The sequence below is a fragment of the Streptomyces sp. NPDC043812 genome, assembly GCF_056436245.1.
On sequence record NZ_JBWKCY010000008.1, the window covers coordinates 156146 to 213607 of the forward strand.

At 71.4% G+C, this 57462-nt stretch carries 47 protein-coding genes and 1 pseudogene (1 of these 48 running past the window's edge); 15 read left to right on the forward strand and 33 right to left on the reverse strand.

The window, feature by feature from the left end; genetic code table 11:
• Positions 1-137: 137 nt before the first annotated feature.
• Positions 138-1379 carry an extracellular solute-binding protein gene (locus tag AC067Z_RS14510; RefSeq protein ID WP_478789949.1) on the reverse strand — a complete coding sequence of 414 codons (1242 nt, stop codon included), beginning with the start codon at positions 1377-1379 and terminating at the stop codon, positions 138-140.
• Positions 1380-1598: 219 nt separating this feature from the next.
• Here AC067Z_RS14510 and AC067Z_RS14515 point away from each other — a divergent pair, with 219 nt between their 5' ends.
• Positions 1599-2657, forward strand: a complete 1059-nt coding sequence (locus AC067Z_RS14515) for a LacI family DNA-binding transcriptional regulator (RefSeq protein ID WP_478789822.1) — start codon at positions 1599-1601, stop codon at positions 2655-2657.
• Positions 2658-2745: 88 nt separating this feature from the next.
• Complete coding sequence (locus AC067Z_RS14520; RefSeq protein WP_478789823.1) at positions 2746-3999, forward strand: Tm-1-like ATP-binding domain-containing protein; 1254 nt, start codon at positions 2746-2748, stop codon at positions 3997-3999.
• A 76-nt stretch (positions 4000-4075) separates the two neighbouring features.
• Here AC067Z_RS14520 and AC067Z_RS14525 read toward each other — a convergent pair whose 3' ends face one another.
• Together AC067Z_RS14525 and AC067Z_RS14530 are read right to left on the reverse strand one after the other, a co-directional pair.
• On the reverse strand, positions 4076-4531 hold the full coding sequence (locus AC067Z_RS14525) for a MarR family winged helix-turn-helix transcriptional regulator (protein ID WP_478789824.1): 456 nt from the start codon (positions 4529-4531) through the stop codon (positions 4076-4078).
• An 87-nt stretch (positions 4532-4618) separates the two neighbouring features.
• Positions 4619-7024 carry an ATP-binding SpoIIE family protein phosphatase gene (locus tag AC067Z_RS14530; protein WP_478789825.1) on the reverse strand — a complete coding sequence of 802 codons (2406 nt, stop codon included), beginning with the start codon at positions 7022-7024 and terminating at the stop codon, positions 4619-4621.
• A 293-nt stretch (positions 7025-7317) separates the two neighbouring features.
• Between AC067Z_RS14530 and AC067Z_RS14535 the strand changes: the two genes are divergently transcribed.
• From AC067Z_RS14535 to AC067Z_RS14545, 3 genes and pseudogenes are all read left to right on the forward strand, one after another.
• Positions 7318-7704: a VOC family protein gene (locus AC067Z_RS14535; protein ID WP_478789826.1), complete on the forward strand. Its 387-nt coding sequence runs from the start codon at positions 7318-7320 to the stop codon at positions 7702-7704.
• A 253-nt stretch (positions 7705-7957) separates the two neighbouring features.
• Positions 7958-8536, forward strand: a complete 579-nt coding sequence (locus AC067Z_RS14540; RefSeq protein WP_478789827.1) for a hypothetical protein — start codon at positions 7958-7960, stop codon at positions 8534-8536.
• A 115-nt stretch (positions 8537-8651) separates the two neighbouring features.
• Positions 8652-8792: pseudogene (locus AC067Z_RS14545) on the forward strand (DUF2795 domain-containing protein); the annotation flags it as partial.
• A gap of 88 nt (positions 8793-8880) precedes the next feature.
• Here AC067Z_RS14545 and AC067Z_RS14550 read toward each other — a convergent pair.
• From AC067Z_RS14550 to AC067Z_RS14560, 3 genes are all read right to left on the reverse strand, one after another.
• A complete protein-coding gene (locus tag AC067Z_RS14550; protein ID WP_478789828.1) occupies positions 8881-9819 on the reverse strand; it encodes a hypothetical protein in 939 nt (312 codons plus the stop codon).
• 43 nt (positions 9820-9862) lie between these two features.
• Positions 9863-10513, reverse strand: coding sequence for a maleylpyruvate isomerase N-terminal domain-containing protein (locus AC067Z_RS14555; protein ID WP_478789829.1), 651 nt, complete (start codon positions 10511-10513; stop codon positions 9863-9865).
• Between the two features lie 84 nt (positions 10514-10597).
• Positions 10598-11917: an aldehyde dehydrogenase family protein gene (locus AC067Z_RS14560; protein WP_478789830.1), complete on the reverse strand. Its 1320-nt coding sequence runs from the start codon at positions 11915-11917 to the stop codon at positions 10598-10600.
• 200 nt (positions 11918-12117) lie between these two features.
• Here AC067Z_RS14560 and AC067Z_RS14565 point away from each other — a divergent pair, with 200 nt between their 5' ends.
• Complete coding sequence (locus AC067Z_RS14565; protein WP_478789831.1) at positions 12118-12546, forward strand: DUF3291 domain-containing protein; 429 nt, start codon at positions 12118-12120, stop codon at positions 12544-12546.
• Positions 12547-12557: 11 nt separating this feature from the next.
• Here the strand turns inward: AC067Z_RS14565 and AC067Z_RS14570 are convergent, their stop codons facing one another.
• Complete coding sequence (locus tag AC067Z_RS14570) at positions 12558-13031, reverse strand: VOC family protein (RefSeq protein WP_478789832.1); 474 nt, start codon at positions 13029-13031, stop codon at positions 12558-12560.
• A gap of 143 nt (positions 13032-13174) precedes the next feature.
• Here AC067Z_RS14570 and AC067Z_RS14575 point away from each other — a divergent pair, with 143 nt between their 5' ends.
• Positions 13175-15622, forward strand: coding sequence for a SpoIIE family protein phosphatase (locus AC067Z_RS14575; protein WP_478789833.1), 2448 nt, complete (start codon positions 13175-13177; stop codon positions 15620-15622).
• A gap of 40 nt (positions 15623-15662) precedes the next feature.
• Here AC067Z_RS14575 and AC067Z_RS14580 read toward each other — a convergent pair whose 3' ends face one another.
• The 9 genes from AC067Z_RS14580 to AC067Z_RS14620 form a co-directional block, all read right to left on the reverse strand.
• A complete protein-coding gene (locus AC067Z_RS14580; RefSeq protein ID WP_478789834.1) occupies positions 15663-16700 on the reverse strand; it encodes an aldo/keto reductase in 1038 nt (345 codons plus the stop codon).
• On the reverse strand, positions 16697-20548 hold the full coding sequence (locus tag AC067Z_RS14585; protein WP_478789950.1) for an ABC transporter ATP-binding protein: 3852 nt from the start codon (positions 20546-20548) through the stop codon (positions 16697-16699). The genes AC067Z_RS14580 and AC067Z_RS14585 overlap by 4 nt, the downstream gene beginning before the upstream one ends.
• Positions 20549-20565: 17 nt before the next feature.
• A complete protein-coding gene (locus AC067Z_RS14590) occupies positions 20566-21951 on the reverse strand; it encodes an LLM class flavin-dependent oxidoreductase (RefSeq protein WP_478789835.1) in 1386 nt (461 codons plus the stop codon).
• Entirely contained in the window at positions 21935-22741 is an 807-nt protein-coding gene (locus tag AC067Z_RS14595; protein ID WP_478789836.1) for an ABC transporter ATP-binding protein, read from the reverse strand. Before AC067Z_RS14595 ends, AC067Z_RS14590 begins: the two co-directional genes overlap by 17 nt.
• On the reverse strand, positions 22717-23628 hold the full coding sequence (locus tag AC067Z_RS14600) for an ABC transporter permease (RefSeq protein WP_478789837.1): 912 nt from the start codon (positions 23626-23628) through the stop codon (positions 22717-22719). The genes AC067Z_RS14595 and AC067Z_RS14600 overlap by 25 nt, the downstream gene beginning before the upstream one ends.
• The gene (locus AC067Z_RS14605) at positions 23625-24689 is read right to left on the reverse strand and encodes an ABC transporter substrate-binding protein (RefSeq protein WP_478789838.1); all 1065 of its coding nucleotides are present in this window, start codon (positions 24687-24689) and stop codon (positions 23625-23627) included. Before AC067Z_RS14605 ends, AC067Z_RS14600 begins: the two co-directional genes overlap by 4 nt.
• A 44-nt stretch (positions 24690-24733) precedes the next feature.
• On the reverse strand, positions 24734-25234 hold the full coding sequence (locus AC067Z_RS14610; protein ID WP_478789839.1) for a flavin reductase family protein: 501 nt from the start codon (positions 25232-25234) through the stop codon (positions 24734-24736).
• 389 nt (positions 25235-25623) lie between these two features.
• Positions 25624-26910: an ROK family protein gene (locus tag AC067Z_RS14615; protein WP_478789840.1), complete on the reverse strand. Its 1287-nt coding sequence runs from the start codon at positions 26908-26910 to the stop codon at positions 25624-25626.
• A 401-nt stretch (positions 26911-27311) separates the two neighbouring features.
• Positions 27312-28181: a glutathione S-transferase C-terminal domain-containing protein gene (locus AC067Z_RS14620; protein ID WP_478789841.1), complete on the reverse strand. Its 870-nt coding sequence runs from the start codon at positions 28179-28181 to the stop codon at positions 27312-27314.
• 420 nt (positions 28182-28601) lie between these two features.
• On the opposite strand from AC067Z_RS14620, the gene AC067Z_RS14625 reads away from it, so the two are divergent.
• Positions 28602-29060, forward strand: coding sequence for an RrF2 family transcriptional regulator (locus AC067Z_RS14625; protein ID WP_478789842.1), 459 nt, complete (start codon positions 28602-28604; stop codon positions 29058-29060).
• A 153-nt stretch (positions 29061-29213) separates the two neighbouring features.
• Positions 29214-30455, forward strand: a complete 1242-nt coding sequence (locus AC067Z_RS14630; protein WP_478789843.1) for an acyl-CoA dehydrogenase family protein — start codon at positions 29214-29216, stop codon at positions 30453-30455.
• A 24-nt stretch (positions 30456-30479) separates the two neighbouring features.
• Here the strand turns inward: AC067Z_RS14630 and AC067Z_RS14635 are convergent, their stop codons facing one another.
• Positions 30480-30830 (reverse strand): STAS domain-containing protein, encoded by a 351-nt coding sequence (locus AC067Z_RS14635; RefSeq protein WP_478789844.1) that lies wholly within the window; start codon positions 30828-30830, stop codon positions 30480-30482.
• 505 nt (positions 30831-31335) lie between these two features.
• On the opposite strand from AC067Z_RS14635, the gene AC067Z_RS14640 reads away from it, so the two are divergent.
• On the forward strand, positions 31336-32259 hold the full coding sequence (locus AC067Z_RS14640) for a glutamate ABC transporter substrate-binding protein (RefSeq protein ID WP_478789845.1): 924 nt from the start codon (positions 31336-31338) through the stop codon (positions 32257-32259).
• 48 nt (positions 32260-32307) lie between these two features.
• Here AC067Z_RS14640 and AC067Z_RS14645 read toward each other — a convergent pair whose 3' ends face one another.
• The 7 genes from AC067Z_RS14645 to AC067Z_RS14675 form a co-directional block, all read right to left on the reverse strand.
• On the reverse strand, positions 32308-32937 hold the full coding sequence (locus AC067Z_RS14645) for a proteophosphoglycan 5 (protein ID WP_478789846.1): 630 nt from the start codon (positions 32935-32937) through the stop codon (positions 32308-32310).
• 118 nt (positions 32938-33055) lie between these two features.
• The gene (locus AC067Z_RS14650) at positions 33056-35275 is read right to left on the reverse strand and encodes an NADP-dependent isocitrate dehydrogenase (protein ID WP_478789847.1); all 2220 of its coding nucleotides are present in this window, start codon (positions 35273-35275) and stop codon (positions 33056-33058) included.
• 190 nt (positions 35276-35465) lie between these two features.
• Positions 35466-36296: a carbohydrate ABC transporter permease gene (locus AC067Z_RS14655; protein WP_478789951.1), complete on the reverse strand. Its 831-nt coding sequence runs from the start codon at positions 36294-36296 to the stop codon at positions 35466-35468.
• A gap of 92 nt (positions 36297-36388) precedes the next feature.
• Positions 36389-37720, reverse strand: coding sequence for an ABC transporter permease subunit (locus AC067Z_RS14660; RefSeq protein ID WP_478789848.1), 1332 nt, complete (start codon positions 37718-37720; stop codon positions 36389-36391).
• Positions 37721-37730: 10 nt separating this feature from the next.
• Entirely contained in the window at positions 37731-39065 is a 1335-nt protein-coding gene (locus tag AC067Z_RS14665; RefSeq protein ID WP_478789849.1) for an ABC transporter substrate-binding protein, read from the reverse strand.
• A gap of 29 nt (positions 39066-39094) precedes the next feature.
• Positions 39095-40774 (reverse strand): glycoside hydrolase family 13 protein, encoded by a 1680-nt coding sequence (locus AC067Z_RS14670; protein ID WP_478789850.1) that lies wholly within the window; start codon positions 40772-40774, stop codon positions 39095-39097.
• A 209-nt stretch (positions 40775-40983) separates the two neighbouring features.
• Positions 40984-42255, reverse strand: coding sequence for an ABC transporter substrate-binding protein (locus AC067Z_RS14675; RefSeq protein ID WP_478789851.1), 1272 nt, complete (start codon positions 42253-42255; stop codon positions 40984-40986).
• A gap of 182 nt (positions 42256-42437) precedes the next feature.
• On the opposite strand from AC067Z_RS14675, the gene AC067Z_RS14680 reads away from it, so the two are divergent.
• Genes AC067Z_RS14680 through AC067Z_RS14690 form a run of 3 tightly spaced genes read left to right on the forward strand, consistent with a single transcriptional unit; the run spans position 42438 to position 46083 of the window.
• A complete protein-coding gene (locus AC067Z_RS14680) occupies positions 42438-42944 on the forward strand; it encodes a PadR family transcriptional regulator (RefSeq protein ID WP_478789852.1) in 507 nt (168 codons plus the stop codon).
• Positions 42941-43753 (forward strand): ABC transporter ATP-binding protein, encoded by an 813-nt coding sequence (locus AC067Z_RS14685; protein ID WP_478789853.1) that lies wholly within the window; start codon positions 42941-42943, stop codon positions 43751-43753. Before AC067Z_RS14680 ends, AC067Z_RS14685 begins: the two co-directional genes overlap by 4 nt.
• A gap of 2 nt (positions 43754-43755) precedes the next feature.
• Positions 43756-46083, forward strand: coding sequence for an ABC transporter permease (locus tag AC067Z_RS14690; RefSeq protein WP_478789854.1), 2328 nt, complete (start codon positions 43756-43758; stop codon positions 46081-46083).
• Between the two features lie 107 nt (positions 46084-46190).
• On the opposite strand, the gene AC067Z_RS14695 is transcribed toward AC067Z_RS14690, so the two are convergent.
• Positions 46191-47453 carry a hypothetical protein gene (locus AC067Z_RS14695; protein ID WP_478789855.1) on the reverse strand — a complete coding sequence of 421 codons (1263 nt, stop codon included), beginning with the start codon at positions 47451-47453 and terminating at the stop codon, positions 46191-46193.
• Positions 47454-47546: 93 nt separating this feature from the next.
• Positions 47547-47963 carry a hypothetical protein gene (locus AC067Z_RS14700; RefSeq protein WP_478789856.1) on the reverse strand — a complete coding sequence of 139 codons (417 nt, stop codon included), beginning with the start codon at positions 47961-47963 and terminating at the stop codon, positions 47547-47549.
• A gap of 241 nt (positions 47964-48204) precedes the next feature.
• Between AC067Z_RS14700 and AC067Z_RS14705 the strand changes: the two genes are divergently transcribed.
• On the forward strand, positions 48205-48378 hold the full coding sequence (locus AC067Z_RS14705; RefSeq protein ID WP_478789857.1) for a hypothetical protein: 174 nt from the start codon (positions 48205-48207) through the stop codon (positions 48376-48378).
• Between the two features lie 198 nt (positions 48379-48576).
• On the opposite strand, the gene AC067Z_RS14710 is transcribed toward AC067Z_RS14705, so the two are convergent.
• The 6 genes from AC067Z_RS14710 to AC067Z_RS14735 all read right to left on the reverse strand — a co-directional run bounded on the left by AC067Z_RS14710 (position 48577) and on the right by AC067Z_RS14735 (position 55801).
• Positions 48577-48918 carry a hypothetical protein gene (locus AC067Z_RS14710; protein WP_478789858.1) on the reverse strand — a complete coding sequence of 114 codons (342 nt, stop codon included), beginning with the start codon at positions 48916-48918 and terminating at the stop codon, positions 48577-48579.
• Entirely contained in the window at positions 48912-49673 is a 762-nt protein-coding gene (locus AC067Z_RS14715) for a M23 family metallopeptidase (protein ID WP_478789859.1), read from the reverse strand. Before AC067Z_RS14715 ends, AC067Z_RS14710 begins: the two co-directional genes overlap by 7 nt.
• A gap of 65 nt (positions 49674-49738) precedes the next feature.
• Positions 49739-50617, reverse strand: coding sequence for a C40 family peptidase (locus AC067Z_RS14720; protein ID WP_478789860.1), 879 nt, complete (start codon positions 50615-50617; stop codon positions 49739-49741).
• Positions 50605-51333, reverse strand: a complete 729-nt coding sequence (locus tag AC067Z_RS14725) for an RNA polymerase sigma factor (protein WP_478789861.1) — start codon at positions 51331-51333, stop codon at positions 50605-50607. Before AC067Z_RS14725 ends, AC067Z_RS14720 begins: the two co-directional genes overlap by 13 nt.
• A 120-nt stretch (positions 51334-51453) precedes the next feature.
• Positions 51454-52128: a M15 family metallopeptidase gene (locus tag AC067Z_RS14730; RefSeq protein ID WP_478789862.1), complete on the reverse strand. Its 675-nt coding sequence runs from the start codon at positions 52126-52128 to the stop codon at positions 51454-51456.
• Between the two features lie 370 nt (positions 52129-52498).
• Positions 52499-55801, reverse strand: coding sequence for an AfsR/SARP family transcriptional regulator (locus AC067Z_RS14735; protein ID WP_478789863.1), 3303 nt, complete (start codon positions 55799-55801; stop codon positions 52499-52501).
• 329 nt (positions 55802-56130) lie between these two features.
• Here AC067Z_RS14735 and AC067Z_RS14740 point away from each other — a divergent pair, with 329 nt between their 5' ends.
• Positions 56131-56517, forward strand: coding sequence for a hypothetical protein (locus tag AC067Z_RS14740; protein ID WP_478789864.1), 387 nt, complete (start codon positions 56131-56133; stop codon positions 56515-56517).
• A gap of 181 nt (positions 56518-56698) precedes the next feature.
• On the opposite strand, the gene AC067Z_RS14745 is transcribed toward AC067Z_RS14740, so the two are convergent.
• Positions 56699-57462, reverse strand: partial view of a pectate lyase gene (locus tag AC067Z_RS14745; protein ID WP_478789865.1) — the 3' portion only. It continues 1057 nt past the right edge of the window; only the last 764 of its 1821 coding nucleotides appear in the window; its start codon lies off the right edge, out of view; it ends in the stop codon at positions 56699-56701.

Genomic DNA, 57462 nt, shown 5'->3' on the forward strand with positions numbered 1-57462 from the left:
GCCCGGTAATTGCGTTCATTTGCCACCCCTCCCCCCCCCCTCCCCCCCCCCCCCCCCACCCCCCCCCCCCCCTCCCCCCTCCCCCCCCCCCCCCCCCCCCCGCCGCTCGTCGAGCGGTGTGGTCACTGTGGTCATCGTTACTTGAGCGCCTTCATGGCCGCGACGAACTGCTCGGGCGAGGACTTGCCGGCGAACAGCTTGTTGATCTCGGTGAGCATCGGCTGGGCCTGGTCGGCTTCGAGCGCCTGGTCCCAGGAGAGGGTGAAGCTGGGGGCCTTGCGGACCATCTCGTACTGGAACGTCGCGAAGTCCGGGTTGGGCGATGTGCTCAGCATTTCCCCGGCGTTGGAGGTCGTGGGGATGTCGCCGTTGTCGACGAGGGCCTGGGTGTAGTCCTTGGACGCCATCTGCTTCAGGAACGCGACGGCTGTGTCCTTGTGCTTCGTCCGGGCGTTGACGGACCAGTAGTTGGTGGGGTTGCCCACCACGTTGGCGGCGTCGCCGGTGCCGCCGGTGACGGTCGGGAAGGCGGTCCAGCCGAGGTCCTTCTTCGCGAAGCCGGGGGCCTTGCCGAGCTGCGTCGAGTACTCCCAGGAGCCCATCAGGTGCATGGCGGCCCTGCCCTGGGCGAAGAGCGCGGGTGCGCCGCCGTTGGAGTAGGAGACCGAGTGGAAGTTGGTGCCGAAGGCACCGTCGTCGATGAGCTTCTTCACGGACCGGGCGGCCTCGAGGACGGCGGGATGGCCCCAGGCGGACGTGTCGCCGTTCTGGATCCTGCGGAAGACCTCCGGGCCGCCGATGCGGTCCAGCAGGTATTCGAGCCACATCAGCTCGGTCCAGGCGTCGGTCGCGCCCAGCGCGAAGGGCGTGATCTTCGCGGCCTTGAAGGTGGTGACGGCCTTCTGCAGGTCGTCCCATGTCTTCGGCGGCTGCAGGCCGTTCTCGGCGAAGAGTGTCTTGTTGTAGAAGAGCATCACCGGCTGCATGCCGCGCATCGGGACGCCGTAGATCTTGCCGTCGAGGCTGCCCGCGGTGACGACGGAGGACAGGAAGCCGCTCTTGAGCGTGGGGTCGTCGTCGACCGTGGCGGTGAGATCGACGAGCTGGCCGGCGTCCACGTAGGGCTTGATGGAGCCGCCGCCCCAGTTGAAGAAGATGTCGGGGGCGTTCGGAGAGCCCATGGCGGTGCGCAGCTTGTTGACGTACTCGGCGCCGGGCACCGTGACCAGCTTGACCTTGACGTCGGAGGTCTTGTTGAAGGTATCGACGGCGGCCTGCTGCACCTTCACCGCGTCGTCGCCGTAGACGTAGGCGGTGATGGTGCCGCTCCCGCTGCCCGTGCCGCTGCCGGAGCCGCAGCCGGCGAGGACCGCTGCCATCGCCGTCGCGGCGAGTCCCGCTGTCCATCTGGCCGTACGCGTACCTCTGCAGAGAAAGCGCGACCTCATGGCCACCCCTTGTCGAAAGTTTCGAAATGCTTGCCGAATGTTGCCGGAACCGTACGAGGGGGTTTCGGGGGCGTCAAGGGGTTGGGCGCAGCGTTTGCCTGACGGGGATCCCGGCCTTGTGTTCAAGGGCCGGCGGGCTAGGATCCCCGTATGAGACCCGCAAACGTGGAGTCCCGGCCGGAGGATCCGTCGTCGGAGGAACCGGTCGAGGGCGGCGCGACACTGGCCGAGATCGCCCGGGCTGCCGGTGTTTCCACTCCGACAGTTTCGAAAGTGCTCAACGGGCGCGCGGATGTCGCGGCCGCCACCCGCACCCGCGTCGAGGAGCTGCTGCGACTGCACGGCTACCGGCGCCGACGCGGTACCGCGCAGCAGTCCCGCATGATCGACCTCGTCTTCCACGAGCTGGAGAGCTCCTGGGCCATGGAGGTCATCCGGGGTGTGGAGAACGTGGCCCGCGAGGAGGGGCTGAGTCTGGTGCTCTCGGAGAGCGCGGGCCGTCTGACACCCGGCCAGACCTGGGTCGACGGGGTGCTGGCGCGCCGGCCTGCCGGAGTGATCCTGGTGCTCTCGGACCTCGACGCGGCACAGCGCGCCCAGCTGACGAGCCGGGACATCCCGTTCGTGGTGGTGGACCCGGCCGGGGATCCTGGCGACGACGTTCCGTCGGTCGGTGCCACGAACTGGCAGGGCGGTCTTGCCGCGACGCGCCATCTGCTGGAGCTCGGCCATCGCCGTATCGCTGTGATCGGCGGCCCGTCGCGGATGATGTGCAGCCGGGCGCGGATCGACGGCTACCGCTCGGCACTGGAGGCGGCCGGGGTACCGGCCGATCCCGATCTGGTGCGGGAGGGCGACTTCCACCACGAGGCCGGGTACGCGGCGGGACTGGAGCTGCTGCGGCTCCCGGATCCGCCGACCGCGGTGTTCACCGGCAACGACATCCAGGCGCTCGGACTCTACGAGGCGGCACGGGAATCGGGGCTGCGGATCCCCGAGGACCTGAGCGTGGTGGGCTTCGACGACCTGCCACTGGCCCGCTGGGTGGGCCCGCCGCTGACGACGGTGCGCCAGCCCCTGACGGAGATGGCGGAGACGGCGGCGCGCATGGTTCTCGCTCTGGGCAGCGGCCGCCGCCCGTCGGCGACGCGGGTGGATCTGGCGACCAGTCTGGTGACCCGCAACAGCACCGCCCCGCCGAAGGCGTAACGGCCGGGCCCCGCAGGACTGATGTTTGACCGGATCCGCCGGGACTGCGCTCTTGTCCGCCCGCCCGTTGTCCCCAACAGTTCGTTCCATGGCGACAGTTGTGCTGGTCGGGACGCTGGACACCAAGGGTGTGGAATACGGCTGGCTGCGCGGGCGGCTGCTGGACAACGGTGTCGACGTGCTGGTGGTCGACACCGGGGTGCTCGGCGAACCGCGCATCGGCGCCGACGTGACGCGCGAGGAGGTGGCCCGGGCGGCAGGCGCCGACACAGCCGCGCTGCGTGCTGCCGGGGACCGGGGAGCCGCCGTGACCACGATGGCGCGAGGTGCGGCCGAGATCGTCGTACGGCTGCACGACGCGGGACGGCTGCACGGCGTGCTGGCGATAGGCGGCAGCGGGGGCACGTCCATCGCCACCCGGGCAATGCGCATGCTGCCCCTGGGGGTTCCCAAGCTGATGGTGTCGTCCATGGCGGCGGGGGACGTGTCGCCCTACGTCGGCTCCTCGGACATCACGATGATGTACAGCGTCGTCGACATCGCCGGAATCAATGCCGTGTCCGGGCCTGTGCTCGCCAACGCCGCCGACGCGGCCGCCGGTATGGCGAAGGGCTTCGCGGCCTCGGGCCGGGCGCTGCGCGCCGCCGATCTGGCCGCGGGCGGACGGCCCCTGGTGGCAACCAGCATGGCGGGGGTGACGACGGTAGGTGTCGACGCGGCGCGGGAGCGGCTCGGCGAACTCGGGTACGAGGTACTGGTCTTCCACGTCAGCGGGGCCGGCGGGCGGACCCTGGAGTCACTGGCCGCCCGGAAACTCTTCGCGGGAGTGCTGGATCTGACGCTGAGCGAGCTCGCGGACGATCTGGTCGGCGGCATTCTGACGGCCGGGCCCGACCGGCTGACCGCCGCCGGGCGCCACGGTGTACCGCAGGTGGTGAGTCTCGGGGCGCTGGACATGGTGAAGTTCGGCCCGCCGGACACACTCCCGGCGGCGGTGCGAACCCGTTATGTGCAGGTGCACAATCCGTCGATCACGGTGGTCCGGACGACGGCGGAGGAATGTGCCGAGCTGGGGCGGCGGGTCGCGGCGAAGCTCCGGGCGGCGAAGGGGCCGGCCGAGGTGTGCGTGCCGCTGCGTGGCCTGTCGACTCTGGGCGCGCCAGGCGGTCCGTACCATGACCCTGCGCTGGACGGGGCGCTGTTCGCGGCTCTGCGCGAGGGGCTGCGGGGCAGCCGTGTCCCGGTGCTCGACTTCGACACGGACATCAACAGCCCCGAATTCGGCCGCGCCACCGCCGACCGTATGCACCGGATGATCACCGGAGCTGCCACGGCGCCCTGAACACCGCCTGTGAGCAGCAACACCCGCTCCCGCAACGGCCGCCCGACGCTCGGTGATACGCATGAGCGCGGAACGGTTACGGGGCGAGCGGCGCGTCCAGCAGGGCCGTCAGGTCGCGGACGAACGCCGCGGTCCGGTCGCTGTCCGGTCCGCCCAGCGGCGCGAGCTGCCGGTCGATGAGCCGGCGCACGACCTCGACCGCCCGTCCCGTGACATCGCGGCCCCGCTCGGAAAGGGCGAGCCGCACCGCGCGGCTGTCGGTGGTGTCCCTGGTGCGTTCGATCAGGCCGTCGGCTTCCAGGGTGCGGGCGAGCTTGGAGACGTAGAGCGCCTCGAGGCCGGTGTGGTCGGCCAGTTCGCGCTGGCTCGGGCGCACGCCGGAGCGGTCCAGGCCGTACAGGGTCCCCATCAGGGAGTACTGGGCATGGGTCAGACCCAGGGGCGCGAGCGCCCTGTCGACGGCGACGCGCCACTTCATGGACAGCCGCCACACCAGGAAGCCTGGCGTGGGGCCCTCGGATGCCTTGTTCACCCGAGACACTGTACATGGCTACTATCTCCATGACCCCCGGCCGACCGGCACAGGCCGAGCGGTGACGCGCGGGCCGGCGCCGGGAGGCTACGGCATCAGTTGCTCGGTCCAGATCGTCTTCCCCGACGCCGTGTACCGGCTCCCCCAGCGATGTGTCAGCTGCGCGATGAGGAACAGTCCCCGACCCCCCTCGTCCGTCACCTGTGCCCTGCGCAGATGGGGCTGGGTCTGGCTGGGATCGGACACCTCGCACACCAGCCGCTGGTCCCTGATGAGCCGTACCCCCACCGGGCCGCCCGCGTAGCGGATCGCATTGGTGAGCAGTTCGCTGACGATCAGTTCGGTGGTGAACGCGAGGTCGTCCAGCCCCCATCGGGCGAGTCGGCGGGTCACCTGCGCGCGGGCGTCCGCCACGATCTTCCCGTCCGCGGGGAACTCCCACTCGGCGACGGCGCCGTCGGGGGTCGCCGCCAGCCTGGCCAGCAGCAGGGCGGCATCGTCGTCGGGCGGTTCGGCCAGGAACGGGGCGAGGAGGTCCCGCCCGATCTCCGGTACCGGCCGCGCCGCACCCGACCGCCCGGCCGCCTTTCGCAACTGTTCGGCGATGTCGCCGACGCCGCCCGCCTGCGCCTCGGAGAGCGAGCCGGCGGTGAACGCCAGGAGGTCACCGGGGGCGAGTTCCACCTCGATCGGATCGAACGGCGGGCCGTCCAGGCCGAGCGCCGGACCCGGCGGCAGATCTACCGGGCCCGCACCGCCGGACGCCTGGGCCAACACGGGGGGCGCGTGCCCCGCACTGGCCATCCGGCACAGGGTGCTGACCGGGTCGTAGACCGCGTAGAGGCAGGTGGCGCCACGCACCGTGCCCTCCGACCGGCCCGCCTGCTCCTCGTCCGCGAAGCGTACGACGAGGTCGTCGAGGTGGGTCAGCAGTTCGTCCGGCGGCGGATCGAGATCCGAGAGCGTGCGCACGGCCGTGCGCAGACTGCCCATGGCTGCCGCCGCGTTGAGGCCGTGTCCCCGTACGGTGCCCACCACAAAGGCGACGCGCGCCGAGGACAGGGTGATGACGTCGAACCAGCTGCCGCCGGTGCCCGCGAGCGTACGGCCGGAGACATGGATGCCCGCGGTCTCGGCAGCGGTGACCTTCAGCACCGGCCGGGGCAGCAGACTGCGCTGCAGGGTCTCGGCCGTCCGGCGTTCTCGGGTGTAGCGGCGCGCGTTGTCGATCGCGAGGGCGGCTCGGGAACCGATGTCCTCGGCGAAGGCGGCGTCCTGCATGTCGAAGGGAGCGTGTTCGCCGGTCCGCCACAGCGAGACCGCGCCGAGAACGTGCCCGCGCGCCTGGAGGGGCACGACCATGAACGAGGCGGCGCGCTCCGCAAGAGCGAGACGGACGCGGTCGGCGTCGTCCGCGATCCTGGGCCGCAGCGTGTCCAGGTCGGCCACGATGAGGGCCGAACCCATCCGCAGCCGTTCGCTCTCGTAGCCCCGGACGCGGATCACGGATCCCTGCGGGTACAGCTCCGGTGGCCAGGCGCCGTCGTCCGCCACCGCGGCGACGCGGCGCAGCGGTGCACCGGTCGCGAACTCGCCGGGCTCCTCGCCGATCAGGACAGCCTCCGTGATGTCCACGGCGGCCAGGTCGGCGAAGGCCGGGACCAGCAGATCGGCGAGGACCTGCGCGTTGGGTCCGACCTCCAGCGACCGGCCGAGCGCCGACGCGGCCGTGGTGACGAGCGCCGCCCGCCGCCGGGCGCGCTCGTGTTCGGTGACGTCGGTGAACGTGACGGCGACGCCCCGCACGGCGCCCCTCTCCCCGGCGATCCGGAACGCGGACAGCGAGATGGTCCGGTCGTACTCGGGTGCCGTGGCGAGCCTCGCCGACGTGACGAAGTCGACCAGCGGTTCCCCTGTTGTCGCGACCCGGCGCAACTGCGCCGCGACCACGGCCGCGTCCTCGGGCACCAGCAGGTCCTCGATCCGCCGGCCGATGGCGTTGCTGACGATCGCGCGGCCGGGGCCGGGCCGGACGTCCCCGGGCAGCGGGTTGATGCGCATCAGGCGCAGTTCGGCGTCGTGGATGGCGAGCCCGATGCCCGTCTGCGAGAACAGCGCCCGTACGAGCGCCTCGTTCTCCTCCCGCCGGTCGGCGGCGCGCGCGTCCTCGAGCCGCAGCAGGAACCGGGCCGGCCGCAGGCCCTCGGCGGGCATCAGATCCAGCAGTACGGGCACGGGCTCTCCGGCGCTCCGCAGAGCCGCACGCAGTGAACGACGGTCCTCGGGTGCCGCGTCGTGCAGGCGCGACCACACCCCGGGATCGGTCAGGAGGTCGTCGAGGCTGCGGCCGTGGAGGGCCTCGGCGGGGGTGCCGATCAGGCCGGTCGCGGCGGGAGTGCAGGCGAGGACCGTACCGTCGTGCCCGATCACGAGCAGCGCGCAGTCCTCCTGACGGTCCGCTGGGAACCCGGGGACGTGGTCGCCTGTGCTCACTCGTCGATCACTCCCAGGGGGCGCTCCCGCGATCCGGCGGTCCGTCGTCCTCGGTTGCCTGCCGGCACTCGGGTCCCGCGCCTACATTGAACTCCACCGGGGGCGGGGCCGCCCGTCGGGCCCGGCCGGGCAGAGTCGCGCCACGGAGCGTGCCGTAAGGGCTGCAGGCCGGAAAGGGGCGTGACAGACGCGCAGGGCCGGTTCTAGGATCATGAACACGGCATCGCGTGTCGGTCACCGACCGGGTGAGGCATGGAGGTGCCCGTGAGTTTGCCTTACGGAGGCAATCCACAGTGTCGGTAGAGCTGAATCACACCATCGTCCTCGCACGGAACAACCGGGAATCCGCCGAATTCCTGGCCCATGTCCTCGGTCTCGAGGCCGGGGAGGAATGGGGACCGTTCGTCCCCCTCGCCCTGAGCAACGGCGTCACCCTCGACTTCGCCACGGTCGATCACGAAGTGCCCCTGCAGCACTATGCGTTCCTGGTCTCGGAGGCGGAGTTCGACGGGATCTTCCAGCGCATCAAGGACGCCGGGGTCACGTATTTCGCCGATCCGCACGGTAAGCAGCCGGGCGCGATCAACCACAACGACGGCGGGCGCGGCATGTACTTCATGGAACCCGCCGGGCACGGCATGGAGGTCATCACCCGCCCGTACGGCAGCGGCGGGAGCTGAGCCGGCCGCGCTGGGCGGCGGACGGCAGCACAGCGCGGGCGACTGAGCCGAAAGGGGGCAGGGACATGGCGTCCCTGTCCCCTTTGCGTTGCGCCTCTGACCTGCCATTTTCGCTCCTTCGGCCCAGCATGGCCGTCCCCGGATGGCGCAACGCCACGAACTGCGCCGTAGTGGTAACCGAGTGTGTGCCTACGCTCCGCGGTGCGAGTCGCACGGCGGACGCGTACCGGAAGTCCGCGAACGGAGCCAGCCCATGACCACCGACCCTCTCCACGCAGCAGCACCGGCCGACCACGACACGGACACGGAAAGCTCCGGCGGCAGGACCGCGGTCCTCCGCGGAGCCGCTCGGCGCAGGTCCGAGGCCCGCGGGGCCAGGACTGCCGCGAAGTGGCCGATAGCGGCACTGAACGGCGCGCTGGCGGTGGGGCCGCACAGCCACACGGTGTCCCCCGCCCTGCGCTCGGTGTTGCGCTGGCCGGCGGCAGTCGTCCTGTTCGCCTGCGGTGTGATCCATATACCGACGCACCTCGCCGGACTGCGCTCCGGGGACTACGCGGAGACCCTTTCGGCGGCGGTCACGGTGCTCTGCCTCCTGGGCGCCGCCTGGCTCGCGATGCGGGACACACTGATCATCTGGGCAGCCGTCGCGGGGCTCGCCGTCGGAGTCATCGCGCTCCATGCGGTCGCGAGCGCGGGGACGGTCGAGCTGCTGAACAGCAGCCTCGGCGACTCGATCACCTGGACGAAGGCCACGGCGGTCCTGACGGCGGCGACCGTCGTGCTGCTGTCGGGCTCGGCGCTGTTCCGCGCCGGCCGCCGAGGGTCGTGATCAGGCGGCCCTGCGCACGCGATCGGTGCACCGAATTCGCCATGAGTTCGTGTGGGTCTGCCCCTGTTGGGTACGGGTCGGGCAAGCACAGACGTACGAAGGAGGTGCTCCCTTCATGGAGCGTGGCAGCAACCGGGTGAGCCCGCACAAGGACGACGAGATGAAGCACGAGGTGCAGGGGTATCTGCGGGCCCAGCAGCAGCACACCCGCGTGGAGCAGGCCAACGACCCCGAGCCTGGCGCGGACGACGCGCTGAGCGAAGAGCCCGCCGGGTGGAGCCGTCGGCGCGAGGCTTGAGCGATCGCGGGGAGATGAGCGGCAGGGGATGACCGGGAGTTCCCGGTCATCCCTTGCCCGACACCAGGCGTTCCGCACGCTGCGACGCCTGACGGGCCCGGCGGTGTGCCGTTTCGGCCTCCGCTCGGGCCTCGCGCGCCCGGTCATCGGCCTCGCGGGCCGCCTTGCGGGCGGCACGCAGGTCCAGCCGGGCCTGTTTCAGTTCGTCCGCGAGCGTGTCGACGTGCTCGACCGCCGCCCTCTCCTGCGCCTTGGCGTTCTCGCCGGCCGCGGCGGTGCGCTCGCGTTCCTCGTCCAGCTCCCGGGCCCGGCGCTCGGCGTCGTCGGCCTCGCCGCGCGCTTCTTCGAGCTTCCTGAGCCGTTCCTGTTCCCGGCGACCGTCCGCTGCCCGGCGACCGTCCGCACCGCGGTCCGACCGGGTTGTGCCGTCCTCCGCCTGCGGCCGGGGTCCCCGGCCGTCGTTCCGTCCGGTGCCCGAGGGCTGCGGCACCGCCCCGGGGCCCGCTCCTGCCGCCGTGAAACCGACCGGCGCCGTCAGCGGCCGGTCGAGATGTCCGGCCGACCACTCCGCGGCCGCGTCCGGATCCGCGAGTACGGCGTGCAGCGTGCCCTCGATCTCGCGCAGGGCGGCCTCCCCCAGTTGCTGCCCCTCGGCCGCCGCCAGGTCCCGGGCCTCCCGGGCGAGCGCCGCCACCAGAAGATGCTGCTGCCGGCTCAATTCGCGCAACTGGTCCCCGTCGAGATCGCGATGGGCGGCTCGAAGCGCTTCGCCGAGGCCGATCAGCGGCTGGATCCGTTCCGGTTCCCGGCGTACGAGGAGATTGCCGGCCCATGCGGAGACCGTCGGGCGGCGCAGCGCCCTGATCTGCTCGGCCAGCTCCCGGTCGCCCGCGCTGCGGGCCGCGGCGACCCGCTCGTTGCGCGCGGCGGTGAAGTCCTGCGGGTGCAGTTCGTACAACTCGTCGCGGATGCTCGGAAGGTCCACGGCACTCCTTACGGCCCGGCCCCCCTCGTCCTCCCAGCATGACTCAGGACGTGGGTTCGCCGTACCAGCGCCAGGCGGTGCGTCGGGGACGCCCGGGCAGTTCGCCCCGTCCCGTTGCCCACAGCAGGGTCTGCCAGGGGTCCGTGCCGCCCGGCACATCGGGGAAGAGCCGCCCGAGCACCCTTACGCACAGGTCGGCGGGCGCACTCCAGTCGTGTGCGAGACCCTGCGCCACGTCGTGCGTGTGGACCAGGGTCTCGACGATGCCCATGGCGGCGAAGCCCTCGGGGTCGGACACCCCGAAGACATGGTGGGCCCGCACGCCGGGGGGCACGGTCCGCACCATGGCGACGAGTAGCGCACCGCTGGCCTCCAGTACCTGGACGAGTCCCGCCGCCCCGGCAGCCCGCTCCGCATGCACGACGTTGCCGGGCCCTCCGGGCCTGCGGCTCGCGTAGACGAACGGCACCTCGGTGTCCAAGGGCGGTGTGCGGGGACCGAGTTGGACGGCGTAGGCGAACAGGTCGTCGGCCAGGTGCTCGACGGTCTCCCAGCAGCTCCACTCCAGCGTCCCCGCCTTCGCCTCCCAGTCGGCGTCCGGCGCGGCCGTACGCAGCAGGTCGGACGAGAGCCGCACCGCGCGGTCCAGGTCGTCGGCGGTGACAGGGGACGGGGCATCGCATGTTCGGGACATGGGCGGACGCTATCGGTCCCGGGCGGGCGCCGCCCGGGAATTCTTCCGCGCCGGCGGCCCCGCGGCGCCCCCGCGGACGCGCAGCTACTGCTTCGCGAGCACGGCCTTTCGGTGGCTGAACGTCTCGATGGAGTAGCGGCCGTGGTAGCTGCCCATACCGCTCTCGCCGACACCGCCGAACGGCAGGTCGGAGACCGTCAGATGGGCGAGCGGCAGTCCGAAGCCGAGGCCGCCGGAGGATGTTTCGGCGGCCAGCCGGCTGCGGGTCGCCTCGGATGCGGTGAAGGCGTAGAGGGCGAGCGGCTTGTCACGGTCGTTGATGAAGTCGATGGCCTCGTCCAGCCCGGGCACGGCGACGATCGGCAGGACCGGCCCGAAGATCTCCTCCTGCATGACGGGTGAGGCCGGGTCCACGTCGGCCAGCACGGTCGGCGCGATGTACTTCGTGCCACGGTCGCCGACGCCGCCGGTGACGACGCGGCCGGAGGAGAGGAGCCCGTGCAGCCGGTCGAAGTGGCGTTCGTTGATGATGCGTCCGTACTCGGCGGAGCCGGCCGGGTCGGCCCCGTAGAGCTTCTCCACGGCGTCGGCGAGGGCAGGTTCGAGCGCGCGGGCGGTCTCCGGGTCTGTCAGCACATAGTCCGGGGCCACACATGTCTGGCCGGCGTTCAGGAACTTGCCGCGGACGAGGCGCGCCGCCACAGCGGCGAGGTCCGCGTCCCGGTCGACGAACACCGGTGACTTTCCGCCCAGTTCGAGGGTGACCGGGGTGAGGTGCCGGGCCGCCGCGGTCATCACGATGCGGCCGACGGTGCCGTTGCCGGTGTAGAAGATGTGGTCGAACCGCTCGGCGAGCAGGGCCGTGGTCTCCGGGATGCCGCCCTCGACGACGGCCACCGCGTCGGTGTCGAGGTACTGGGGAAGCAGCCGGGTGAGGGCCGCGGAGGTCGCCGGGGCGAGCTCGCTGGGCTTGGCGACGACGGCGTTGCCGGAGGCGATGGCTCCGACCATGGGCGCGAGGAGGAGCTGCACCGGGTAGTTCCACGGGGCGATCACCAGAACGACGCCCAGCGGGTCGTACTGCGTCCACGCCTCCGCCTCGCCGATGTGGGCGGGAACGGGCGCAGGTTCGGGGCGCAGCCAGGTGTCGAGGTGTTCGAGGGTGTGGTCGATCTCGCGCACGGTGAAGTCGATCTCGGTGCGGAACGCCTCGGTGGTGCTCTTGCCGAGATCCTCGTGGAGGGCGGCCGCGAGGATCTCGCCCTGCTCGGTGAGCATCGCGCGCAGCTGCCGCAGCTGCGCGGTGCGCCATGCGACGGGCTTGGTACGGCCGGAGCGGAACGCCGCGCGCAGGCGGGCCACGACGTCGGCGGGCTGCTCGGGGGAAGGAGTGGAGTTGTTCACGGTGCCTCGCTGGTGGGGAGGGGTCCTGGTGGCGGCCGGCGGGCGTCGTCCCCGCCCGGCCCGCATGCATTAGATGCATAGACCAACGTTTCACGTCGGAAAATACATTCCCCGACAAAGGACTGGCTTTGGATAGCGGCACTCTCTACTATGGATAGTGCCACTCACCAATCATTCGAGAGTCGAGAGGGGACCTCGCCGTGCCGACTCTGCCATGGACCGTCCCGAACAAGGCCGAACCGGGCTCGCAGGCGTTCGTGATGGCCTCCCGCTTCGAGGTGCGTTCCCTCGGGGACGTACCGCGCTTCTTCCTCAAGTCCCTCGCGGTCTGGCGGCAGGTCCGCAGCGCCCCGGGAGCACTCGGCGCCTCGCTGATCGCCCGGCCGGCGAAGCGCACCTTCTACACGCTGTCGGCATGGCAGGACAAGAAGGCCCTCTACACCTACGCCCGCGCGGAGCCGCACCGCAGCATCATGCAGAGCATGCGCTCCACGATGCGCTCCTCCACATTCACCTTCTGGGAGGTACCGGCCGACCGGCTTCCGCTCGACTGGGCCGACGCCCACAGGCGACTGACAGAACAGGCGGCGGCGGACGCCGAGCCGGGGTCCGCCGGCCGGCAGGGATGAGGCGGCGGACGTCAGTCCCCGTCGGCCGCGGCACGCAGCGCCTCGACATCCAGCTTCTGCATGCCGAGCATGGCCTTCATCGCCCGCTGCCCGCGTGCTTCGTCCGGATCGTTCAGCAGCTCCTCCAACACGGCCGGGACCACCTGCCACGACAGACCGAAGCTGTCCTTCACCCAGCCGCACGGGCCCTCCTGACCGCCTGCGGACAGTTTGTTCCAGTAGTAGTCCACCTCCTCCTGGTCGGCGCAGTCGATCAGGAAGGACACGGCCTCGTCGAAGGTGAAGTCGGGCCCGCCGTTGATCGCGGTGAAGTCCTGGCCGTCGAGTACGAAGTCGACGGTCAGGACGGTGCCGGCCGGACGCGGACCCGCCTCGCCGTAGTGGGTGACGTTCTTGATCTTCGAGTTGGGGAAGACCGAGACGTAGAACTCCGCGGCCTCCTTGCCCTGGGTGTCGAACCACAGGTTGGGGGTGATCCTGGGCATGGCGTTCTCCTGACCTCGTCGGGAACTGTTGCGGTCTGCCGGTTCCGACCGTTTCGCCGCCCGGAAATCATCGCTCCCCCGTGCCCGGATTCCCCGGAGGCCACCACGTGCGCCGCCGGAGCACCCGGCGGAGGATGGAAGCGATGACCGGATCCGTGACCTTGATCAGTGAGAGCCCGGAGGACCCGTTCTCGCTGGGTCGTGCCGTCTCCGCGGTTCTGGATCCGCTCGGCCGGGTGACCGGCTGGAGCGACCGTGCCGAGGAGCTGCTCGGGTACACGGCCCGGGACGTCCTCGGCCGAGCCGCCGCCGAACTGCTCGTGGCCCCCGAGGATCTGGACGTCGTGCTGGACGCCGTGGCGGCCTGCGTCAGGGAACGGGGCTGGTTCGGCCTCCTCCCCTTGCGGGCCAAGGACGGCCGCATCCACGGGTTCGGGGTACGCGTCCGGCTCGTCATCCGGGACGGCGGCGATGCGGAATGGTTCCTGGTCGGCGCGCCCGCCACCGAGGTCGAGCAGTGGGAGATCGACCGTTCGGTCATGGACGGCCTGTTCCGCAGATCACCGATCGGGCTCGCCGTCCATGACATCGATCTGAGCCTGCTGCGGGTCAACCGGGCGATCGCCCGGATCGGCGATTTCGGCTGGGCCCAGGCGCGCGGAACGCGGATCGGTGACTACCTGGTCCGTGAGGACGCGGACACCGTCGAGGCGCGACTGCGGGATGTGCTGGAGACCGGGGCACCGCTGATCTTCACCGAACAGTCCTGCCGGCTGCGCACCGAGCCCGCCAAGGAACGGTTCGTCGCCGTCTCCGCGTTCCGGATGGAGGACTCGGCCGGTCGGGTCCTGGGGGTGACACAGCTCGTCGAGGACGTCACCGACCGGTACCGGGCACGGCGCAGACTGGCGTTGCTCAGTGCTGCCGGCGCGGGGATCGGCACCACGCTGAACGTGGCCACGACCGCATCGGAGCTCGCCGATGCGGCCGTGCCGAATCTGGCCGACTGCGCCTCGGTGGACCTGCTGGAGCAGGTGAGCCGCGGCGAGGAACCGGTTGCCGACGGCGGTGCCGGCGCGGTGCGCAGAACGGCACTGCGCAGTATCGAGCCCGAGACCGAGCGCGCGATGTACCCCGTGGGGTCGGCCCACACGTTCCCCCCGGACACACCCCAGGCCAGGTGCCTGTCGGGAGGGCGTCCCGTGCTCGAACCCGTGATCGACGCCCCGTCCGCGCTCGCGGGTCTGGAGTGCGCCGATGCCGTGGGGATGAAGGGCGTGCACTCGCTGATGGTGGTGCCGCTCACCGCGCGCGGTCTCGTGCTGGGGTTCGTGAGCCTGTGGAGGTCACGACTGCCCGAGCCCTTCGAGCAGGACGACCTCACCCTGGCGAACGAACTGGCCGCGCGGGCAGCCGTGTCCATCGACAACGCGCGCCGGTTCACCCAGCAGCGCCGGACCGCGCTCGCCCTCCAGCGCAGGCTGCTGCCCCGTGAACTGCCGGTGCATCCCGCGGTCTTCGTGGCCCACCGCTACATGCCGGCGGGCGGCGCCACGGGCGTCGGCGGCGACTGGTTCGACGTGATCCCCCTGTCCGGGGCGCGCGTCGCTCTGGTGGTCGGCGATGTGGTGGGGCACGGCATCAACGCCGCCGCCACCATGGGCCGGTTGCGTACCGCCGTGCACACCCTGGCCGACCTGGACCTCGAACCGGATGAGGTGCTCTCCCATCTCGACGACCTGGTCGTCCGGCTCGCCGGGGAGCAGGAGCCGGACGAAGAGGGCCTGCCCGGCGAGCAAGTGGTGGGCGCCACATGCCTCTACGCCGTGTACGACCCGGTGAGCCGGCGGTGCAACCTCGCACGTGCCGGTCACCCACCGCCCGTGGTGGTGACCCCGGACGGCGGCGTGAGCGTGCCCGATCTGCCGGCCGGACCGCCGCTGGGGCTGGGCGGACTGCCGTTCGAGGCCGCCGAACTGACCCTGCCCGAGGGCAGTGTGATCGCCCTGTACACGAACGGTCTCGTGGAGGGCGAGCGGCACGACATGGACGACGGTCTCGCCCGGTTGTGCACCACACTCGGCACGCCCGGCAGGACGCTCGACGAGATGGCCCAGGACATCGTCGACGAACTGCTGCCCGCACGGCCGAGCGACGACGTCGCGCTGCTGCTGACACGTACGAGCACGTTGGCGCCCGAGCTCGTCGCCACCTGGGAACTGCCCGCGGAGGCCACGGCTCCGGCCAGGGCACGGCGGCTGGCGACGGACCAGCTCGCGGTGTGGGGCCTGGACGAACTGGCGTTCACGACCGAGCTGATCGTGAGCGAGCTCATCACCAACGCCTACCGCTACGCCGGAGGGCCCGTGACGCTGCGGCTCATCCACCACCACCGGCTGATCTGCGAGGTCACGGACCCGAGCAGCACGTCGCCGCATCTGCGGCGCGCCCGCAACACCGACGAGGGCGGGCGCGGACTGCTCCTCGTCGCGCAGCTGACGGAGCGCTGGGGAACGCGTCACGCACGCGAGGGCAAGACGGTGTGGACGGAGCAACTGCTGCCCCCACCGCCCGGCAAGCCGGTCGTGTGACACGCCTTGCCTGCCGGGCGTACGCAGGACCGGGCGGACCTCAGCCGCGGGCCCGCCGGCGCAGGGCCGGGTCACTCAGCGCAGGCGGCACGTATCCGGCATCCCGGGCGGAGAGCGTGGCGCCCGGCGGCACGATCTTGTCGACCGTGTCGAGTACGTCCTGACTCAGGCGGATACGATCCGCGCCGAGCTGGCTCTCCAACTGCTCGAAGGTACGCGGGCCGATGATCGCCGAGGTGACGGCCGGATGCTCCAGGACGAAGGCCAGGGCCAGTTGCACCAGTGTCAGGCCCGCCTCCTCGGCCAGTTGGGCGAGTGCGTCCACGGCGTCGAGCTTGGCCGCGTTCTCGGGGGCGGTGATGTCGAAGCGCGCGGCCTGGCGCTCGATACGGCTGGACGCGGGCTGTTCACCACCCCGGCGGTACCGGCCGGACAGCCAGCCGCCGGCGAGCGGACTCCAGGTGAGCACGCCCAGTCCGTACCGCTGGGCGACCGGCAGCACCTCGCGTTCGACGCCGCGCGCGAGCAGCGAGTAGGGCGGCTGCTCCGCGACCACGCGTTCCCTTCCGCGGCGCTCGGCGATCCACTGGCCCTCGACGATGGCGGAGGGTTCGAAGGTGGACGTGCCGATGTAGCGGATCTTGCCCTGGCGCACGAGGTCGGTGAGCGCCCCCAGCGTCTCGTCGAAATCGGTCTCCGGCTCGGGCCTGTGCACCTGGTAGAGGTCGATCCATTCGGTGCCGAGCCTGCGCAGGCTGTTCTCCACCTCCCGGATGATCCAACGGCGGCTGTTGCCCTGCTCGTTGACGTCCGGGCCGAGACTGCCGTGGAACTTGGTGGCCAGCACCACACGGTCGCGGCGGCCTCCGGCGAGCGCCTTGCCGACGATCGTCTCGGACTCCCCCGCCGAGTAGACGTCGGCGGTGTCGACGAAGTTGATGCCCGCGTCCAGGGCCCGGTGGATGATGCAGACACTGTCCGCGTGATCGCTGTTGCCGCGCGCGCCGAACATCATGGTGCCGAGGCACAGCGGGCTCACCCTGACGCCGGTGCGTCCGAGCAGGCGGTGGTCGGTCATCGTGCACTCCCATTGACGAGATGATCGAGTGGATCGGTACGGGGTGGGGCCGGTGGCGCGGCCGCCGGCGGTACGGATCGGCGGTAGGCGTCCCACAGCCGGCGGTAGGGCCCCGCGGCGCCGAGCAGCTGCGCGTGGGTTCCGGTCTCGACGACGGTCCCCGCGTCGAGCACCACGACCCGGTCCGCACGGGCCGCCGTGGTCAGCCGGTGTGCGACCACGACCGTCGTGCGCCTGCGGGTCAGGGCGTCGACGGCGGCGGCGACACGGCGCTCGGTGGCGAGGTCCAGCGAAGCGGTCGCCTCGTCGAGCAACAGGATGTCGGGATCGACGAGTTCGGCCCTCGCGAGTGCCAGCAGCTGGCGCTGGCCGGCGGAGAGGGCGCGGCCGTGCTCCCCGACAGGTGTGAGGTAGCCGAACGGCAGGGCCGACACCATCTCGTGCGCGCCGACAGCTCTGGCGGCCGCCTCGACCTCCCGGTCGCTCGCGTCGGGGCGCCCATAGGCGATGGCGTCGCGCACGGTGGCGCCCAGCAGAAGCGGTTCCTGGGGGACGACGCCGAGTCTGCGGCGGTAGCCGGTCAGGTCGAGATCGCGCAGATCGTGGCCGTCGACGCGGACTGCACCGGAGACCGGGTCGTAGAACCGGGCGAGAAGTTTCACCACGGTCGACTTGCCGGCGCCCGTGGTGCCGACGAGGGCGACCGTCTCACCGGGGGCGATGCGCAGCGTGATGCCGCGCAGCACGTCCCGGCCGGCACCGCCCGCGTAGTGGAACGACACGTCGTCGAACTCGATCTCCCCGCGCAGGTCCTGGACCGGGCGCGGAGCCGGCGCCGCCGGGGTGCCGACGAAGGTGCGCATCAGCGCGCGGAGCCGGCCCATGCCGACCACTGCCTGCTGGTAGCCGTCGAACACCTGGGAGAGCTGCTGGATCGGTGAGAAGAACAGCTCCACGTACAGCAGGAACGCGATCAAGGTGCCCGCCGTGAGCTCCCCGGAACGCACCTGCCCCGCCCCCACCGCAAGCACCGCCGCCGTCGAAAGGGTGCCGAGGAACTCGACGAAAGGGAAGAACGTGCCCATGTGGCGCTGGGCGCGCAGCCGCGATTCCCTGAACGACCAGGCGAGCGCGGCGAAGTCCTCGGCGTTGCGCCGCTCGCGGCGGAACGCCTGGGTGACCCGCAGCATCCCGACGTTCTCCTGAAGGCAGGCGTTGACCGCGCTGACCCTCTCGCGGGCCTGAAGATAGGCGGGCACCGAGAAGCGGCGGAACAGCGCGGTGGCACCGATCAGGAGAGGCAGTGCGGCCAGCAGCACGAGCGCGAGCTCCGCGTCGATGACCACGAGCGCGACCAGGACCCCGAGGACTGTCAACAGGCTGACGACGGCCGTGATCAGGCCCGTCTGCAGGAAGTTCGACAGCGCGTCCACGTCGGTGGTCATCCGGGTCATGATGCGTCCGCCGCGCTCGCCCTCGTAGTAATCGAGGCCGAGGCGCTGCAGCTGGGCGAACGTCTTGACCCGCAGGGTGTACAGCAGGCGTTCGCCGGTGCGTCCGGTGGTGCGGACCTGGGCGACGCCGACGAGCCAGTTGGCGGCCACGACCACGGCGGCCGCACCGGCCGCCGCCAGGAGCACGCCCTGCGCACGGCCCGCGACACCGCTGTCCACGCCGTGCCGTACGAGCACGGGGACGGCCAGCTGGGCGACGGCGTCCAAGGCGACGAGCAGCAGCCCGCCGCACAGCGGCAGCCGGAAGGGCCGCAGAAGCGCACCGAGATGGAACGAGGGGTCGGCCTCGACGGCCTGCGCGAGCGGCACCCGGGGTTCCGCAGCCGACAGCGGCAGCCGGTCGAGTGCGGCGACGAGTTCGGGGCTCGGGGGCGCGGAGCCGAGGACGCCGCCGCCCGGTCCGCCGCGTCCGGGCCCGGCGGTGGCAGCGGCCTCCGCGAGCGCGTTGGCGGCACGGACCGCGGTTCCTTCGTGGTGCTCGGGGCGCATGGACCGCGGTCGGCGCCACAGCTCCTCGGTGACTCCCGAGGGTGCGGCGGGCGCACTGTCCGGGCCGGCCGGCTCGGTGCGCCCTGCGGACAGAAGCGATCTGAACAGCGCTGAGCGGGTGTGCAGTTCGTCCAGTGTGCCCGTGTCGACGATCCGTCCACCGTCCATCAACGCGATGCGGTCGGCGAGTTCCAGGGTGGACTCGCGGTGCGCCACGAGGAGCGTGGTACGGCGGCGGCCGCCCTCCGCGATGCCCGCGTGGATCTGCGCCTCCATACGGGCGTCGATCGCCGATGTCGCGTCGTCGAGTACGAGCACGGCCGGGTCGGCGAGCAGGGCGCGCGCCAGGGCGACGCGCTGCCGCTGGCCGCCGGAGAGCGTCAGTCCCTGCTCGCCGACGACGGTGTCGTAGCCGCGCGGCAGGCGTTCGACGAACTCGTCGGCACAGGCGAGCCGGGCAGCCGTGCGTATCTGCTCATCGGTGGCGTCCGGGGATCCGTACGCGATGTTGGCGCGCACGGTGTCGGCGAGCAGGAGGCTCTCCTCGAAGACGAAACCGATCCGGGAACGCAGGGAGGCGAGGGACAGTCCGCGGACGTCGTGGCCGCCGATGGACACCGTTCCCGAACTCGGGTCGTAGAACCTCGGCAGGAGTGCGGCGACGGTCGACTTGCCGCAGCCCGCGGCGCCGATCAGCGCCAGGGTCTCCCCCGGCCGTACGTCCAGGGAGAAGTGGCGGAGCTGAGGTTCACCGTCGCCGTGGCCGAAGGTCACGTCGTGCCAGGCGAGCGCCGGGGCTTCGGAACCGAGTTCCCCGGCATCCGGGGCGTCGGTGATCGCGGGTGCCTCGTCGATGACTTCGAGGACACGTTCGGCGCCCGCCCGGGCCTGCTGCCAGACGGTGAGCAGGGTGGCGACCTGGCGTACCGGGGTGACGAAGGAACCCAGGTACGCGGTGAAGGCGAGAAAGGTCCCGAGCGACAGCCTGCCGTCGAGCGCCAGCCAGCCGCCGAGGGCGAGCACGGCCACCTGCCCGAGCGCGGGGACTGCCTGCAGGGCGGGGTTGTAGCGGCTGGTGAAGGAGACGACCCGCAGCCGTGAGGCGAACAGCCCCCGCACGCGTTCCTCGAGTCCGTGCAGCTCGCGCCGTTCCTGGCCGAAGCCCTTCACGACGCGCACCCCGGTCACGGTCGCCTCGACGGCGGACGCCACTTCCGCGGCCTCCTGCTGGGCGTGCCAGTTGGCGGGGAAGAGAGTGCGGCGACTGCGCAGGGCGATCAGCCACAGGGCGGGGCCGACGACCAGGGCGACCACGGTGAGCTCGGGTGACAGCCACGCCATGAACACCAGCGAGATGCAGAACATCATGGCGTTGCCGGTCATGTTGGGCAGGAACTGCAGCAGCGTCTGGATGAGCGTGATGTCGGAGATGGACCGGCTCACCACCTGCCCGGTGCGCAGATCGTCCTGCTGGGCGCCGCCGAGCCGCAGCAGTGCGGCGAATGCGTCGTTGCGCAGGTCGTACTGGACGCCGAGGGAGAGCCGGCCGGAGCAGTAGCGGCGGGTGAAGGACGCCGCGAAGCGGACCGCCCCGATACCGGCCAGGGTCAGGGTCCAGGGTGCGAGGGAGGCGGTGGTGCCGTCGGCGACACCGTCGACGACACGGCGCAGGACGAGAGGGAGAGTGGCGGTGGCGACTGCCGCGACGGCGGCCGCGGCGAAGGCGAGCGCCAGATCGGTTCGGCGGCGCAGGCAGTAGCCGAACAGCCTGCGTGCCCAGCCGGCGGCCGGTGGCGGACCGGCGGGGCCGGCCTCCGCCGTGGGTGCGGAGGCCGGCCCGTGCATGTCGGTGGGACAGCCCGTCACCGGGATTCCACCAAGTCGATGCCGAGGTGGCCGGCGCTCCGGTCGACGGCGTCGAACAGCCGGTTGGCCGGGCGGGGCAGACCGTAGTGCTCGCGCAGCGTGGTGCCTGTGTACTCGGTGCGGAACAGGCCGCGTTCCTGGAGGATCGGGACCACTTGGTCCACGAAGGTCTCCAGTCCGGACGGCAGGACGGCCGGCATGATGTTGAAGCCGTCCGCGGCTCCGCTGTCGTACCAGTGCTCGATGGTGTCCGCGACCTGCTCGGCGGTGCCCGCGAAGGTGCGGTGTCCACGGCCGCCCCCGAGGCGGCCGATGAGCTGCCGTACGGTCAGCCGTTCGCGCCGCGCCAGCTCCACGATGAGCGTGTAGCGGCTCTTGGCGCCCTCGATCTCGTCCTCGGTCGGGATGCCGTCGGGCAGCTCCGCGTCCAGTTCGAGGTCGTCCGGCGCGATGCGCAGGCGCTGCGCGAGCTGACGCTTGGCGTACTCGGGCACGATCAACCGGTCGAGTTCGGCGTCGAGTTCGCGGGCTTCGGCCTCGGTGTCACCGATGACGGGCACGATGCCGGGAAGGATCTTGATGCCGTCGGGGTCGCGGCCGATGGCGAGGGCGCGCTGCTTGACGTCCTTGTAGAAGGCGATGCCCTCGTCGAGGGTCTGCTGCGCGGTGAACACGGCCTCCGCGTAGCGCGCCGCGAAGTCCTTTCCGTCCTCGCTCGATCCGGCCTGCACGAGGAGGGGGTAGCCCTGCGGGGAGCGTTCCACGTTCAGCGGGCCGTCGACGCGGTAGAACTCGCCCCGGTGGTTGATGTGCCGGACCCGGTCGGCCCTGGCGTGGATCCCGCTCTCCTTGTCGGCCACGACCGCGTCGTCGGCCCAGCTGTCCCAGAGTTTGGTGGCGACGTCGACGAACTCGGCGGCCCGCCGGTAGCGCTCGTGGTGCAGCGGTGTGTCGTCGAGACCGAAGTTCCGGGCCGCGTCGGCTCCGGCCGTGGTGACAATGTTCCAGCCGGCCCGTCCGTTGGAGACATGGTCGAGGGAGGCGAACCGCCGGGCGAGGTTGTACGGCTCGTTGTAGCTGCTGGAGGCGGTGGCGATGAGCCCGATGCGGCTGGTCGCGACCGCCAGCGCGGTCAGCAGCACCGTGGGCTCCAGCTTGCTGACGGGACGGCGGCCCGGGTCGCCCTGCTGCACCGGGCTGTCGGCGAGGAACACCGAGTCCAGCTTGCCCCGTTCGGCGACGCGGGCCAGGTGCGTGAAGTGCTCGATGCCCGTCCCGGTACGCGCCGGGCTCTCGGGCAGCCGCCAGGCGGCCTCGTGGTGCCCCACCGACATCAGGAACGCGTTGAGGTGGAGATGCTTGCGGTCAGGCGTGCGGGACATGGGAGTCGTCCTCCTGATGGCGGTCGGTGGGTGTCGGGTGGGTGTCCACGCCGAGGGCGGCGAGCAGGCTGTCCCGGTACTCCTGGAAGCGCGGGTCGCGCCGGCTCCGGGGGGTGGGCAGATCGACGGTGATGTCGACCGATATCCGGCCCTCGTCGAGAACGACCACCCGGTCGGCGAGCTCCACGGCTTCGTCGACGTCGTGGGTGACGAGCAGGACGGCAGGCCGGTGGCGTTCGTAGAGTTCGCGCAGCAGCCCGTGCATCTTGATGCGGGTCAGCGCGTCGAGTGCGCCGAACGGTTCGTCGGCGAGGAGCAGTTCGGGATCGTGGACGAGGGCGCGGGCCAGTGCGGCACGCTGCTGCTCGCCACCGGACAGCTCATGCGGCCAGGAGCGCTCCCGGCCGTCGAGGCCGACCTCGGCGAGCGCGGTCCGGCCCCGGTCGCGGGCCCGGGCCCGGGAGCCGCGCAGCCCGAGGGTCACGTTGTCGAGCACGCGCAGCCACGGCAGCAGTCGGGAGTCCTGGAAGGAGAGCGAGACCCGCTCGGGAACGGTCAGCTCCCCCGAGCCCTCGACATCGTGGTCGAGGCCGGCCACGGCGCGCAGCAGGGTCGACTTGCCGGAGCCGCTGCGGCCCAGGAGGGCGGTGAACTCGCCCGGCGCGACGGCGAGATCGAGCTCCTCGAGAACGGTCCGTTCGCCGAAGCGGCGGATCAGGCGGGTGGTGCGGACGGCGGCCGGTGCGGTCGCGCCACGGTCCTTCGTCAGCCCGCCAGGGTGCGTCGCCATGACAGAGCCTTCCTCTCGATCGCACGTACCAGGGCGTCGGAGGCGAAGCCGAAGATCCCGTACGCCACCAGGCCGACGATGATCACGTCGGACTGGGCGTACTGCTGGGCCTGGAACATCATGTAGCCGATGCCGCTGGTGGCATTGATCTGTTCGACGACGATCAGGCCCAGCCAGGACGACGTGACGCCGAGTCGCAGTCCGACGAAGAAGCCGGGCAGGGAGCCGGGCAGGACGACCTTGCTCAGGAACCGGCGACGGCTCAGCCCGAGGACTTCGGCGAGCTCCACATGGCGGCTGTCGATGCCGGTGAGCGAGGCGTAGGTGTTGATGTACATGTTGACGGCGACGCCGAGTGCGATGACCGTCACCTTCATCTGTTCGCCGATGCCGAGCCAGAGGATGAGCAGGGGCAGCATCGCGAGTGACGGGATGGCGCGCTTGATCTGGAGCGGGCCGTCGACGAGGTACTCGCCGGTGCGGCTCAGCCCGGCGACCACGGCGAGTGCGACTCCTGCGGCGACGCCGAACAGCAGCCCGAGGCCCGCCCGTTGCAGGGAGATGAGCACGTTTCCCTGGAGCCGGCCGTCGGCGACCAGGTCGGCTGCCGTCGCGACGACGGATCCGGGCCCGGACAGGATGCGCGGGTCGAGGAGGCCTCCGGCGGATGCGGCCCACCAGAGGGCGATGAGCAGCGCGGGTCCGAGGAGCCTGCCGAAGGGTATGCCGCGTCCTGGTCCCAGACGCCGACCGCGGCGGCGGTCCGGGCGGCGTTCGACGGCGGTGGCGGCGGAGTCGGCCGGTGGTGGACCCGCTGCGCCGGGGGGCGCCGGGGGGTCGGCGACGGCCACGGCGGCGGTGCGCGGGCCGGCCAGTGCCTCGGTCATGATTCCTCCCGGTATCCAGCCGGTACGGCACGGGGCGCGACGCCCTCGAAGCGGCGGTCGAACAGGGACGCGGCATCGAGGTCCGGTACGAAACCGCCCTCGGCGAGCAGATCGGCGGTCTCCTGTTCCCAGGCGATGGCCTTGTCCCAGGAGGCCGGGTACCGGGGCTTGGAGAGCGAGTCGACGATGCGCCGGCCGTCGGCCCTGGTGACGCCCTGGTCCTTGACGTAGTAGGCGTCGATCCACCGGTCGGAGTTCTCCCACGCCCAGACCTGGCCCTGGGCCCAGAGCTCCACGAAACTGCGTACGGCTGCGGCCTTCGCAGGGTCGTTCAGCACCTCGACGGGCGCCCAGAGCACGGTGAGCAGATCGACGACGTCGGTACGGACACCGCGAGCACCGTCCTTGGTGTACTGGCTCAGGTACTTGGTCAGCGTCGGCTCGCCCAGCGGCGCCACGTCGACCTGGCGGGACTGGAGCGCGGTGAGGAACTGGGTGCTCGGCAGCTCGACGAGGTCGACGTCGTCGTGGGCGATGCCCGCCTTCTTGAGTGCGCGCAGCACGACTACGCCCTGGGCCTGCCCCTGGGAGAAGCCGATCTTCTTTCCTCTGAAGTGCTCGATGCGCCTGATCGACGAGCCGGGTGCCGTGGCGAAGACGTACGAGGGATGGTTGCGCACCTGTACGGCGACGATTCTGGCCTTCACGCCGATTGCTTCGGCCTGGATCGGTGGAATTCCCGCATTGCTCGCGAGATCGATCGACTGCGCTCGGAACCCCTGGATGATGTCGGGGCCCGCGCTGAGGTTGGGCCATTGGGCGACCTTGAAAGGAAGTTTCCTGCCGAGCCCGGATTCGGCGAACTGAATTCGGGAGGTGCGCACAGCGACGGTCAGCGACGTACCTGCGGGCGGTGGGCCCGTGGGCAGTTCGCCGGCGGGTTCGGAATGGGCGGCGTTGGAGGCCTGGGGTGCGCATCCGGCGGCGGCGAGGACGGCGCCGCCGGCGAGGGCGAGGAATCCTCTGCGCCCGAGATGCGGATACGCGGAAAGGGAGGGCATGGTTCTTCCTTGTCCTGGGAGGGTTGTCGGGTGGCCGTCGCCGGTCAGATCGAGTGGTACGCGCCGTCGTGGAACAGCAGCGGCCTGCGGTCCTCGTCCTGCCAGGCGTCGACGACGCGCGCCACGACGATGCGGTGGTCGCCGGCGGGGACGAGCTGTTCGACAGTCAGCCGCAGCCAGCCGGTGACACCGTCGAGCACCGGGTCTCCCTGCGGAAGGCGCCGCCACCGGGTCGGCGCCGCGAACCGGTCCACTCCACTGGTGGCGAACCGCCTGGCCAGGTCCTCCTGTTCGGCTCCGAGGAAGTTGACGACCGCGGAATCGGCACGCTCGATGTGCGGCCAGGAGGAGGACCGGGTCGCGATACCGAAGGAGACGAGCGGCGGATCGAGGGACAGGGAGGTGAGCGACGTGGCGGTGAATCCGACCGGGCCCGCACCGGCATCCGCGGTGACGACCACGACTCCGGCGGGGTAGGCCCGGAACAGCTTCTTGAAACGTGTGGGCGCAAGGGCGGCAGGGTGCGAGGACACGGATACGGTCATGTTTCCCCCAGGTGACGTGGGCGGCGGCGCAGGAATGCGAGGACGGCAGCATCAGGAACCGGAACGCTGCGGAGAAAGAGCACGGTGAGGCAGGAAAACGAATCCCGAGCACACCGGGCAGGCATACGGAAAGAGGGTGTGACGGCGCGTCATGGCCGCGCCGGGGAATTTACCGGCGTGCTCGGCAACAACAACAGGAGCGCCGGATTCGAGCATGGGCCGGCCGGATCACACAGCGGTGTCGCGCCACACCGGGCGCGTACCGTGGAATCCTCTGCGGGCTGCTCATGAATCCATCTTCCCGTTCCGCATCCGGCCCGGTCAACAATGCAACTTTCTGAATTAAGTCGAATTCGGGGACGACGCCCGGTGGTTGGGGGACCAGCCGTTCAGGACACCGCGGGCAGCGCCGGCCACGGCCCCAGCGGGTCGTCGTGCAGCGCGCCCAGGGCCACGGACGCGCCGGCCGTGGCGAGTACCGAGCCGGTGAAGCTGCTGGGCACCACGGACCGTTCCGCGTCGTCGCACACCAGGGAGCGTCGGCGCACTTCCGCGCGCAACTCGGCCAGGCATCCGGGCAGTCGGCCGGTGCCCGGCTCGACGACGACCAGCACGTCCGGATCGAACATGTCGAGCAGGACTGCCGCCGCCCTGCCGACGAGCCGGGCGCGCGTGCGGAACAGGGCTTGCGCGGCCGGGTCACCGCCGACTGCGCGGTCCAGCAGCGCGGCGAACGACGGTACGGTCAGGCCCTGTTCGCCGGCACTCCGCAGCATCGCCGGTTCCGAGACCTGCGACTGGAGGCATCCTGCCGCGCCACAGGTGCAGGGCGCCGCTCCGCCGCCGGTGCCGGTGCCGGTGCCGGTGCCGGTGCCGGTGCCGGTGCCGACGGGGAGGTGTGCCACGTTGCCCGCTCCGAAACGCGGCCCCTGGTGCACGGCTCCCGCCGTGACGAACGCCGCGTCGACGACGTTGCCGACGAAGAGCAGGACCGCACTGGCGCGGGTGGACACCTCACCGACGAGCTGCTCGGCACGCGCGAGGGCGCGCGCGTGGCTGTCGAGGTGCACCGGGAGGCCGGTCGCGCGGGCGAGCGCGTCCCGTACGGGGACGCCGCGCCAGCCCAGTTGGGGGTGGTGCACCACGACCCCGGCAGCGGGGTCCACCCAGTGTCCGGTCGCGACGCCCAGCGCGAGTGCGGTCCTGCCCGAGCCGTGCGCGGACAGCAGGCGCGGCAGCCCCGCGGTCACCCTCGCCAGCACCGGGCCGGGCTCCGTGCTCTCGTGCGGCTCCCGTTCCTCGGCGACGATCCGGCCGCTCAGATCCATCAGGGACAGGGTCGTGTGGGTCACCGCTATATGTGCTCCGGCGAGGAGGTAGCGGCTCGTGTCCACCTCGACAGGTATGTGCGGGCGGCCCAGCCCGCGAGGCCCGGCCGTTTCCGGGCCTTCCCTGACGAGCCCCCTGGCGAGCAGCGCGCCGCAGTGGCCGCTGACGGAGGCGGGCGAGAGTCCGGTGAGCCGGGCGATCGTGCTGCGGGCGACGGGGCCGTGGTCGAGGATCGCGCCGAGTACGGCTCCGGTGCCGGACACCCGCCGCAGGGGCACTGTGGCGGGCGGAATGTCGGAACGACGCAACGGGGCAGGGCGGTCGGCGGACGTCGTCGGTCTGTCCACGGGGGCCTTCCAGGTCCTGAGCGGTGGTGCGCACACCTCGAGAGGCACGGAGTCGTCCGCAGGGAATCGGGACGCCGGGCGGGGGCTTGCGCGGGAAGCTCCGCGAGAGGAGCGCTGTTTCACCAGTGCGCGGTACGCCGCCGGATCCGGATTCCGTCCGCTGCGGGGCAGGGGGACAGGACTGGGCCGGGATGAGGGATCCGCGCGGTCACCGTACGGTCAGGACCGCCGACACGCGGCCGAGCAGACACGTTTCAGGTCGACATGACCTCGTGTCGTCAAGAGCGCGGATCGGTGCATGGCGCGCAACATAGCCGGGGCGCCGCAAGTCGGTCAAACAGCCGCCCGCATGATGGACAGCCGACGGCGCCGCTCGCGGCGCCGGCCCGGACGCGACACACCTACCCGGCGGTTCGACCGGCGAAGGCGTCCCAGTCCACGATGCGGATCGCCGCGCCCGCCGCCTCACGGCCCCGACATCGCGCATGGTGCCTGCGGTCGACGGCCTCCGGGTCGAGGTGCGTTCCGAATGCGGGGTGGGAGGCGAGGCGCCGCGCGTAGGACCACAGCGCCTGGTGGCCCGCGATGCGGTGCACGGCAGCGGCGTCCAGATGGCTGCGGTGGACCAGGTCCAGCTGGACGAGGGTCACCCACACCTGCACGTCGGCGGCGGTGGGGGCGTCACCCCCGAGCACGAACTCCTGGCCGCTCAGGCACCGTTCGAGCGATCCGAGCGCATCGAGCAGCACTCCGAGAGGCTCTTCGTGCTCCTCCCCGGCGATGCCGAGCTCCCCCGCACTCTGCGCCGCCTCCTCGATGTCGACGGCGCACAGCCGGCCGACCGCGTCCAGCCGTTCGTGTGTTCCGGGCGGACACAGATCGGGGCCTTCGCCGCGGAATCGCAGTGCCAGATCGCCCAGGATGTCGGGCACATGGGTGCTGACGATCCGTCCGGTCCACACGTCGCTGAGCGCGGGCGCGGACGCGGGGCCGCGATGGCGGTGGGAACCGGCCTCGTACAGCGGGAGCAGCGCGGTGAATCCACCGCCGGGTGCGTCGGGGACTGCGGGCAGCCGCTCGACGGGCAGGGAGTCGCCGAGGCCGAGGAGGCTGTGTGTGACGGCGATCCGCAGCGAGCCGGGGCAGGACGGCGAGAGATGGAGCCGGTAGCGGTGCGGCACGGCGTAGTGCCCACTGCGCACGTCGCATCCGATGCGGCCGCGGAAGACCGGGGCGGCTGTCGGAGCAGCTGTCTGGGATGTGGCGGACATACGTCTCCCTGGGTCTGGTGGATCACGGACGTACGGCGGCGGCACACGGCGGTGCGGTGGCATCACGGTGTGCGGGAAAGGCGCCGAAAGGCGCGGGGCGGCTGCGGAAGCGGAGGCGGTGATTCACGGGGCGGGCATGCGGCGCCCGCCCGGGTCAGCGAGGACTCGCAGCGCTGCAGACGCGCAGGAGGTCGATGTGCCGGCGCACGGTGAGCAGCAACGGGGGCCCTACGGCGCAGTCCGTGTCTGCCTCTGAAATCCTCATGACGTCCGGTCCGTTCGCTCGGTCTGACGCCCCGAGTGTCGATTGGTCGGGGCATGCCGTCAAGAGCGCCCGCAAGCGCGCCCGCGCAGCGGACGGGTGCCTCGCCCCCGTACCGCCCGGCCGTGGGCGGCCGGGCGGTACGGAATACTGCGGACATGCGCATTTCAGCCAGGGCCGACTACGCGGTGTGTGCCGCTCTGCACCTCGCCGCCGCACAGGACCGGGGGCCGTTGAAGGCTGAGGCGATCGCCGAGTCGCAGGCCATCCCCCACAAGTTCCTCGAGGGGATCCTGGGCGATCTGCGCCGGGGCGGGCTGGTGGGCAGCCGGCGCGGCGGCAACGGCGGTTACTGGCTGGCCAGGCCCGCCGACACGATCACGATCGCCGATGTGGTGCGGGCCGTGGACGGACCTCTGGTGTCCGTGCGCGGGATACGTCCGCCGGAGTTGTCGTACACCGGGCCCGCCGAGTCCCTGCAGCCGCTGTGGATCGCTCTGCGCGCGGGTGTGCGGCAGATTTTGGAGGGTGTCACCCTCGCCGCCGTCGCCGAGGCGCGTCTGCCGAGCGAGGTGTCGGCGCTGACGGAGGATCCGGCCGCCTGGACCAACCCCTGACCTCGCGTCATCTCGCCATCGCCCTGCGGAGGTTGCTCCGGGGTCCGGCCGCTGTCCACCCATCGAACACCCCCTTGGGGACCGCGAAGGTGTGTGACACCATTCATTCCTACTATTCCGATAGGAAAACCAGGATTCCCTGTGAGGTGGGCCGTGCGAACGTCGACTCCGGCAGGTCGTTCGACCGACGAGCCGCTCTGGCCTCGCGTCGTTCGGGAGCTCGCGGACGACCTCGCCGTCGACGCACTCTCCCGCGACCGGGCGGGCAAACCGCCGTACGACGAGATGGCCCGGCTCCAGGAGGCCGGACTGCCCGCTCTGCTGACACCACCGGGACTCGGCGCACGCCCCCAGGGCGCGGGCCTGCGGACAGCCTGCGCCACGGTCGCCGAACTCGCGGCCGCGGACAGCTCGGTGGCCGAACTCCTTGCCCGTCATTACGTGCTGTCCTGGAGCGCACGCTTCTTCGGCACACCCGAGGACGCCGAGCGGTTCGAGCCCTGCACGACCGGGCAGGGGTGGTTGCTGGGCGGCGGGGTCGACCTGCCCGATCCGGAGTCCGTGCCGGACCTCACGCTCACCGCGGCCGACGGCGGCCACATGGTCCGTGGCTGCCGGACGCTGGAGGCCGGCGCCACCGTCGCCGATCGACTGGTCGTCGGCGCACGGTCGGCCGGCACCGGCGATCTGCTCGTCGTCGTGGTGGACCCCACCCATCCCGGGGTGACCACAACGGCGGCCGACGACCGTCTGGGGCAGCGGCTGACCGGGGCGGGAACGGTGGCCTTCGACGACGTTCCGGTGGATGCGGCGCACATCGTGGGGACGGTACCGCGCGACGAGCACGCGGTCGCGCCCTTCACCGGGCTCGCGCCCCTCATGCTGCGGCTGCTGCTGTGTCACACCGTGCTGGGCACCGCCGAGGGCGCGCTGGCCGAGGCCCGTGACTTCAGCCGCGCCTCGCACGCCGTACGCCGCCCGGACACGGCCGGACGGCCGGACGGCGCACCGCGGAACGCGGACCCGTATCTCCTGCTGGCCTACGGCGAGTCGGCGACCGAGGCGCACGCCGCGTCCGCCGTGGTGGAGCGGGCGACGGAGGCACTAGCCGACGGCCTGCGGGCGGGCATGGAACTGTGCGCCGCCGAACGTGCCGACATCGCCGCGCTGGTGGCCGCTGCGGAGGCGGTGACCGCCCGCGCCGCCGTGCGGATCACCACACGCATCGTGGGGTTCCTCCCCGGCACGGATCCGGTGCACGGCGATCCGGGCTTCGACAGGTTCTGGCGCAACACCCATGTGCTCACCGCACACCACTCGCCCGCACACAGTCTGCGGGACATCGGTGACCACTATCTGAACGGCACCCTGCCGCGTCTCGCGGGGCGCCGCTGAACGGACCGGCCGGCGGGCGTCGGGTCAGGCGGTTGCCACCACGGCCGCCTGGGCGACCGCGGTTTCCCTTCGCGCGAAGACACGCAGGCCCGCCCCGTCGGTGCCGGCCTGCACGATACGCCGGGCGGGGGCCGTGGTGGCCACGACGGAGAGCGTGGCGCCCGCCTGTCCGCACAGCCGGTGCGCCCTCAGTACGGCACTGAGCGCCGCGGCGCTCACCACGGGCGACCTGAGCTCGATCACGACGGCGCGCGGCAGATAGCTGCGAACGAGGGCCGCGAACTGCTGTGACACCGCGGCCCGATCGCTGATGACCACGTCCCCGTGCAGGGAGACGACCAGAACGCCACGGTCGAGCGTGTGGGTGAGCACCATGAGCCATCCGATCGCCGGAAGATTTCGGGATTTGCCTCATTTAGGGGCTCGGCGCCGGTCGCCGCAACACGCCACACCGACTCACGCCCAACGCCGGCCGGCGGCCGCCGGCCGCTCCAGGCGTACCGGCTGCTCTCGGGTTGCGGGTTGCGCGCCACGCGTGCCGTCGCGTGGCACGCCCTGGTGATGATCGCCTCGGTCCTCGCGCTCACCCTGTGGGGGTCTGCCCACATCCGACACCACACCCGGACCACCGGCACCGTGCCGACCACCGGCACCGCACCGTGCCGACCGCCGTCCGCCGTCCGCCGACCGCACCCTCGCGGCGCATGGCCGCATCCGGCGGCAGGCGGCAGGCGGCAGGCGCCGGAGGTCGACGGTTTGCGGCGAGTTGCCGGTCGTCGTAGCCGGAACGTGATCCTCAAGTTCTGCTCAGATCTGGTGACGCCGCGACGCCCGTGTCCATAGGGTCCTCAGAATCGGTTGAAATAAAGGATGTCGCACCATGAAGCCCTGCAAGTCGACCACGCTCGCGGCGATCACGGTGATCGCGGTCGCTCTCACCGCAACCTCGTGCAGCGGCTCGGACGACAGCGCCGAGGAAAGCCCGTCGCAAAGTGCCGGCAGCTTCGACAAGCCGACGCTCCCGACGTACAAGGTCGCGACCGGTGTCTCGTTCGACTCCCCGACTCTCACCAGGGCGCAGAAGGCCGGCAAGCTCGTCATCGGCGTCAAGAACGACCAGCCGTTCCTCGGCTACCAGGACGAGACCGGCCAGCGTTCCGGCTTCGACATCGAAATGGCCAAGATGATCGCGGCCGATCTCGGCTTCGCCCCCCGGCTGATCGAGTTCAAGACGATCGACACCCGCAGCAGGGAAGCGGCCATCGCGAAGGGCGAGGTCGATCTGTACGTCGGGACGTACACGATCAACGACGAGCGCAAGAAGAAGGTCGGCTTCGCCGGGCCGTACTTCATGGCGGGCGCCGATCTGCTGGTCCGCAAGGACGACGGCACCGTCGGCGGGCCCTACTCGCTGCAGGGCAAGACCGTGTGCTCGGTGAAGGGCTCGACGGCGCTGCGCGAGATCCAGAAGCCCGAGTACAACACGACGACCGTCGAGACGAACAAGTACGGCGAGTGCGTCCAGCGGCTGCTGGGCGACGAAGTCGACGCCGTGACCACCGACGACGCCATCCTCATGGGCTACGCGGCGCAGGCGCCGGACAAGCTGAAGGTCGTCGGCAACCGGTTCACCGAGGAGCCGTACGGCATCGGCATGAACAAGGACGACGAGGCGCTGCGCGACGCGGTGTCGGACGCCATCGAGACACACGACGCAAACGGCGACCACCAGAAGGCGTTCGACGCGACGCTGGGTCTGTCCGGCTCCGAGTACGTCGGGTCCCCGCTCGTCGAGCGCTACTGACGCATCGGAGCAAGGGGTCACCCGGGACACCCGGGTGACCCCTTCTGCTCATGCGACCAGGAAGGCCCTGGCCGCCGCGGCGCCCGCTGCCGTGTCCCAGCCGCCCGTGCCGACGACCGCGGCCACCAGCTCCTCGTCGACCACGCCGTCCGCCGCGATCAGGGCGTCCAGCGCCTCCTGTGCCGGTTCGCCGTCGCGGCCCGGTGCGTCCTGGCTGTAGCTGAGAATCCGTTCCCGGGTCTCTGCGGCGGTGAGCGCGGGCAGTGCCACGCTCTCGAAGCCGTCCTCGGCGTCGTAGGCGGCGCGGTACCAGCCGGTGCCGTCGAAGCCGTAGACGAAGCCGATCCACTCGCCGGACTCCCGCACGCGGCGCGTCGGCGGCTCCCACCAGTGGGGTACCCCCGCCAGCAGGTCTGTCTCGTCCTCGCCGAAGTACGCGGCCGCTTCGGCGTAGTACGTCTCGGAGTACTCGTGGTCGTTGCCGATCATCACGGCGCGGCCGTCCCCGAGATGGTGCAGTTCCGCCCAGTTGCCGCCGGCGTCGTCGTAGTGCCACACCGTGCCGTCGGCGTGGCAGCTGTGGGCCCAGCCTCGTGCGGCGCAGACGGCGGCGAACGCGGCCCACGGCCCGCGCAGTTGCGCGGGTGCGGGCAGGTCCAGGGCCACCAGCTCTGTCATGTCTCCCCCACTTCCTCGGTTGCCCGGCTTCCCTCGGCCCGGCCGGATCGTGTCGTGAAACGGGTCCGCCCCGGCCGGGCAGAATTGCCGGGCCGGGGCGGATCCGCGTGCGTGGGCGTCAGCCGAGGGTGGCGATCGCCTGGTTGAACGTCGCCGAGGGACGCATGACGGCCGCGGCCTTCTTGACGTCCGGCTGGTAGTAGCCGCCGATGTCGGCCGGGGAGCCCTGGACCGCGATCAGCTCGTCGACGATCGTCTGCTCCTGCTCGGTGAGCGTCTTGGCGAGGGGCGCGAACGCCTCCGCGAGCTTCGCGTCGTCCGTCTGCTTCGCCAGCTCCTGGGCCCAGTAGAGGGCGAGGTAGAAGTGGCTGCCGCGGTTGTCGATGCCGCCCAGCTTGCGGCTCGGCGACTTGTCCTCGTTGAGGAAGGTGCCGGTGGCGCGGTCGAGGGTGTCGGCGAGGACCTGGGCGGGCGCGTTGCCCGTGGTCGTCGCGAGGTGCTCGAAGCTGACGGCCAGCGCCAGGAACTCGCCGAGGCTGTCCCAACGCAGGTAGTTCTCCTTGACGAGCTGCTGGACGTGCTTCGGCGCGGAACCGCCGGCACCCGTCTCGAACAGACCGCCGCCGTTCATCAGCGGAACGACCGAGAGCATCTTGGCGCTGGTGCCGAGCTCGAGGATCGGGAACAGGTCGGTGAGGTAGTCGCGCAGCACGTTGCCGGTGACGGAGATCGTGTTCTCGCCGCGGCGGATGCGCTCCAGGGAGAACTTCGTGGCCTCGACCGGCGAGAGGATCTCGATCTGCAGACCCTCGGTGTCGTGCTCCGGCAGGTACGCCTTGACCTTGCCGATCAGCTGGGCGTCGTGTGCCCGGCCCTCGTCGAGCCAGAAGACGGCCGGGTCGCCGGTCGCGCGGGCGCGGGTGACCGCGAGCTTGACCCAGTCCTTGATCGGGGCGTCCTTGGTCTGGCACATCCGGAAGATGTCACCGGCGCCGACGGCCTGCTCCAGCACGGCGTTGCCGGCGGCGTCGACGACGCGGACGGTACCAGTGGCCGGGATCTCGAACGTCTTGTCGTGGCTGCCGTACTCCTCGGCCTTCTGCGCCATCAGACCGACGTTCGGCACCGAGCCCATCGTGGACGGGTCGAACGCGCCGTTGGCACGGCAGTCGTCGATGACGACCTGGTAGACGCCCGCGTAGCTGCTGTCCGGGAGGACCGCCAGGGTGTCGGCCTCCTGGCCGTCCGGGCCCCACATGTGACCGGAGGTGCGGATCATCGCCGGCATGGAGGCGTCGACGATGACGTCGCTGGGGACGTGCAGGTTGGTGATGCCGCGGTCGGAGTCGACCATGGCGAGGGCCGGACCCTCGGCGAGCTCGGCGTCGAAGGACGCCTTGATCTCGGCGCCCTCGGACAGCGACTCAAGACCCTTGTAGATGCCGCCGAGGCCGTCGTTCGGGGTGAGGCCGGCCTTGGCGAGCGCCGCGCCGTACTGGGCGAAGGTCTTCGGGAAGAAGGCGCGTACGACGTGGCCGAAGATGATCGGGTCCGAGACCTTCATCATCGTGGCCTTGAGGTGCACGGAGAACAGCACACCCTCGGCCTTGGCGCGGGCGACCTGCGCCGTCAGGAACTCGCGCAGGGCGGCGACACGCATGACGGACGCGTCGACGACCTCACCGGCGAGCACGGGCACCGACTCGCGCAGCACGGTCGTGGAGCCGTCGTCGCCCTTCAGCTCGATGCGCAGGGAGCCGTCCTCGGCGACGACCGCGGACTTCTCGGTGGAGGCGAAGTCGTCGACGCCCATGGTGGAGACGTTCGTCTTCGACTCGGAGCTCCAGGCGCCCATGCGGTGCGGGTGCGCCTTGGCGTAGTTCTTGACCGACGCGGGGGCGCGGCGGTCGGAGTTGCCCTCGCGCAGGACCGGGTTGACGGCGCTGCCCTTGACCTTGTCGTAGCGGGCGCGGATGTCGCGCTCCTCGTCGGTCTTGGGGTCGTCCGGGTACTCCGGCAGCGCGTAGCCCTGCTCCTTGAGCTCGGCGACGGCAGCCTTCAGCTGCGGGATCGAGGCCGAGATGTTCGGCAGCTTGATGATGTTCGCGCCGGGCGTCTTGGCCAGGGCACCGAGCTCGGCGAGGGCGTCGTCGATGCGCTGGCCCTCTTCGAGGTACTCGGGGAACTGGGAGATGATCCGTCCCGCGAGCGAGATGTCACGGGTCTCCACGGTGACACCGGCCGTCGATGCGTATGCCTGGATCACAGGCAGGAACGAGTGCGTCGCCAGGGCGGGCGCCTCGTCAGTGTGCGTATAGATGATGGTCGAGTCAGTCACCGGGTGCTCCGCTCTCCACGTCTGCAACATTGCTCGACATCAAGATATCTCGTGATCGAGCCCCGATCGACAGGGGCCCGTCCCCGCGCAGGGGTGGTGGGGAAAAGCCGCCGTCCGCCGCCGATGTCCCACGGTAAGGACACCGGCGGCGGACGACGGCAGCCGCCGGCGCGGCCCGTTCGTCGGGGTGCTACTTGACCGAGCCGGCCATCACGCCCTGGACGAAATGGCGCTGGAAGGCGAAGAAGACGACCAGCGGGACCACGAGGGACAGGAAGGCACCCGGCGCCAGTACGCCGATGTTGCTGCCGAACTGCCGCATCTGGGACTGCAGGGCGACGGTGAGCGGCTGCGACGCGCTGTCCGCGAAGAGCAGCGCGACGAGCATGTCGTTCCACACCCACAGGAACTGGAAGATCGCGAGGCTCGCGAGGGCGGGGCGGCCGAGCGGCAGGATCAGGCGGGTGAAGATCCGCCATTCGCCGCCGCCGTCCATCCGGGCCGCTTCCAGCATTTCGCGCGGGATCTCGGCGAAGTAGTTCCGCAGCAGGAAGATCGCGAACGGCAGCCCGTAGGCGACGTGGAAGAGGATCACTCCCGCGACCGTGCCGAAGAGGCCGATCGCGCCGAACAGCTTGGCGACGGGCAGCAGCCCGATCTGGACGGGGACCACCAGCAGTCCCACGACCACGAGGAAGACGGCGTCCCGCCCGGGGAAGTCCAGCCACGCGAAGGCGTACCCGGCGAGTGCGGCGATACCGACGACCAGGACGGTCGTGGGGACGGAGATCAGCACGGTGTTCCAGAAGGCCGCCGTGATGCCGGAGTCCTCGAAGAGGGCCGTGTAGTTGTCCAGGGACAGCTGTGAGGGGTCGGTCAGCGCCGTCCACCAGCCGTCGGAGGCGTTGTCGCGTTCCGAGCGGAGGGAGGACAGGAACAGACCGGCGAGCGGAGTGATCCAGACCAGGGCGACGACGATGAGCAGGGCCTGGACGACTCCGCTGTTCAGCCATCGGGCCATGCGGCTCCTGCGCCGGGGGGCCGGAGCCGCCGACGGCGCGGGGCGGGGCGCCGGCACCTTCACCGGCGAGCGCTCGATGGTGCTGTGGCCGCTCATGCTCCACTCCTTCGGAAGCGCCGGACGTTGAAGATCATCGCCGGGACGACCAGCAGGAGCAGCAGGACGCTCAGCGCGCTGCCCAGCCCCTGGTCGTTGCCGCCGCCGAAGGACACCAGCCACATGCGGGTGGCCAGCACGTTCGCCTCCTCCTGGACGGGACCGGGTGCGATGATCCAGACGAGGTCGAAGACCTTCATCACGTTGATGACCAGGGTCACGAAGACGACGGTGAGCACAGGCGCGAGCAGCGGCACGGTGATCTTCCGGAAGATCTGGCCCTCGGTGGCCCCGTCCATCCGTGCCGCTTCCAGGGCATCCCGCGGGATGGCCGCCAGACCGGCGCCGATCAGCACCATCGCGAATCCGGTCCACACCCACAGGTAGGCGCCGATGATGGCCGGGGTGACGAGCGCGGGCCCGAGCCAGTTCACGCCTTCGTAGGGGGCGGCGAAGTTCGCCGCGGGCAGGCGGAGCGTGTACGGCCCGTCGCCGAGGCCCGTGAAGCGGAACGATCCGTCGGCCGCGGTGGTCGCGGAGGCCGCCTTCTCGCCGTCGCGTACGGCTTCCACCGTCATCCCGGGCAGGCCCTTCTCGGCCGGGTCGACCGTGCCCTGCACACCGCCGCCGCCGGGGGCGAAGTCGAGGTAGACGACTCCGCCGATCTCGTCGGCGCCGACCGTGTCGGTGGCCGCGGCCTTCGCGCCGGCGGGCATGGCGTCGGGGGCGACTCCGACGAAGCCGAAGGTCACCGGATCTCCGGCGGCGACGGTCTTCGCGGTGGCGTACGGCCCGCCCGCGCCTCCGGTCAGTCCTTGGTTCTCGCGGGCTCTCGCCGTCGGATAGGCGGCACGCTCCTCGAACGAGTCGTGGACGCCGACGGCGACCGCGTTGAGCACGCCCCGGTCCGGGTCCTGCTCGTAGGCGAGCCGGAAGATGATGCCCGCGGCGAGGAAGGACACGGCCATCGGCAGGAACAGCACCAGTTTGAACGCGGTGGCCCAGCGCACCTTTTCGGTGAGGACCGCCAGGATCAGCCCGAGGCCGGTGAGCAGGACCGGCGCGACGACGACCCAGATGGTGCTGTTGCGGATGGCCTTGAGCGTCGCGGGGTCCTGGAAGATCTCGGCGTAGTTGGCGGCGCCCACGAACCGGTCGCCGCTCGCGTCGAACATGCTCCGGCCGAGGGAGAACAGGACGGGGTAGACCACGAGCGCGCCGAGGAGCAGCAGGGCGGGCAGGACGAAGACGACCGCGAGCCGGCGCTTTCTGCGCTGGGCCCGGCGCCGCGGGTTCACCGCGGCGCCGGCCTTCAGGTTGTCAGCCATGGGGGCGGCCTCAGTTCCCGTACGCCTTGGCGGCCGCGGCCTCGAGCTTCGCCGCGGTGGCCTTCGGGTCGGACGGGTCGCGCAGGAAGTCCTGGAGGACCTTCCACTCGCCGGCGCCCTTGGTGCCGCCGAACGCCGCCGGCGCCTGGTCGGACATGTCGAAGCGGACCGAGTTGCCCGCGCCGACGAGGGAGGTGGCAGTCTCCCGGGTCGTGTCGTCGCCGTACGCGTCGGCGCTCACGTTCTTGTTGGGCGACAGGAAGCCGCCGGCACCGGCCCAGACCTCGGCGGCCTCCGGGGTCGCCAGGAACTCCAGCAGCCGCATGCCGGCCTTGGCGTTCTTGCCCTCCTTGAGGACGACGGCCGCGTCGCCGCCACTGACGACCGGCGCCTTGCCGCCCTCGACCGCGGGGAACGGGAAGAACTTGGCGTCCTCGCCGGGCTTGCGGCCGAACTCGTCCTTGGCGACGCCGCCGACGAAGTCGCCCTCATAGACCATGCCCGCCTTCGGCTCAGGGCCGAAGACCTGCTCGACGGAGGCAGGGAAGTCGGTGCGCAGAGCGCCCTGCGCGCCGCCCGCGACGAGCTGCTTGTCCTTGAAGACCTCGCCGAGGGTGGTGAGCGCCTTGACCACGCTCTCGTCGGTCCACTTCAGGGTGTGCCGGGCGAGCTGGTCGTACTTCTCGGGGCCGGCCTGGGAGAGGTAGACGTTCTCGAACCAGTCGGTCAGCGTCCAGCCGTCCTCGCCGGCTATCGCGAACGCGGGGCGGCCGGAGTCGGCGAGCGTACGGCCCGTCTTCAGCAGGTCCGCGAAGCTCTTGGGCTCGGACACGCCGGCCTGGGTGAACGCGTCGGGGCTGTACCAGACGGTCGACTTGTGGGCGGCCTTGAAGTAGAGGCCGTAGTAGGTCTTGTCGACGGTCCCGTAGTCCTTCCACACGGGGGCGAGGCCGGCGTCGGCAGACTTGGCCGTCGCGGCGGACAGCGGCTCCAGCCAGCCCTCGGCGGCGAACTGCTGCAACACACCGACCTGCGGGACCATCACGACGTCGGGGGCGTTGCCACCCTCGATCTTGCTGCCGACGAACGTGGAGACGTTGTCGCCGGACGGCACGAAGACGGTCTTGGCGCCGGTCTTCTCGCTGAACGCGTCCAGCACCTTCTTGAAGTTCTTCTGTTCGCTGCCGGTCCAGACACCGGCCACGGTCACGGTCTGGCCGCTGAGTTCGCCGCCGCCGCTCGCGGGTCCGGTGGTGCCGCCGCAAGCGGTGGCCGTCAGGGCGAGGGTGAGGGCTGCCGACGCGGTGGCGGCCGTGCGCCGTGTGGTCTTCGCAGGTCGTCGCATGGTGGGTGTCCTTCCGAGGGGTGGGCTGGTCAGGAGGCGGGGTCGGCGGTCCACCACGCGGCGGTCGCTCCGGGGAGCACACCGTCGGGGCAGGGGCCGCTGGAGAGCAGGGGCGTTCCGGTGGCGGGGGCGGGCACCGGTTCGGTGCCGAAGTTCACGGCGCAGATCAGCCCGTCGCCGCGGGCCATGGCCAGCACCTGCGGGGGCGAGTCCAGCCAGCGGAGTGTGCCTTCGCCCAACTGCGGGAGGCTGCGGCGCAGTTGGAGTCCCTCGCGGTACAGGTGCCAGAAGGAGCGGGTGTCGGCGAGGGCCCGATCGGTGGCGTGCTCGGCGAACCACTCGGGCTGCGGCAGCCACGGCCGGGCCCCCGCCGCGCCCTGGCTGAAGCCGAACGGGGAAGCGTGGCCGGACCAGGGCAGCGGTACCCGGCAGCCGTCGCGGATGTGCTTGCGGCTGCCGGTGCGGTGGAAGATCGGATCGGTGAGCACCTCGTCCGGCAGATCGAGGACCTCGGGCAGTCCGAGTTCCTCGCCCTGGTAGACGTAGGCGCCACCGGGCAGGGCGAGCATCAGGAGGGCCGCGGCGCGGGCGCGGGCGGCGCCCAGTCCGCTGGCCTCGACGCCCGGTTCGCCGGCGTAGCGCGTCACCGTGCGGACCTGGTCGTGGTTGTTGAGCACCCAGGTGACGGTGGAGCCGGTGCCGGCGATGTCGCGTATCGCCTCGTCGATGGTGGATCGGAAGGCGTCCGCGTCCCAGGGGGCGCTGAGCAGGTCGAAGAAGAACGCCTGGTGCAGTTCGTCGGGCCGGACGTAGTCGGCGTGTTCGCGCGCGGTCGGGACGGAGACCTCTCCGACGAGCAGCCGATCGCGGCCGTCTTGTGCCGCGTACTCCTCACACACCGTGCGCCAGCGGCGCCACACACCGTGCACCTCGGGCTGGTTCCAGGCCAGCGGGTTGACGGAGTCGCGGGAGCGTTCGTCGGCGTACGGGTCGTCGGCGTCGGGCAGTTCGGGGTGCTTGAAGAGGCCTGCGGCGACGTCGATGCGGAAGCCGTCGACGCCCCGGTCGAGCCAGAACCGCAGCACCTGCTCGAAGTCGTCGCCGACGGCCGGGTCGCGCCAGTTGAGGTCGGGCTGTTCGGGGGTGAACAGATGGAGGTACCAGTCCCCCGGTGTGCCGTCCGGGTCGGTGGTCCGGCTCCACGCGGGGCCGCCGAACATGGCGCGCCAGTTGTTGGGCGGCTCGGCGCCGTCCTGTCCGCGGCCGGGGGCGAAATGGAAGCGGGAGCGGGCGGCGCTGCCGGGGGCGGCGGCGAGCGCCTCGCGGAACCACGGGTGATCGCTGGAGCAGTGGTTGGGGACGATGTCGAGCAGCAGCTTGAGACCGAGTCGTCGTGCGTCGGCCACCAGCCGGTCGAACTCGGCGAGGTCGCCGTAGACCGGGTCGACGTCGCGGTAGTCGGCGACGTCGTAGCCGTGGTCGTGCTGCGGGGAGGGGTAGAACGGGCTGAGCCAGATGCCGTCGACACCGAGTTTCCTGAGGTAGGGCAGCCCGGCGCGTACGCCGGCCAGATCTCCGATGCCGTCCCCCGTGCTGTCGAGGAAGCTGCGGACGTAGACCTGGTAGATCACCGCGTCGCGCCACCAGGGATCGGGGGTGGCGGCGGTGCGGGAGGGGTGGCCGGTGCCGGCCGGAAGCGTGCTGAGCATCTCGCGTCGACCTGTTTCTGCTGGATGCGAGGGCGTCCCAGAACGGGCCGCGCTGTTATGCATGCATGTTAAGTAGCAGTGACTGGAAGGTGTCAACGGTGCGTCGGGAAACAGGGCAAAGCTGGGGGCATTTATTCCGGTATACGGGGGTGCACGAACGAAGGGCACTACCTAACATGTAGGTAGTGCCCCTCGGGGAGGTGACGATGTCAGCCGTTGCCGGAGATGGCTCTCAGTTCGCGTGCGAGGCGCCCGACCGCCCGCTCGGGCGTCTCCCGCAGCGCCAGGACGTCCTGAGCGACCGCCTGCACGGCGAGACTCACCTGGTCGTAGCGTGGGCTCTTGGGCCGTGGGACCGCCGCCAGCAGGCTCTGCCGCAGCGTCGGCAGATAGGGGTACGCCTCGATCAGTGCCGGGTCCTCGTAGAGGGCCGCACGCACCGGCGGCAGCGAGCCCTCGGTGAGCACCCGCCGCTGCACCTGCTCGCTGGTGAGATAGGTGATCAGGTCGGCAGCCGACGCGGGGTGCCGGGAATGGCTGCTCACCGCGAGGTTGGAGCCGCCCAGCACGCTGGTACCCGGCCCCTCGGGCCCCGGCAGCGGCACCGCGCCGAAGCGCCCCGCGACCTTGGAGCCCTTCGCGTCCGCATCGGCGTACACATAGGGCCAGTTACGGAGGAACAGCAGCCGGCCGTCCTGGAACGCCTGCCGCGACTCCTCCTCCTTGTAACCGAGGGCATCGCGGGGGATCCAGCCGTCCCGCACCCCCTCGGCGAGGAAGGAGAACCCGGCGCGCGCCGCCTTCGAGTCCACGGTCACTCGGTCGCCGTCGTCCCGGAGGATCGAACCACCGGCGGAGTGCACCGCCTCGGTGACGTTGACGGTGAGCCCCTCGTAGGGAAGGAACTGGCCCGCGTAGCCGTCCATGCCCTGCCGGGGAGCAAGGGTACGGGCCTGGCGGGCCAGATCGGCCCAGGTGCGCGGCGGCTTCTCGCCGGCCCGGTCCAGGATGTCCTTGCGGTAGTAGAGCAGCCCTGCGTTGGTGACGTACGGGACCGCGTACAGCCGCCCGTCGAACGTCGCGGTGTCCACGACGGGCCGCAGGAAGTCGTCCAGCGGGAAGCGGTCCCGCTCCAGCGGGGAGATCCAGCCCGCGGCGGCGAACTCCGACGTCCACGCCACATCGATGTTCAGCACGTCGAACCGGTCACTGCCGGATCGCAGTTCGCTGATCATCTGGGCGCGCGTCTCGTCCGCCGAGTCCGGCAGCTCGACCAGCGTCACCCGCTCACGGGGACGGTCCTCGTTCCACTCCTCGAGCAGCGGGGAGAGGTAGTTGGTCAGATCGCCCGCCGTGACGAGCGTCATGGGCCCGCGCCCGTCGGGATCGGGGCCGCGGGCGTCCGCGCCGAACCCGGCATAACCGGCCAGTACCACCGCCGCGGCCAGGAGTCCCCTACCCGCGGCACGCATCCACCGCATAGGTTCCTCCCAGTGCACGATCCGGCTGCGCCGCCGACCATCGTGGCCTATGTATACCCGTTAGGCATGGGCGATACTAGGGCCCGCCCGTCGGCCCTTCTCACTGAGCAGGCCGAACGGCCGGGCAGGGCGCCCCGCGCCGGGCCAACAGGAAACTACGGAGCGGGAGAGAGGGGGAGCGCGTGCGGCTGCCGCTCCTGGCACTCCTGACCCGTGGGCCCGCGCACGGCTACGAGCTGAAGCAGGACCTTGAGAAGCTCCTGGGCGCCGCGTACCCTCAGCCGAATGTCGGCCAGGTCTACGTCACCCTCGGCCGGCTGGAGAAGAGCGGTCTGATCGACGGCGAGGACATCGAGCAGTCGGGCAGGCCCAACAAGCGCACGTACCGGCTGACCGAAGCCGGGCGTGAGGCGGTGCTCGCCTGGTTCGAGGAGACCACCGACGAACCACGGGTGAGGGACGAGTTCTTCATGAAGCTCGCCCTCGCGCCGGAGTCGGGGCTCGCGGACCCGGTCGCGCTGATCAACAAGCAGCGGCGGCAGTACCTCAACACGATGCGTGACCTGTCGAAGCTGGCCGCGTCCGAGGACCGGGACAACCGGATATCCCAGCTGCTGATCGAGGGCGCCATGCTGCATCTCCAGGCCGATCTGGACTGGCTGGAACGCTGTCAGGAGGAGCTGGAATGAGCGAAGACGCCGCGGCCCCCGGCGAGCGCCGGGAAACGGACGCGGCCGGCCCGGACTCCGGGGCGGCGCGCCCGCCCATCGTGCGTGCCGAGCAGCTCACCAAGACTCATCACGGCGAGGGCGCTCCGGTGCACGCCGTACGCGGGGTGGATCTGACCGTCCAGCCCGGCGAGTTCGTCGCGGTCACCGGGCCCTCCGGTGCCGGCAAGTCCACGCTGCTGCATCTCATCGGCGGTCTCCAGCGGCCCGACAGCGGGCAGCTGTGGCTCGGCGGGGAGCGCGTCGACGAGTACCGCGAGGCCCGCTGGGCGGTCCTGCGGCGGCGCAGCATCGGCATCGTCTTCCAGTTCTTCAACCTGGTCTCCAACCTCACCGTCGCCGACAACGTCGAACTCCCGGCGCTGCTGGCCGGCGCCTCGCCCCGGGCGGCGCGCGAATCCCGGGCGGAGCTGCTGGCCGAGCTGGGCCTCGAAGGCCGGGAGAAGTCCATGCCGGGCGAGCTGTCCGGCGGCGAGCAGCAGCGGGTGGCCCTCGCCAGGGCGCTGGTCAACCATCCCGCGCTACTCCTCGCCGACGAGCCGGCGGGCAGCCTCGACAGCAAGGGCACCCGCGAGGTGCTGCGGCTGCTGTCGCGGTTCCACCAGCGCGGCCAGACGATCCTGATGGTCACCCACGACGCCCGCATGGCCAGCGCCGCAGACCGGGTCATCAGCTTCTTCGACGGGCACATCGCCGACGACGCGGAGCTGGGCGGCGGGCGGCGCGGGCCGCGCGGCGGGGTGTCCGGCGTTCTCGAACTGAAGGAGTGACCGTGCGCGCAACTCTGCGCTGGGCGCACGCCGACCTCCGCGCACACCGGGGCGAGGCACTGTTCGTCGTCCTGGCCAGTGCCGGGATCATCGCCTCGCTCCTGCTGGCCGGTGCACAGTTCGGCTATGCCGCCAACCCGTGGCAGCGGATCTTCAACCAGTCCCAGGGCGCACACATCTGGCTCCACACCGAGGCCGGTGCGGACGCCGCCTCGCTGTCCCGGCTCGATGGCGTCGCCGCGCTGTCCGGGCCGTACCGCACCGCGACGGCCACGGTCGAGTCACGGGGCGCACGCGCGGCGGTCGAGCTGCGCGCAGCGGGCTCGCGGCCGCCGGACATCGGCCGGCCGCTGGTCACGTCCGGCAGCTGGCTCGCCCCGGAAACCGGCGGCGAGGCGGACACCGACGCGGTCGTGCTGGAGAGCTCGGTGGCGCGGGCGCTGTGGGCGGAGCCGGGTGACACCGTGCGGGTCGCGGGCCCCGACGGGAACTCCCGCACCCTGCGGGTGAGCGGCGTGGCCGAGGCCGCCGAGCCGCGCTACCGGCCGGGCGGTGAGCCGGGCATCGGCTGGGTGCTTCCCGGCGCCGTGGACCGGATCGCTCCGGCGAACACCGGGCAGACGGTGGGCCTGCGACTGGACGATCCGGACGACACCGACTTCCTCGTCCAGCGGGCCGTCACCGTGCTCGGCGCCGACCGGGTCGCCGAGGTCACGAAGTGGCAGCAGGCACGGGCGGAGGCCGGCGGCGACGACCGGCTGCTGGGTCAGCTGTTCGCCGTGTTCGGGCTCGGCGCGCTGCTGTCCGCCGCGCTCGCCGCGTCCGGGGCGATCGCCGCACGGGTGCGAGGCCAGCTCAGGGACATCGCCGTTCTCAAGGCAGTCGGCTTCACCCCGGGGCAGGTCGTGCGTGGCTTCCTCGTACAGCACCTGGCGTTCGCGCTGCTCGGCGTCGCGCTCGGCACGGCCGCCATCGGCTTGCTCGGATCGCGGATACCCGGTCGCATCGGGGACGCCGTGGCGCTGTGGCAGGACCTGCCCGGCTTCACCGCTTTGATGGCCGGGGTGCCCTCCGGGGCGGTGCTGCTGATCGCGGCCGCCACGGGTCTCGCCGCCTGGCGGGCCGGGCGGGTGCCGCCGGTGCCGGTGGCCCGCGCGGCGCAGCCGACGGCATCGCCCATGACCGCCCTGGGCAGGCGGGCCCTCGGTCTGCGTGTACCGCCCGCGCTGGTGCTGGGATGGCGTGCCGCCTTCCCGCGCCGGGGCAGGACACTGCTGCCGGTGGCCCGGCTCGCACTGCCGCTGGTGCTGATCACCGTCGCGCTCGTGGCGTGGTCCACGCTGGACCAGTTCCGCAGCCGCCCCGCCGAGATGGGGCTGCCCGCGGCGCTGACCGTACGGGCCGACGGGCCCGGCGGGCCCGGCGACGCCGAGCTGGAGCGCCTGCTCGCCTCGGTGGACGAGGTCGCCGCCGTGCACCCCGGTGCGGAGATGGCGGCGCTGGTGCCCGGCCAGACGGGCACGATCACCCTCCGCGGGCTCGGCACCGCCGAGGAGCCGTATCCGTCCGCGGTGGTCGAGGGGCGGGCCCCGGGGAGTCCGGACGAGGCCGTCGCCGGGCAGGGGCTGCTCGATCTGCTCGGTGTACAGGTCGGCGACTGGGTGCGTATGACGGTCGGCGGACGACCGCAGATCCTGCACATCGTCGGCCGCAGTATCGAACCGGACGCCGGCGGCCGGGTCGTCACGACGACCGTCGACACACTGCGGAACCGGGATCCCGGTCTACGGCCCGGCTTCCACGCCCTGGTGCTGCGCGGGGACGCCGACCCCCGGGCCGTGGGCGAGAAACTCGACGCGGCGGCCGGCGGGACGCTGGAGATCCGCGAGACGGCCAGCCCCGCGGACCGGCTGGAGCCGGCGCGTGCCGTGATCGCCGCGCTGATCGCGGTCCTGGCGCTGATCGGCCTGATCGAGCTGCTGACCCTCATCGGTACGGGGGTACGGGACCGCGGCCGCGACCTGCTGGCCCTCAAGGCCATCGGCCTGACACCCCGCCAGATCGGTGCGGTCATCGTGACCGCGGCCGGGCTCACGGCCCTGGTGTCCGCCACGGCGGGGACCGCGCTGGGCGTGTGGTCGGGCAGCAGGCTGGTGGACGCGCAGGGCGCCTCGAGCGGTATCGGCGCGGGGATCGCCCATGTGCCGTCGCTGCCGGTGCTGCTGTCGGTGGTCGCCCTGGCCGTACTGGGCGCGGTTGCCGCGGCGTCCGTCCCGGCGACGCGGACGGCGCGGCGGCGGCTCGCGGACTCGTTGAGCGAAACGCTCTGAACGCCGGGCGCGCGGTCGCCGTCCCCACAGTGGGACGCCGCGTGGGCGGCCACCGCCCCGCGCTGGTCGGCATCGGCCTGAGCGGGGCGACGGGCGGGCAGACCCGGTCAGCAGACCGGTACTCCGGGGACCTGGTTGTCCGGGGAGCTGAGGTAGATGTTGGTCATGTAGCCGCCGTACTGGGGCAGATGGGCCCACCAGTCGTTGACGTAGGGCGGCACGCTGACCTGCTGACCGCGCTTCTGGCAGCCGACCAGGACCTCCACCCCGGCAGGGAGGGTGGTGACCGCCCCGGAGGTGGTCGTCGCCTGGGTGCGGATGCGGACCCCGCTCCCCCAGGTGCCGATCCACGTGCCGGCAGGCCGCGAGGCGCCGGGGACGTTCAGGGAACGGGTCAGCCTGCCCAGGTCGGTGTAGGCCTTGCCGTACGGCGTTCCGTTCGGGTGCAGCGTGAGGACGGCGACGATGGAACGGTCGCCCGCGCCGACCACACCGGTGGAGTGCAGGGCGGGACGTGAGAGGTCCACGGCGTTGATGCCCGCGGCCGACCGGACGGCCGCCGCCTTCGTCTGCTTGCCGGATGCCGTCTTTGCCTTGGCCGCCGCGTTCCCCGTGGCGGTGCAGCCGCCGGAACTGAAGCCCGACCAGCCCTGCTTGACCGCCCACGGACGGTTGAAGGAGCCCGCGATGCCGAAGTGCTGGTCGTAGCCGTCGGTGGCGCAGCGGGTGGACCCCCGCAGGTTGCCCATCAGATAGTCGCGCACGGACGCCGGTGCCGAGTCCAGCAGATGGCGGTAGATCTTCACGGTGTCACGGGCCGACAAGGCCGTGTAGCCCCAGAAGCCGGGATGCGACGCAGGGGGCCGGGCCGTGTCCGTGAGGCCGAGCCGCGGCACCATGCGGTCGATGATGGCGCCGCCGCCGTTGTTCGCCCAGAAGGTGCTGGCCGCGTTGTCGTCGCTGCCGCGCAGCATGGCGTCGACGCGGGAGCGGTCCGCCGCGGACAGGTCGCCGGGCGCACGGTTCCACAGCAGATCCAGGGCGATCAGCAGTTTCACCACGGAAGCCGACCGGAACTGTCCGGCGCTGTTGACCTGTTCGGTGAATGTGCCGGTCTGCCGGTCGAAGACCGCGACGCCCGCGGTCACCCCCGGAGGCACCTCGGCCTGCGCCGCCCGGGGCGACGGGGCGTCGGGCTGTGCGGCCGTGGCCGCCGTGGTCGTGCACGCCAGCGCCGCGAGGGTGGCGGCCAGCACCCCCGCCCACGCCGCGCGCCGGGCCGACCGGGATCCCAGGGACCTCGTGTCCTCCCGATGATGCGACCGGCCGGTCACGGCGGGGGTCGGTCCGAGTCCGTTACGCAGAGCCATTGTCGTCCTGCCTTCTGATGGTGGAGCACTCGGTGGATGGGGAGCAGCCGTCCGGGCGCACGCCGGGGAGACGCCGTGTACCGGGTGGCGGAGTCATGGCCCGTAGCACTGGGGGACGCCGGGCAGCCAGTTGTCCGGGTGCGAGATGAAGTAGCCGGCCATGAAGCCGTGGAAGCCGCGGGTGCGGTTCTCGACGAAAACCCAGTTCGGGTTGGAGCCGACGGTTTCCCCGCGCGTCTGGCAGGTGACTTCGAGCCGGTCCCCCGGCTGCGACTTGCCGTTCACCTTCGGGCAGTTGACGGGCGAGGGCCATTCCGCGCAGCGGGCTCCTTGTGAACTGTCCGCGGACATGCGCGCGTTGACGTCGGTCGCCCATGTGGTGAAGACCGGATTCGGCGGCTGCTGCTCGACGGCGGCCCGGGCGGGCCCGGCAGCCACCGTCATGGTGAGCGCACTCAGTACCGTCGCCGCGCCGCCGAGACGGGCGGCGCGCCTCGCTGACTTTCTCATGTGTCGTCTCCTTCGGCCGTTCGGGCCCGCAACGAGCTGGTGCTCGGTGAGGGTGCGTTGCTCGCACACCTGGCTGGACGGGTCGGCGGGCCGTCCCGTATGACGCCCGCAGAGAGAAAGATTTGCTGCCGGAACGGTCATACGCAGCGCCCCCGGCGCCCGTCTGTCGGATGGAAGTGCATGTCACCGGGCCGCAGAACAGCGGTCCCGGCCCCGAGACCGATGAGGGGTTCACCATGGCGTGGCTGCGGAAGAGCACGACCCGGCGCGCGGCAGCGGCGCGCGCAGGGCGGTGCGGGCGGCCGGACTGACCGCGGTCGTCCTCCCCACGGCGCCCCTGATGGCGGCGCAGCCCGGCGCGGCCCATCCGCCGAGCGGGTCGGTCTACGTGTGGGGCAGCGAAACGAGTGCGTGAGTGCCAGAGCACGTCGTGCGATCCGGCGACGACGGAACGTCTGACCAGGGTGCGGGTCAAGACCGTCTGCCGGGACCGCTTCGCCCCGGGCCGTTCCCACGATCCCGGGGCGAAGTCCTGTTCCTGCGGCGGTTGTTCAGCAGTTCGGCAGGCCGGGGTCCCGCTCGTTGTTGCCCCCGCCGACGAGGAAGATCTCGCTCATGTACGAGGACGGTGCCATGCCCACGGCGGGGTCTTGATCCACCACGTGTGCCAGTAGCCGTCGTAGGTGGCGCGGCCGCCCTGGATCTGGCACACGGCCGCGATCACCCCTCCGTCGGGTGATGTCGCGCTCACCGGGGCGTTCGGATCGGGGGACGAGCGCAGGTTGACGTCGGTCCCCCACATCGGGCACAGGTACCGGTCGCGGTGGTTCGGGTCCGGGGTGCAGGGCGCCGAGTCGGCGTGCGCGGGTGAGGTGAGGCCGGGAACGAGGAGCATCGCGGCGGCCAGAGCGGCCACCGCGATGCCCCGCGAACCGGCTTGGATGCCGGTCAGCACTCGCGGACCCCCGGCAGCCAGGCGTCCTTGTGGTCGATGTAGATGTTCGTGATGTAGCCGCCCAGCGCAGGGATGTACGCCCAGGCGTCGTTGCTGTAGCCCTCGGCGTGGACCATGTCGCCGCGCTTCTGGCACTCCACGTGGACCGGGGTCGGCCCGGTCAGGGTGCGCACGACCGCCGCGTTCAGCCGGGCGTCCGCACGGACGCGGACGGAGGTGCCCCAAGTGGTGAAGTTGGTACCGGGGTTACCGCTGCCCGGCGTGCAGGGCAGGCTCACCCCGCGCTCGGCCAGATACGGACCCGGGTTCATGCCGCGGGTGCTCGCCGTGGAGCTGTGCGCCTCGAAGTGCAGGTGCGGCCCGGTGGACTGGCCCTCGGAGCCCATCCGCGCGATCAACTGACCGCTGCTCACCCGCTGGTTGACGGAGACAAGCCGCTCGTACATGTGGCCGTACTCGGTGACCGTGCCGTCGTCGTGCTTGATCCGGATCCACTGGCCGTAGCCGCTCGCGGTGCCGGAGACGATGACCGTACCGGGGCCGACGGAGTAGATCGGCGTACCGCGGTTGTTGGCGATGTCGACGCCGTCGTGACCGGAGTGCCACCCCTGGGTCACGGTGCCGGCGGTCGGGCAGGAGCCGGCGAATCCGGCGGGCGCCGCTTCTGCCGCGCCCGCGGTGAGCGGGACGAGTCCGGCCGCCGCGATCGTCGCGGCGAGCAGACCGATGGACTTGGTGCTGTTGAGCACGCGCATGGCGAAATCTCCTCCGTACGGGAATGGGTGTGAATCGGTTCGGGTGGTGGGGCGGTGGCCGGTGCTCAGCAGGTGGGAACGCCGGGCAGCCACGCGGCCGGATCGTCGATGTAGATGTTGGAGATCCAGGCCTTGTACTGGGGCAGGTAGGACCAGGCGTCGTTGCTGTAGCCCTCCGCGTGGACCATTTCCGCGTGCTTCTGACACAGCACGTCGACCGGCGTGGGGCCGGGCAGACGGGTCACCGGCGGGTTCTTGGTGCCCGGGTCCGGACGCAGGCCCACGCCGGTGCCCCAGGTCATGAACCGCTTGGTGCCCGCGGGCGGCTGGTCGTTGCCGGTGATGCGCAGGGCGCCCGCGTACTGGGCGTTCATCCGCACATCGCTCACCATCACGAGCGTCCCGGACTCGCGGGCCTCGACCATCTTGCCGTTGCCGAGGTAGATGGCGATGTGGTGCACGGTGTTGAGGTTGCCGGGGTTCGAGCCCCACAGCAGCAGGTCGCCGGGCTGCAGCGGGGCGAGGCCCTGTGCGCGGGAGAAGCGGGCGGTCGCACCACTCCATTGCGCCTGGTTCCAGGAGCCCTCGGGCAGTGCGATCCTCGCGCCCTGCCACGCCGCGTACTGCACCAGGTGCGAGCAGTCGAAGCCCTTCACCTGGCTGTCGTGGGCACCGGGTCCGCCGCCGGGGTAGTCCTGGCCGAACGTGGGCCCGTGGATGGAGCCGCCGCCCCAGGAATAGGGGACGCCGATCTGCGAGCAGGCGGCGTCGACGATGGCCTGCGCCTGGGCGGACGCGTTTGCCAGGGGGCGGCAGTCGGCGGCCGGGGCAGCCGCAGGGGACGGCTCCGGCGCGGCTGCCGCCGCCGTACCGGTCGAGCTCAGGGTGGCGGCGAGCAGCAGTCCTCCTGCCGCCACCACCAGCGTGCGATTCATCCGGCGCATGTGGGGTCCCCCTGGTGTCCGTTCCGCTGCGTGCGGTGGTGCTGGATGCAGCTGCCGGTGTGGCTGCCGCAGGTCGTCGTGCGGGACTCGGGCTCCCGGTGCCCGGGGCCGTCGGCCTTCATGGAGGAGACGGGAGCGACAGGCGGTTCGTATGCGCCGAGTGCTGCGCGGATTTTCGCGAGTCCGCGCATCCGGTTGCGCTGGACGGTGCCGCGGTGCGCGCCGAGCCGCTCACCTGCCACGTCATGGGTCAGCCCCTCTATGTCGACGAGGATCACCGCTGCCGCTTCCTTGGGAGACAGACCGCGCAGCAACGCGACAGTGACGGCCTCGGCCTCCCGTGTCGCGAGGCCGCCGTCCCAGCTCTGCTCGGGCAGTTTGTCGGTGCAGCGCTCGCGCCGGGAGGGGTAGCCCCAGGAATCGCGCAGCAGGTTCAGCGCCGCGGCGCAGGTGTAGGCGTACGGATGGAGCTGGCGTGCCAGGGTGCTGGCACGGGCGCGCCGCGAGAGCCGCAGATAGGTCTCCTGCAGCAGGTCGTCCGCGTCGTGCGGATCGCCGGTCATGGCCAGCAGCCGGCGGCGGAGCCGTGGCATGAGGGCGGTGAATGCCTCGTCGAACTCGGCCGCCGTCATCCGGTCGGCGAGGGAGGCGAGTTCGAGCGTCGTGGTGATGTCGGTGATCGTCGCCGGTGCGCTGTTCGTCGTTGTGCTCTTCATGGCCGACGTGGTCGTCGTCGTGGCCGTGCAGGTGCTCTCCACGTGGTTCCCCCGGGTCTGTCTTCCCTGTGCGGTCTCGCGTCTGCCGAAGTGGTGGTGCCGTTGCCCTGTGCTGATCGGTCAGGGCAGCGGCTTCACGGCGTCGGGCCGTGCGGTGGGTCCGTACTTGGCGGCCGGTTCCTCGCTGAGCAGCGCCCAGTACCTGTCGCCGTACGACCAGTGCCACCACTCGGTCGGGTAGTTCACGAAGCCGGCGGCGGTCATCGCCCGCCCCATCAACTCGCGGTGGGCCCTGGCCTCGGCGCTGATGTTGACCGCCGCCGTGCGGCAGCCCCCCGCGCTCTCCTCGGGGGTCGCGTTGACCTCGGTGCCGAGGGGCAGTTCGACGCCGTCCTCGGTGCACAGCGTGAGATCCACCGCTCCGCCGCTGACGTGCGGGGCGACCTCCGGCGGGGAGATGTACGCGCTCGCCAGCTCCCGTATCCGGGCGGGCGGCGCGTCGGGGTGGGCCACCCGCATCGTGGCGGCGTACTCGTCGAAGTAGGCCCGCTGAAGACCGGGCGGGCGGAAGCCCTCCACCATCAGCAGGGCGATGCCCGACGGCAGCGCGCTCTGTGCGAGCAGAAGCCTGCGCGCCACGTCCGCCCGCACATGGGCGTACGAGCCGTCGTCGTCGGCCTTGCGTCCGTCGACGCGCAGGGCCGCGATGTCGCGGGTGTCGACCAGCGGTTCACGGTTCTCGACGACGCGGGTGCTGGCGACCCGGCGATCCGAGAGCAGGATGATGTCTGTCACGCTCACAGCGTGGAGGGGGCTGCTGCAGAAGCGCTGCAGATCCTCTGCAGGCGCGTCTGCAGGCTCTGCAGGAGCGTCTGCACCGACGTGTACTGGGGCTTTCAGCCCTGGGGACGCAGCGGGCCGGACGTGTTCCCGCCCCTGCGTGCGTGGTGTCGGAGGCCCTTCTCCTCAAGGGACTCCGGCGCCTTACGGGTCCTGCCGGGCAGTTCCGCCCCCGGCCCCTTCGCGTTGCGCCCCTTCGTGCCCGGCCCGGGCGTCATCGACCCCTTCGTGGCCGGTCACCGTGTCCGGGGCAGTTCCGCCCCGGGCCCCTTCGCGTTCCGCCCTTCGTGCCCGGCCCGGGCGTCATCGACCCCTTCGTGGCCGGTCACCGTGTCCGGGGCAGTTCCGCCCCCGGCCCCTTCGCGTTCCGCCCTTCGTGCCCGGCCCGGGCGTCATCGACCCCTTCGTGGCCGGTCACGGTCTCCGGGGCCGCTTCGTGACCCCACCCCTCGTCCTCGTCCGCCTCGCGGCTGCCGAGTCTGCGGAAGATCTCCATCGCCTCGGCCCGCGCCACCCGCGCGGCCCGCGCGTCGCCCTTGCCCGCCGCGGCGGTCCCCAGGTCCCTGACCGTACGGGCGTGCCACAGCGGCAGTTCGAGCTTGTCCCAGAGACCGAGCGCCTGCCGCAGGTCGTCGGCTGCCGCGTCCCATTCACTCGCAGCCAGGTGCCACTCCCCCAGCGACCGGAGCACCAGGGCCTCGCCGAAGAGGTCCTGACGCTCGCGGGTGATCTCCAGACAGCGGTCGAGCCTCTCGCGCGACTCCGGCAGTCGGCCCTGCCGGAACTGCACCTTGGCCAGCGACTGGCCGGCGTACATGACGCCGAAGGCGTCGCCGATCTGTTCGAAGATCCTCAACGAGTCCCACAACAGCTGTTCCGCCTGCGGCAGTTCGCCCTTGGCGCGATGGCAGAGCGCGAGCGCACGCAGGGTCAGCGCCTCGCCGTGCCTGTCCGCCGCCGCCACGTACATCTCCAGCGCCCGGGTCAGCTCGTCCCAGGCACGGGTGTACGTGCCACGATCGCGGTGCACGCATCCGATGCCGTAGTGCAGATGGGCCACCGCCGCGGTGTCGGCCAGTTCCCGGGCGGGCGCGAGCGCCGATGTCAGCAGTTCCGACGCCTCGTCGAACCTGCCCTGTTCGCGGCGTGCCGTGCCCATGCCGGCCAGCGCCCCGACCCTCCCGCGCACCACCGAGGTCTGTTCGAAGAGCGTCAGGGCGTCCTTGAAGTAGGCGCACGCGTCCTCGAAGCGGTCCTGTTCGAGCCTGAGCTGGCCGAGTCCGCTGAGCAGCCATGCCTCACCCTCGACGTCACCCCCGCGGCGAACCGCGTCCAGGGCCACGGTGTGCGAGCGGGACCAGTCGTCGAACTGGTTGTACAGCGCCGCCGAACTCGCCATCAGCGCGGCCGCCAGGCCCCGCGCCGCGCGGGTCATGCCGTGGTCCGCGCAGTGCGTGACCGCGGCGAGGAGACAGGGCTGTTCGGCGGCGAACCACGCGGAGGGCATCTCCGGCAGCTGCTCCTCGAACGAGGGATCCAGGGTCTCGCCCATGGCCGCACCGGGGAAGAGCCGGAACGCGCCACCGGGGCCGCGCGCGGCAGCCGCGCCTGCCATCGACAGCCAGCGGTCCACGAGCCGCAGCACGGCCGCCTCACGGTCGTGGGCAGTCTCCTCCGACAGGCAGCGTTCACGGGCGTGTTCACGCGCCAGGTCGTGGATGCGATAGCGGGACCGGCCTGTTTCGTCAGCCGCGACCACGTCGATGAAGTGGCAGTCCACGAGCCGTTCGACGGCCTCCTCCGCCTCGTCGACGCCGACGTCCAGCAACGGTGCCGCGACCCAGGCCGCGAAGTCCGGCAGGTCCATCAGCGCCAGCCGGCGCAACGCCCGCCGCTCCTGCTCGCCGAGATCGGCGTAGCCCAGCTCGAGACTGGCGCGCACCTCCAGATCCCCGGCCCTGAGCTCGTCGAGCCGACGGCGTTCGTCGCGCAGCCGGGCGGCGAGGCGGGCAGGTGTCCAGTGCGGCCGCGCGGCGAGACGGGCACCGGCGATCCGTACCGCCAGGGGTAGCCGGCCGCACAGCGCGAGGATCTCGGCGGCCTGGCCGGGCTCGGCGGTGGCCCGTTCGACACCCGCGACCCGTGACAGCAGGTCCAGTGCCTCCCGCTCCGAGGGAGCGGCGAGGTCGAGATGGGCGGCGCCCTCGAGGGCGACGAGGCGCCGCCGGCTGGTGACGAGGACGCCGGAGCCGCCGCCCGACGGCAACAGGGGGCGCAGGTGGGACTCGCCGACAGCGTTGTCGAGGATGAGGAGTATCCGGCGGCGGGCGATGTGCGTGCGGTACAGGCCGATCAGGTCCTCCACACCGCCGGGCAGCCCCTCGGGGTCGACTCCCAGGGCCCGCAGCAGCCTTGCCAGGGCGTCGGCGGTCTGCACGGGCTCGGAATCGGACGCCCGCAGGTCCAGGAAGAGCTGTCCGTCGGGAAAGAGCGCGGCGGCACGGTGGCCGATGTGCACGGCGAGCGCGGTCTTGCCCATCCCCGAGCGGCCGGAGATCACCCCGATGGGCGGGGCGGTCCGCGACGGATCGGCGGCCGCCTCCAGAAGGGAGCCGGCCCAGGCGATCTGTTCGGTGCGGCCGACGAAGTCGGCGACATCGGGCGGAAGATGGGAGGGCGCGGGCTGTCCGCCACGGCCCGCGGCCGGCTCGTGCGGGGCTTCACGGTGCGTGCCCTGATGCCCGGTCTGGTGAGGCAGCGATCCGTGCCGCACGCGGCCCGCGTCCGGATCGGCGGCTGCCGGGGGGCGCGCGGGTGCGGGGGACGAAGTGAGCGTGCGGGGGACGGGGACGGCCGCGGCGGGGGTGCGGGGGCCCAGCACCGCGGTGTCGCCTCCCAACAGGGCCTGGTGCAGGGCCCGCAGCTCCGGCCCGGGGTCGATGCCCAGCTCCGAACGGAGCAGTTCACGCCCCTCCTGGTAGACACGCAGGGCGTCCGGAACCCGACCGGTCCGGAACAGTGCGGTCATCAGCTGCCCTCGCGGGCGCTCACGCAGGGGGTGCTCCGCCACATGCGCAAGCAGCTCCGCCACCAGTTCGGCACGGCAGCCGAGCGTCAGTTCGGCTCCGAAGCGTGCCTCGCCGGCGACGTGCCGGAGCTCCGCCAGGCGCGCCGCCTCGATCCGCGCGAAGGACTGGCCGAGCCCCTCCAGGGCGTCCTGCCCGCGCCACAGCGTCATCGCGTCCCGGAAGATCTCGACGGCCTCGGCGGCCCGCCCCTCGCCGGCCGCGTGCCTGCCGAGCGCCAGCGCCTCCTCGAAACGGCGGGCGTCGATACGGGACGGAGGGAATTCGGCGACATACCCGGGTGCATGCGTGCGGATCGCGCTGCCGTCGCCCACCGCCGCCAGCGCCCGGCGGAGCCCGGACACATGCGAGGCGACCAGCGCCCGTGCGGTGGTGGGCGGCTGCTCCTCCCAGACCAGGTCGACCAGCCGGTCGGTGGAGAGCACCTCACCGAGATGGACGACCAGCGCCGCGAGAATCGCCGTCGGCTTTGGGCCGTTCAGCGGAACTCGCCTGAGCCCGTCCCACACTTCGGCCGGCCCGAGAAGGCGCACTTCTGCCATCGTCCCCCGATTCGCGTCCCCTCAATTACTCGGACAACGATACCGGTGAGTACCGACAAGGCGCGCCTGATACCGGACTGCCTTCGATGAATTCGGCAATCCGGTCCGGTCGCGGCGGACAATGGCGCGGGATCTGTGGTGAGTTGTCCTCGCGATCGATGAAAAGGGATGGGGGGGCGGGGCTTCGATTGAGGGACGGGACGAGCCGAACGTCCGTATGAGTGCCGACCGGAGAGAAATTCTTTCCCGTTGCGCTCATATGGCAGGGCGGCGCTTCCCGTCACTTCGGCGACAGCACTCACCCGAGATGCGAAGCCGAGGGAGCTCTCATGATCAAGCGAACGAACCGTGTGCGCCGGATGGCCGTTGCCGCCGCTGCGGCAGGCGGCGCCGCGATGTCCCTGATCAGTGCCGCGCCGGCCCAGGCCGCGGCCAACACCACCCAGGTCTACGTCTGGGCGACAGGCGTGAACATGCGCGCGTGCAACTCCTTCTCGTGCCCGCCGTACGACCGCATCAAGGTCAGCCGGATGACGGTGACGGCGTACTGCCAGGACCAGGGCGACACGGTTCGTGACGGCGCGTACGAGAACAACTGGTGGGTACAGGTGGACGCCGGCGGTCCGCGTGGCTGGATCAGCGCGGTCTATGTACGCGGCGGCGACAACATGGATCCGATCCCGGGAGTTTCCCAGAACTTCGAGGACTGCTTCTGAGCTCGCCCTTCATTCCCCCGCGCCCGTTTCCCCCACGATGACGCACCGGATACGCGTCCCGGGAAAGGAAGTTGTTTACTTCATGTCAATAATTGCCTGATGGCTCAAACCTTTTCCTTCGACTGCGGTCCGGCACGGGGGACCGGACCGCAGCCGTACGTGTGATCGGCCGTGCTATGCGTCAGTCCGACACGTAAGCGATCAGTTTGGCCATGTTGCCCGTGAAAGCGGATGTCGTGATGCCGAGCGGGCTCTCCTTCGCCTCATAGGGGGGCTCCGCAGGGATGTCGAGCGGGTTGTACGGGGACGTGTCGTAAGTGTCGCCCACATGCTTGCTCATGTAGGCCGTGCCGTCGTACGGGGTCGACGGTGCCGGGCCCCGGTAGGGGTTGGTGGCGTTGACGGTCGGGGTAAGCCAGTGGTCCTTGGCCCCGAGGTCGTCCACCAGTGCACTCGCCTGCGCATCGGTCACCACAGGGAGCGTGAGCGGGGCGTCCCTGAACAGATCGGTGAGGTCGAGATCGCGGAGGCTGAAGTAGGCGGGCAGCTCCCTGCGGCGGCCCGGGGTGAGAGGGGACCTGGCACGCAGATCGGCGACCTCGGCCGGGCTCAGCGACATCAGTTCGTCGTACGTCGCCTCGAGCCCGGCGATGTCGACCGACCGACCGCCCGAGTAGTGGCTGAGGGTGTTGCGGTGGTCGTGGTCGTAGTAGTAGGCGCCGTTACGGATGTTGGACCCGAACCGGTGGACGAAGCGGGCCCGGTCGGTGCCCAGTTCGACGAAGGTCGGGTGGGTGGAGCTGCTCAGCCGCGGGTTCTCCGCCCGCTGCTCGGCGGTGAGCCGGCAGCCGTCCAGCCAGGCGAGGGCCTCCGGCACCCGGCGCAGGTAGGCGTGGTCCCCGGTGAGCCGGAAGTAGTGGAACAGCTGGCGCACATTCGTCTGTG

Bases quoted from the DNA above. Each gene is read 5' to 3' on its own strand.
- AC067Z_RS14510 (WP_478789949.1), bottom strand. From the start codon at position 1,379: ATGGCAGCGGTCCTCGCCGGCTGCGGCTCCGGCAGCGGCACGGGCAGC.
- AC067Z_RS14515 (WP_478789822.1), top strand. From the start codon at position 1,599: ATGAGACCCGCAAACGTGGAGTCCCGGCCGGAGGATCCGTCGTCGGAG.
- AC067Z_RS14520 (WP_478789823.1), top strand. From the start codon at position 2,746: ATGGCGACAGTTGTGCTGGTCGGGACGCTGGACACCAAGGGTGTGGAA.
- AC067Z_RS14540 (WP_478789827.1), top strand. From the start codon at position 7,958: ATGACCACCGACCCTCTCCACGCAGCAGCACCGGCCGACCACGACACG.
- AC067Z_RS14555 (WP_478789829.1), bottom strand. From the start codon at position 10,513: ATGTCCCGAACATGCGATGCCCCGTCCCCTGTCACCGCCGACGACCTG.
- AC067Z_RS14570 (WP_478789832.1), bottom strand. From the start codon at position 13,031: ATGCCCAGGATCACCCCCAACCTGTGGTTCGACACCCAGGGCAAGGAG.
- AC067Z_RS14575 (WP_478789833.1), top strand. From the start codon at position 13,175: ATGACCGGATCCGTGACCTTGATCAGTGAGAGCCCGGAGGACCCGTTC.
- AC067Z_RS14580 (WP_478789834.1), bottom strand. From the start codon at position 16,700: ATGACCGACCACCGCCTGCTCGGACGCACCGGCGTCAGGGTGAGCCCG.
- AC067Z_RS14585 (WP_478789950.1), bottom strand. From the start codon at position 20,548: ATGCACGGGCCGGCCTCCGCACCCACGGCGGAGGCCGGCCCCGCCGGT.
- AC067Z_RS14590 (WP_478789835.1), bottom strand. From the start codon at position 21,951: ATGTCCCGCACGCCTGACCGCAAGCATCTCCACCTCAACGCGTTCCTG.
- AC067Z_RS14595 (WP_478789836.1), bottom strand. From the start codon at position 22,741: ATGGCGACGCACCCTGGCGGGCTGACGAAGGACCGTGGCGCGACCGCA.
- AC067Z_RS14600 (WP_478789837.1), bottom strand. From the start codon at position 23,628: ATGACCGAGGCACTGGCCGGCCCGCGCACCGCCGCCGTGGCCGTCGCC.
- AC067Z_RS14605 (WP_478789838.1), bottom strand. From the start codon at position 24,689: ATGCCCTCCCTTTCCGCGTATCCGCATCTCGGGCGCAGAGGATTCCTC.
- AC067Z_RS14610 (WP_478789839.1), bottom strand. From the start codon at position 25,234: ATGACCGTATCCGTGTCCTCGCACCCTGCCGCCCTTGCGCCCACACGT.
- AC067Z_RS14620 (WP_478789841.1), bottom strand. From the start codon at position 28,181: ATGTCCGCCACATCCCAGACAGCTGCTCCGACAGCCGCCCCGGTCTTC.
- AC067Z_RS14625 (WP_478789842.1), top strand. From the start codon at position 28,602: ATGCGCATTTCAGCCAGGGCCGACTACGCGGTGTGTGCCGCTCTGCAC.
- AC067Z_RS14635 (WP_478789844.1), bottom strand. From the start codon at position 30,830: ATGGTGCTCACCCACACGCTCGACCGTGGCGTTCTGGTCGTCTCCCTG.
- AC067Z_RS14640 (WP_478789845.1), top strand. From the start codon at position 31,336: ATGAAGCCCTGCAAGTCGACCACGCTCGCGGCGATCACGGTGATCGCG.
- AC067Z_RS14645 (WP_478789846.1), bottom strand. From the start codon at position 32,937: ATGACAGAGCTGGTGGCCCTGGACCTGCCCGCACCCGCGCAACTGCGC.
- AC067Z_RS14655 (WP_478789951.1), bottom strand. From the start codon at position 36,296: ATGGCCCGATGGCTGAACAGCGGAGTCGTCCAGGCCCTGCTCATCGTC.
- AC067Z_RS14660 (WP_478789848.1), bottom strand. From the start codon at position 37,720: ATGGCTGACAACCTGAAGGCCGGCGCCGCGGTGAACCCGCGGCGCCGG.
- AC067Z_RS14665 (WP_478789849.1), bottom strand. From the start codon at position 39,065: ATGCGACGACCTGCGAAGACCACACGGCGCACGGCCGCCACCGCGTCG.
- AC067Z_RS14670 (WP_478789850.1), bottom strand. From the start codon at position 40,774: ATGCTCAGCACGCTTCCGGCCGGCACCGGCCACCCCTCCCGCACCGCC.
- AC067Z_RS14675 (WP_478789851.1), bottom strand. From the start codon at position 42,255: ATGCGGTGGATGCGTGCCGCGGGTAGGGGACTCCTGGCCGCGGCGGTG.
- AC067Z_RS14685 (WP_478789853.1), top strand. From the start codon at position 42,941: ATGAGCGAAGACGCCGCGGCCCCCGGCGAGCGCCGGGAAACGGACGCG.
- AC067Z_RS14695 (WP_478789855.1), bottom strand. From the start codon at position 47,453: ATGGCTCTGCGTAACGGACTCGGACCGACCCCCGCCGTGACCGGCCGG.
- AC067Z_RS14700 (WP_478789856.1), bottom strand. From the start codon at position 47,963: ATGAGAAAGTCAGCGAGGCGCGCCGCCCGTCTCGGCGGCGCGGCGACG.
- AC067Z_RS14715 (WP_478789859.1), bottom strand. From the start codon at position 49,673: ATGCGCGTGCTCAACAGCACCAAGTCCATCGGTCTGCTCGCCGCGACG.
- AC067Z_RS14720 (WP_478789860.1), bottom strand. From the start codon at position 50,617: ATGCGCCGGATGAATCGCACGCTGGTGGTGGCGGCAGGAGGACTGCTG.
- AC067Z_RS14725 (WP_478789861.1), bottom strand. From the start codon at position 51,333: ATGAAGAGCACAACGACGAACAGCGCACCGGCGACGATCACCGACATC.
- AC067Z_RS14735 (WP_478789863.1), bottom strand. From the start codon at position 55,801: ATGGCAGAAGTGCGCCTTCTCGGGCCGGCCGAAGTGTGGGACGGGCTC.
- AC067Z_RS14740 (WP_478789864.1), top strand. From the start codon at position 56,131: ATGATCAAGCGAACGAACCGTGTGCGCCGGATGGCCGTTGCCGCCGCT.